The sequence below is a fragment of the Devosia sp. A369 genome, from assembly GCF_054489345.1.
In genome coordinates this window covers 1-44,377 of sequence record NZ_JBTMWV010000023.1, presented here as the reverse complement: position 1 = coordinate 44,377, position 44,377 = coordinate 1, and the positions used below count along the sequence as shown (strand labels likewise).

At 62.9% G+C, this 44,377-nt stretch carries 43 protein-coding genes, 1 pseudogene and 2 riboswitches; of the genes and pseudogenes, 18 read left to right on the top strand and 26 right to left on the bottom strand.

Going from position 1 to position 44,377, the window contains the following annotated elements:
* Window positions 1–429: pseudogene (locus ACX3OZ_RS18475) on the top strand (Gfo/Idh/MocA family protein); the annotation flags it as partial.
* A 155-nt stretch (window positions 430–584) separates the two neighbouring features.
* Here the strand turns inward: ACX3OZ_RS18475 and ACX3OZ_RS18470 are convergent.
* The 5 genes from ACX3OZ_RS18470 to ACX3OZ_RS18450 form a co-directional block, all read right to left on the bottom strand.
* Window positions 585–1,415 (bottom strand): ABC transporter ATP-binding protein, encoded by an 831-nt coding sequence (locus ACX3OZ_RS18470; RefSeq protein ID WP_459094497.1) that lies wholly within the window; start codon window positions 1,413–1,415, stop codon window positions 585–587.
* Window positions 1,412–2,260: an ABC transporter ATP-binding protein gene (locus ACX3OZ_RS18465; RefSeq protein WP_459094496.1), complete on the bottom strand. Its 849-nt coding sequence runs from the start codon at window positions 2,258–2,260 to the stop codon at window positions 1,412–1,414. The genes ACX3OZ_RS18470 and ACX3OZ_RS18465 overlap by 4 nt, the downstream gene beginning before the upstream one ends.
* A 4-nt stretch (window positions 2,261–2,264) precedes the next feature.
* Complete coding sequence (locus ACX3OZ_RS18460) at window positions 2,265–3,170, bottom strand: ABC transporter permease subunit (RefSeq protein WP_459105142.1); 906 nt, start codon at window positions 3,168–3,170, stop codon at window positions 2,265–2,267.
* Between the two features lies 1 nt (window position 3,171).
* Complete coding sequence (locus tag ACX3OZ_RS18455) at window positions 3,172–4,179, bottom strand: ABC transporter permease subunit (protein WP_459094494.1); 1,008 nt, start codon at window positions 4,177–4,179, stop codon at window positions 3,172–3,174.
* Between the two features lie 169 nt (window positions 4,180–4,348).
* The gene (locus tag ACX3OZ_RS18450) at window positions 4,349–5,944 is read right to left on the bottom strand and encodes an ABC transporter substrate-binding protein (protein WP_459094493.1); all 1,596 of its coding nucleotides are present in this window, start codon (window positions 5,942–5,944) and stop codon (window positions 4,349–4,351) included.
* 226 nt (window positions 5,945–6,170) lie between these two features.
* Here ACX3OZ_RS18450 and ACX3OZ_RS18445 point away from each other — a divergent pair, with 226 nt between their 5' ends.
* Window positions 6,171–6,563: a VOC family protein gene (locus ACX3OZ_RS18445; RefSeq protein WP_459094801.1), complete on the top strand. Its 393-nt coding sequence runs from the start codon at window positions 6,171–6,173 to the stop codon at window positions 6,561–6,563.
* A complete protein-coding gene (locus ACX3OZ_RS18440) occupies window positions 6,536–6,994 on the top strand; it encodes a hypothetical protein (RefSeq protein WP_459094492.1) in 459 nt (152 codons plus the stop codon). The genes ACX3OZ_RS18445 and ACX3OZ_RS18440 overlap by 28 nt, the downstream gene beginning before the upstream one ends.
* 3 nt (window positions 6,995–6,997) lie before the next feature.
* Here ACX3OZ_RS18440 and ACX3OZ_RS18435 read toward each other — a convergent pair whose 3' ends face one another.
* Window positions 6,998–7,936 carry a Gfo/Idh/MocA family protein gene (locus ACX3OZ_RS18435; protein WP_459094491.1) on the bottom strand — a complete coding sequence of 313 codons (939 nt, stop codon included), beginning with the start codon at window positions 7,934–7,936 and terminating at the stop codon, window positions 6,998–7,000.
* A 90-nt stretch (window positions 7,937–8,026) separates the two neighbouring features.
* The gene (locus ACX3OZ_RS18430) at window positions 8,027–9,280 is read right to left on the bottom strand and encodes a glycerate kinase type-2 family protein (protein WP_459094490.1); all 1,254 of its coding nucleotides are present in this window, start codon (window positions 9,278–9,280) and stop codon (window positions 8,027–8,029) included.
* A gap of 114 nt (window positions 9,281–9,394) precedes the next feature.
* Between ACX3OZ_RS18430 and ACX3OZ_RS18425 the strand changes: the two genes are divergently transcribed.
* From ACX3OZ_RS18425 to ACX3OZ_RS18405, 5 genes are all read left to right on the top strand, one after another.
* The gene (locus ACX3OZ_RS18425; RefSeq protein WP_459094489.1) at window positions 9,395–10,087 is read left to right on the top strand and encodes a DUF1045 domain-containing protein; all 693 of its coding nucleotides are present in this window, start codon (window positions 9,395–9,397) and stop codon (window positions 10,085–10,087) included.
* Window positions 10,084–11,223 (top strand): alpha-D-ribose 1-methylphosphonate 5-triphosphate diphosphatase, encoded by a 1,140-nt coding sequence (locus ACX3OZ_RS18420; RefSeq protein ID WP_459105143.1) that lies wholly within the window; start codon window positions 10,084–10,086, stop codon window positions 11,221–11,223. Before ACX3OZ_RS18425 ends, ACX3OZ_RS18420 begins: the two co-directional genes overlap by 4 nt.
* Window positions 11,224–11,226: 3 nt before the next feature.
* A complete protein-coding gene (phnN, locus tag ACX3OZ_RS18415) occupies window positions 11,227–11,793 on the top strand; it encodes a phosphonate metabolism protein/1,5-bisphosphokinase (PRPP-forming) PhnN (RefSeq protein WP_459105141.1) in 567 nt (188 codons plus the stop codon).
* Between the two features lie 65 nt (window positions 11,794–11,858).
* The gene (locus ACX3OZ_RS18410; RefSeq protein WP_459094487.1) at window positions 11,859–12,008 is read left to right on the top strand and encodes a hypothetical protein; all 150 of its coding nucleotides are present in this window, start codon (window positions 11,859–11,861) and stop codon (window positions 12,006–12,008) included.
* A 4-nt stretch (window positions 12,009–12,012) separates the two neighbouring features.
* Entirely contained in the window at window positions 12,013–12,192 is a 180-nt protein-coding gene (locus tag ACX3OZ_RS18405) for a hypothetical protein (protein WP_459094486.1), read from the top strand.
* A 165-nt stretch (window positions 12,193–12,357) separates the two neighbouring features.
* Here ACX3OZ_RS18405 and ACX3OZ_RS18400 read toward each other — a convergent pair whose 3' ends face one another.
* Window positions 12,358–12,579 (bottom strand): hypothetical protein, encoded by a 222-nt coding sequence (locus ACX3OZ_RS18400; protein WP_459094485.1) that lies wholly within the window; start codon window positions 12,577–12,579, stop codon window positions 12,358–12,360.
* 528 nt (window positions 12,580–13,107) lie between these two features.
* Here ACX3OZ_RS18400 and ACX3OZ_RS18395 point away from each other — a divergent pair.
* A complete protein-coding gene (locus ACX3OZ_RS18395; protein WP_459105140.1) occupies window positions 13,108–14,157 on the top strand; it encodes a LacI family transcriptional regulator in 1,050 nt (349 codons plus the stop codon).
* Between the two features lie 204 nt (window positions 14,158–14,361).
* On the opposite strand, the gene ACX3OZ_RS18390 is transcribed toward ACX3OZ_RS18395, so the two are convergent.
* Together ACX3OZ_RS18390 and rirA are read right to left on the bottom strand one after the other, a co-directional pair.
* On the bottom strand, window positions 14,362–16,182 hold the full coding sequence (locus tag ACX3OZ_RS18390) for an ABC-F family ATP-binding cassette domain-containing protein (RefSeq protein ID WP_459105139.1): 1,821 nt from the start codon (window positions 16,180–16,182) through the stop codon (window positions 14,362–14,364).
* Between the two features lie 433 nt (window positions 16,183–16,615).
* The gene (gene rirA / locus ACX3OZ_RS18385; RefSeq protein ID WP_459094482.1) at window positions 16,616–17,077 is read right to left on the bottom strand and encodes an iron-responsive transcriptional regulator RirA; all 462 of its coding nucleotides are present in this window, start codon (window positions 17,075–17,077) and stop codon (window positions 16,616–16,618) included.
* A gap of 219 nt (window positions 17,078–17,296) precedes the next feature.
* On the opposite strand from rirA, the gene ACX3OZ_RS18380 reads away from it, so the two are divergent.
* Window positions 17,297–17,638, top strand: coding sequence for an HU family DNA-binding protein (locus ACX3OZ_RS18380; protein ID WP_459105138.1), 342 nt, complete (start codon window positions 17,297–17,299; stop codon window positions 17,636–17,638).
* Here the strand turns inward: ACX3OZ_RS18380 and ACX3OZ_RS18375 are convergent.
* The 6 genes from ACX3OZ_RS18375 to ACX3OZ_RS18350 form a co-directional block, all read right to left on the bottom strand.
* Entirely contained in the window at window positions 17,593–18,810 is a 1,218-nt protein-coding gene (locus tag ACX3OZ_RS18375) for an ROK family transcriptional regulator (protein WP_459094480.1), read from the bottom strand. The two genes, ACX3OZ_RS18380 and ACX3OZ_RS18375, sit on opposite strands and share 46 nt — an antisense overlap.
* Before the next feature lie 242 nt (window positions 18,811–19,052).
* Entirely contained in the window at window positions 19,053–20,108 is a 1,056-nt protein-coding gene (locus tag ACX3OZ_RS18370; protein ID WP_459094479.1) for an ABC transporter ATP-binding protein, read from the bottom strand.
* A gap of 10 nt (window positions 20,109–20,118) precedes the next feature.
* The gene (locus tag ACX3OZ_RS18365; RefSeq protein WP_459094478.1) at window positions 20,119–23,319 is read right to left on the bottom strand and encodes an alpha-mannosidase; all 3,201 of its coding nucleotides are present in this window, start codon (window positions 23,317–23,319) and stop codon (window positions 20,119–20,121) included.
* Window positions 23,316–24,131, bottom strand: coding sequence for a carbohydrate ABC transporter permease (locus ACX3OZ_RS18360; protein WP_459094477.1), 816 nt, complete (start codon window positions 24,129–24,131; stop codon window positions 23,316–23,318). The genes ACX3OZ_RS18365 and ACX3OZ_RS18360 overlap by 4 nt, the downstream gene beginning before the upstream one ends.
* Complete coding sequence (locus ACX3OZ_RS18355) at window positions 24,131–25,021, bottom strand: carbohydrate ABC transporter permease (RefSeq protein WP_459094476.1); 891 nt, start codon at window positions 25,019–25,021, stop codon at window positions 24,131–24,133. Before ACX3OZ_RS18355 ends, ACX3OZ_RS18360 begins: the two co-directional genes overlap by 1 nt.
* Window positions 25,022–25,226: 205 nt before the next feature.
* Window positions 25,227–26,543: an extracellular solute-binding protein gene (locus ACX3OZ_RS18350; RefSeq protein WP_459094475.1), complete on the bottom strand. Its 1,317-nt coding sequence runs from the start codon at window positions 26,541–26,543 to the stop codon at window positions 25,227–25,229.
* A gap of 268 nt (window positions 26,544–26,811) precedes the next feature.
* Here ACX3OZ_RS18350 and ACX3OZ_RS18345 point away from each other — a divergent pair, with 268 nt between their 5' ends.
* The 5 genes from ACX3OZ_RS18345 to ACX3OZ_RS18325 all read left to right on the top strand — a co-directional run bounded on the left by ACX3OZ_RS18345 (window position 26,812) and on the right by ACX3OZ_RS18325 (window position 31,701).
* Complete coding sequence (locus ACX3OZ_RS18345) at window positions 26,812–27,846, top strand: LacI family transcriptional regulator (RefSeq protein ID WP_459094474.1); 1,035 nt, start codon at window positions 26,812–26,814, stop codon at window positions 27,844–27,846.
* Window positions 27,847–28,038: 192 nt separating this feature from the next.
* Window positions 28,039–28,680, top strand: coding sequence for a TetR/AcrR family transcriptional regulator (locus ACX3OZ_RS18340; RefSeq protein ID WP_459094473.1), 642 nt, complete (start codon window positions 28,039–28,041; stop codon window positions 28,678–28,680).
* Window positions 28,677–29,624 (top strand): HlyD family secretion protein, encoded by a 948-nt coding sequence (locus tag ACX3OZ_RS18335; RefSeq protein ID WP_459094472.1) that lies wholly within the window; start codon window positions 28,677–28,679, stop codon window positions 29,622–29,624. Before ACX3OZ_RS18340 ends, ACX3OZ_RS18335 begins: the two co-directional genes overlap by 4 nt.
* Window positions 29,621–30,568: an ABC transporter ATP-binding protein gene (locus ACX3OZ_RS18330; protein ID WP_459094471.1), complete on the top strand. Its 948-nt coding sequence runs from the start codon at window positions 29,621–29,623 to the stop codon at window positions 30,566–30,568. Before ACX3OZ_RS18335 ends, ACX3OZ_RS18330 begins: the two co-directional genes overlap by 4 nt.
* Window positions 30,565–31,701 carry an ABC transporter permease gene (locus tag ACX3OZ_RS18325; protein ID WP_459094470.1) on the top strand — a complete coding sequence of 379 codons (1,137 nt, stop codon included), beginning with the start codon at window positions 30,565–30,567 and terminating at the stop codon, window positions 31,699–31,701. The genes ACX3OZ_RS18330 and ACX3OZ_RS18325 overlap by 4 nt, the downstream gene beginning before the upstream one ends.
* 51 nt (window positions 31,702–31,752) lie before the next feature.
* Here the strand turns inward: ACX3OZ_RS18325 and ACX3OZ_RS18320 are convergent, their stop codons facing one another.
* Genes ACX3OZ_RS18320 through ACX3OZ_RS18305 form a run of 4 tightly spaced genes read right to left on the bottom strand, consistent with a single transcriptional unit; the run spans window position 31,753 to window position 36,278 of the window.
* Window positions 31,753–32,826: an NAD/NADP octopine/nopaline dehydrogenase family protein gene (locus ACX3OZ_RS18320; RefSeq protein WP_459094469.1), complete on the bottom strand. Its 1,074-nt coding sequence runs from the start codon at window positions 32,824–32,826 to the stop codon at window positions 31,753–31,755.
* A 25-nt stretch (window positions 32,827–32,851) separates the two neighbouring features.
* A complete protein-coding gene (locus ACX3OZ_RS18315) occupies window positions 32,852–33,943 on the bottom strand; it encodes a hypothetical protein (RefSeq protein WP_459094468.1) in 1,092 nt (363 codons plus the stop codon).
* Between the two features lie 28 nt (window positions 33,944–33,971).
* Window positions 33,972–35,108: a M24 family metallopeptidase gene (locus tag ACX3OZ_RS18310; protein ID WP_459105137.1), complete on the bottom strand. Its 1,137-nt coding sequence runs from the start codon at window positions 35,106–35,108 to the stop codon at window positions 33,972–33,974.
* Between the two features lie 9 nt (window positions 35,109–35,117).
* Window positions 35,118–36,278 (bottom strand): mandelate racemase/muconate lactonizing enzyme family protein, encoded by a 1,161-nt coding sequence (locus ACX3OZ_RS18305; RefSeq protein ID WP_459094466.1) that lies wholly within the window; start codon window positions 36,276–36,278, stop codon window positions 35,118–35,120.
* Between the two features lie 162 nt (window positions 36,279–36,440).
* On the opposite strand from ACX3OZ_RS18305, the gene ACX3OZ_RS18300 reads away from it, so the two are divergent.
* Window positions 36,441–37,163: an aspartate/glutamate racemase family protein gene (locus ACX3OZ_RS18300; protein WP_459105136.1), complete on the top strand. Its 723-nt coding sequence runs from the start codon at window positions 36,441–36,443 to the stop codon at window positions 37,161–37,163.
* Between the two features lie 72 nt (window positions 37,164–37,235).
* Here the strand turns inward: ACX3OZ_RS18300 and ACX3OZ_RS18295 are convergent, their stop codons facing one another.
* Window positions 37,236–37,586, bottom strand: coding sequence for a RidA family protein (locus tag ACX3OZ_RS18295; protein WP_459105135.1), 351 nt, complete (start codon window positions 37,584–37,586; stop codon window positions 37,236–37,238).
* Window positions 37,587–37,774: 188 nt separating this feature from the next.
* Between ACX3OZ_RS18295 and ACX3OZ_RS18290 the strand changes: the two genes are divergently transcribed.
* Entirely contained in the window at window positions 37,775–38,500 is a 726-nt protein-coding gene (locus ACX3OZ_RS18290) for a GntR family transcriptional regulator (protein ID WP_459105134.1), read from the top strand.
* Between the two features lie 3 nt (window positions 38,501–38,503).
* Here ACX3OZ_RS18290 and ACX3OZ_RS18285 read toward each other — a convergent pair whose 3' ends face one another.
* From ACX3OZ_RS18285 to ACX3OZ_RS18270, 4 genes are all read right to left on the bottom strand, one after another.
* On the bottom strand, window positions 38,504–39,286 hold the full coding sequence (locus ACX3OZ_RS18285; protein WP_459105133.1) for an SDR family NAD(P)-dependent oxidoreductase: 783 nt from the start codon (window positions 39,284–39,286) through the stop codon (window positions 38,504–38,506).
* Window positions 39,287–39,353: 67 nt separating this feature from the next.
* Window positions 39,354–40,337, bottom strand: a complete 984-nt coding sequence (locus ACX3OZ_RS18280) for an ABC transporter substrate-binding protein (protein WP_459094461.1) — start codon at window positions 40,335–40,337, stop codon at window positions 39,354–39,356.
* 100 nt (window positions 40,338–40,437) lie between these two features.
* Window positions 40,438–41,211 (bottom strand): ABC transporter permease, encoded by a 774-nt coding sequence (locus tag ACX3OZ_RS18275; protein WP_459094460.1) that lies wholly within the window; start codon window positions 41,209–41,211, stop codon window positions 40,438–40,440.
* A gap of 9 nt (window positions 41,212–41,220) precedes the next feature.
* Window positions 41,221–42,024, bottom strand: a complete 804-nt coding sequence (locus ACX3OZ_RS18270) for an ABC transporter ATP-binding protein (protein WP_459094459.1) — start codon at window positions 42,022–42,024, stop codon at window positions 41,221–41,223.
* Between the two features lie 277 nt (window positions 42,025–42,301).
* A riboswitch (glycine riboswitch) is annotated at window positions 42,302–42,396 on the top strand.
* Window positions 42,397–42,399: 3 nt separating this feature from the next.
* Window positions 42,400–42,478, top strand: a riboswitch (glycine riboswitch).
* A 55-nt stretch (window positions 42,479–42,533) separates the two neighbouring features.
* Between ACX3OZ_RS18270 and ACX3OZ_RS18265 the strand changes: the two genes are divergently transcribed.
* A complete protein-coding gene (locus ACX3OZ_RS18265) occupies window positions 42,534–43,778 on the top strand; it encodes a D-amino acid dehydrogenase (protein ID WP_459105132.1) in 1,245 nt (414 codons plus the stop codon).
* 174 nt (window positions 43,779–43,952) lie between these two features.
* Here the strand turns inward: ACX3OZ_RS18265 and ACX3OZ_RS18260 are convergent, their stop codons facing one another.
* Entirely contained in the window at window positions 43,953–44,273 is a 321-nt protein-coding gene (locus ACX3OZ_RS18260) for a tripartite tricarboxylate transporter permease (RefSeq protein ID WP_459105131.1), read from the bottom strand.
* Between the last annotated feature and the right edge of the window lie 104 nt (window positions 44,274–44,377).

Below are 44,377 nucleotides of genomic sequence, written 5' to 3'. Positions count from 1 at the left end.
ACCGCCATGGCCCGGACCACACGGCTGCACCGAATGGAAACCGAGGATTTCGTCTCGGCGGGGCTGGAATTTGCCAATGGCGCGGTCGGCGCGGTGATGGCCACCACCGCCAGTTTCCCCGGCGGCCCGGAAAGCCTGACGCTGAATTTCGAGCATGCCACGGCGACGCTGACGGCGGGCAATCTCACCATTCACACCATGGCCGGCGAGATCATCACCGAGGGCGAAGCCAGTGTGGGCGGCGGCGGCGGCGCCGATCCGATGGCGTTTCCGTTTGATTGGCATGCGGCGCAGATCGCCGATTTTGCCGATGCGGTCCGGCATGGTCGGCAGCCGCTGAGCACCGGGCATTCGGCCTTGCGCGTGCACCGGCTGATTGATGCGATGATCGCGTCGTCGGCGGCGGGGATGCGGGTAGTTGTCGGGTAAATTGGGATTGGGGCCCCACCCCCTCCCAACCTCCCCCATCAAGGGGGAGGCGTCTCTCCACTCGTGGGCGAGATCCGGTCACAACCACTGCGCTGTACCTCCCCCTTGATGGGGGAGGCTAGGAGGGGGTGGAGCAAGACACGCAGGCCGGTGTCTTATCCGGCCAGCGCAGCTTTCTTGGCCAGTCGTGCCTTGATGCTGTCGACGCTGGATTTGGGCGTCGCGGCGAACAGGGTGCGGGTGTAGTCGTGCTGGGGGTTGCCGAACACTTCGTCGCGGCTGCCGTGCTCGACCACATCGCCGAAATACATCACCATCACCTCGTCGGCGATGTAACGCACCACGCTCAGATCGTGGCTGATGAACACATAGGTCAGGCCGAACTCGTCCTGCAGATCCTTGAGCAGATTGAGAATCTGCGCCTGTACCGACAGATCGAGCGCCGACACCGGCTCGTCCAGCACCAGGAAGCTCGGATTGAGCATCAGGGCGCGGGCGATGGCGATGCGCTGGCGCTGGCCGCCTGAGAACATATGCGGGTAGCGGTTGAAGTGCTCGGGGCCGAGGCCGACCTTGAGCAGCATCTGCATTGACTTGTCGCGGCGCTCGGCGGCGCTCATCGTGGTGTTGAGCAGCAGCGGCTCGGACAGCACTTCACCGATCTTCTGGCGCGGATTGAGCGAGCCATAGGGGTTCTGGAAGATGATCTGCACCTTCTGGCGCATCGCCTTGGTCACGTGCTTGGCGTCAACCGGCAGGCCATCGATCAGGATCTCGCCGGCGGTCGGCTGGTCGATCAGCGTGATCATGCGGGCCAGAGTGGACTTGCCGCAGCCGCTTTCGCCAACCACGGCCAGGGTCTTGCCCTTGTCGAGCCGGAAATTGACGTTCTTGACCGCCTGCACCACCTTGGCCGGGCGGAACAGCCCGCCCGAGGCTACGTAATCGCGTTGCAGGTGGCGCACTTCGAGGACGGGGGTGCTCATTGGCCGGCCTCCAGATCATGGGCAAAATTATAGTCGGCCACCGTCGACAGGCGATCACCCACCGCGTTTTCCGGCAGCGCCGAAAGCAGCGCCCGCGTGTAGTTGGAGCTGGGGTTTTCGAACAGAGTCAGCACGTCGGCCTCCTCCATCTTGTGGCCCTTATATTGCACAATGACCCGATCAGCGGTTTCGGCGACCACGCCCATGTCATGGGTGATCATGATCAGCGCCATGCCGGTATCGGCCTGCAGCTGTACCAGCAGATCGAGAATCTGCTTCTGGATGGTCACGTCGAGCGCCGTGGTCGGTTCGTCGGCGATCAGCAGCTTGGGATTGCAGGCAATGGCCATGGCGATCATCACGCGCTGGCACTGGCCGCCACTCATCTGGTGCGGGAAAGCGCCGAGGCGCTCGGCGCCATCCTTGATGCCGACATGCCGCAACAGTTCAATCGCCCGGTCGCGCGCCGGCCGGCCGCGTAGCCCCATATGGCGGCTGAGCACTTCCTCGATCTGGAACCCGACGGTGAAGCACGGATTGAGGCTCGCCACCGGCTCCTGAAAGATCATCGAGATGTCTTTGCCGATGATGCGACGCTTGTCGGCGGGGCTCATCGACAGCAGGTCGCGGCCTTCGAATTCCATCTTGTCGGCGGTAACCGTGGCGGTGGCGGGCAGCAGCCCCATCACCGCCAGCATGGCCACGGATTTGCCCGAGCCGCTTTCCCCGACAATGGCCAGCACTTCGCGGCCATCGACGGAGACATCGATGCCGTCGACGGCCTTGAACAGGCCGACCGAGGTATCGAACGATACGGTAAGGTTGCGAATATCCAGCAGAGCCATGGCGTCAGCTCCTCTTCAGCTTGGGATCGAGGGCGTCGCGCAGGCCGTCGCCGACCAGGTTGATCGCCAGCACAGTGATGAGAATGGCCAGCCCCGGAAAGGTGACAATCCACGGATCGCTGCTGATGAATTCGCGGGCCTTGGCCAGCATGGTGCCCCATTCCGGCGTCGGCGCCTGCGCGCCCATGCCGAGAAAGCCGAGCGCCGCCGCGTCGAGAATGGCGTTGGAGAAGGACAGCGTCGCTTGCACGATCAGCGGGCCCAGGCAGTTGGGCAGGATGGTCTTGAGCATCAGCCGCATATGGCCGGCGCCGGCCATCTTGGCCGAGGTGACATATTCGCGGTTCTTTTCCGCCATCACGGCGGCACGCACCAGGCGGGCAAAATGCGGCTGCAGCACCAGCGAAATCGCCAGCATGGCATTGACCAGACCCGGCCCCAGAATGGCCACCAGCACCAGCGCCAGCAGCAGCGAGGGGAAGGCCAAGATCACGTCCATGACGCGCATGATCACGGTATCGATCCAGCCACCGAAATAACCGGCCAACAGGCCGAGCACGATGCCGACGCTGGCGGCAATGCTCACCACGACGGCGCCGATCGACAGCGAATAGCGCGAGCCATGGATCAGGCGGGACAGCATATCGCGCCCCACTTCATCGGTGCCGAGCGGGAAGGCCATCGAGCCACCCTCGACCCAGAAGGGCGGCGTCTTGAAGGCCGCACGGAATTGCTGCTCGGCCGAATAGGGCGCGATCCAGGGGGCGAACAGCGCCACCAGCACCAGCACCAGGATCACCGCGAGGCCGACAACGGCGCCACGATTGACGGAGAAATAATACCAGAATTCGGCGAGGCTATTGGTCTTTTGCGCCGGGATCTCGGCCGGCGTCGGAAGAGCTTCGGTCATATTACTGCACCCTGATACGCGGGTTGATGACAGCGTAGAGCACGTCCACGATCAGATTGACCGCCATCACGATGCACGCAATCAGGAAGAGGCCGGACTGCACGGCGACATAGTCGCGCTTGAAAATGGAATCGATCATCCATTTGCCGATGCCGGGCCAGGAAAAAATGGTTTCGGTGAGGATGGCGCCGCCCAGCAGCAGCCCCACCTGCAGCCCGATGGTGGTGACCACCGGGATCAAGGCGTTGCGCAGCGCATGCACATTGACCACGCGCCGGTTCGACAGGCCCTTGGCCTTGGCGGTGCGGACATAATCCTCACCCAGCACTTCGAGCATGGCCGAACGGGTCTGCCGCGCGATCACCGCCAGCGGAATGGTGCCGAGCACGATGGCCGGCAGGATCAGATGGCGCAGCGCCGAGACGAAGGCGGGCCAGTTGCCATGCAGCAGGGTGTCGATCAGCATGAAGCCGGTAATCGGCTTGAGGAAGAAGCTCAGCGCGATGCGGCCGGAAACCGGGGTCCAGCCCAGATAGGCCGAGAAGAACATCATCAGCAGCAGGCCCCACCAGAAGATGGGCATGGAATAACCCGTCAGCGCCACGCTCATGGCGAGCTGGTCGATCCAGGAGCCGCGCCTGACCGCCGCCAGCACGCCAGCGGGCACGCCGACGCCAATGGCGAACATCATCGCCACCAGGGCCAGTTCCACCGTGGCCGGGAACAGAGTCATGAATTCGTTGAGCACCGGGCGCTTGGTGGCCAGCGAGATGCCGAAATTGCCTTGCAGCAGATTGCCGACATAATTGAAATATTGCTGCCAGATCGGCAGGTTGTAGCCAAACTGCTCCTTGAGGATTTCGTAGCGTTCCGGCGTCACGCCGTGCTGGCCAGCCATGGCCAGAATGGGATCGCCTGGGAGGACGCGCACAAAAGCAAAGGCGCAGATGGAGATGCCGATCAGTGTCGGCACGATCAGCGCAAGCTTGCGCAGGATATAATTCAGCATAAGCGGGTTACCTTGGGGCCGGAATGGATATGCCGGGCCGGTGTTTTCCGAATGCGACAGCAGTCAGCCACATGAGCGGTCATGGGCGTTGTCCTGCCCCTATAGTCAAGAGAGCCCCGGGGACGATCAAGCCGACCCCGGAGCCCTGTGCAACTTTCAGACGCTTCGCTTACTCAGCGATATCGACGTCCTTGAAGCTGTGATTGCCAAGCGGGCTCATGGTGTAGTTGAGCACCTTCTTGTTCATCGGCATGAACACCTTCGAGTGAGCCAGCGTCAGAGCCGGTTCCTGATCCTTGAAGATCACCTGGGCCTGCTCGTACAGGGCCGTACGCTCGGCCTGGTCGGAGGTGGTCTTGGCCTTCTGGATCAGCGCCTCGAAGTCCTGGTCACACCAGCTCGAGTAGTTGGACACGCCAACGGCCGAGCAGGAGAACAGGGTGGCGAAGAAGTTATCCGGATCACCATTGTCGCCGGTCCAGCCGATCTGGAACGGACCCTTGCGGTCGGGCTGCTTGCCGCGCTCGCGATATTCGGTCCATTCGTAGGAGACGATGTTGGCGGTCACCCCGATCGCAGCCCAGTCGGCCTGGATCAGTTCCGCAACGCGCTGGGCGTTGGGGTTGTAGGGACGCGACACCGGCATGGCCCACAGATCGGTGGTCAGCCCGGTGACGCCAGCGTCATCGAGCATCTTCTTGGCGGCAACCGGATCATAGACGTCGGCCGGGATGGCGTCGTTATACGACCACATGGTGGGCGGGATCAGGTTCTTGGCGTCCTGACCAGCACCCTGGTACACGGCCTCGATGATCGCAGCCTTGTCGACAGCCATCGAGAGTGCCTTACGCACCAGGACGTTGTCGAACGGAGCTTCGGTCACGTTATAGGACATGTAGCCGATGTTCAGGCCTTCCTGCTCCAGCACGACGAGATTGTCATTGCCCTGCAGGGTGGCGATATCGGCTGGTGCCGGGTACGGCATGATATCGCATTCGCCGGCGATCAGACGCTGCGCCCGCACCGACTGGTCGGTGGTGATGGCGAAGATCAGATCGTCGATCTTGCGCTTGCCGTCCCAATAGTCGGGGAAAGCCTTGTAGCGGATGACGGTGTCGAGCTGGTAATCGACCAGTTCGAACGGACCGGTGCCGACCGGCTGGGTCGAGAAGGCTGCCAGATCGCCCGAAGCTTCGAGCTGCTCGGCATATTCCTTGGAGACGATCGAAGCGAAGTCCATCGCCAGATTGGCGATCATCGGCGCGTTGGGCTCGTTCAGCACGAACTTGACGGTCAGATCGTCAACCGCAACGATTTCCTTGATGTAGTGGGACATGTCCATGCCCTGGAAATAGTCCCAGGTCATGCCTTCGAGGTAAGCGAACCAAGGATTGTCTTCCTTGTACTGGCGCTCGAAGGTGAAGATCACGTCGGAAGCGTTCAGGTCGCGCGTCGGAGTGAAATAGGAGGTGGTGTGGAACTTGACGCCCGGGCGCAGCTTGAAGGTGATCTCCAGGCCGTCTGCCGAAACTTCCCAGCTCTCAGCCAGCGCCGGCTCAACAGCCGTGCCGCCCGGAACGAATTCAACGAGGCGGTTATAGATGGTGTGCGACGAGGCGTCGAAGTCATTACCGCCGGTGAGCGGGCCTGGATCGAAGTGCGCAGGGGATGCTTCCGAGCAGTAGACCAGCTGCTTGGCCTGTGCGGCACCTATGGCCATGGCCATGACAGCAGTCGCTGCCAGCAGCGTGTGCATCAATTTCATGATTGTCGTCTCCCAAGTAATTTTTAGCGCATCCGGCTTTTGCCAGCCGGAGCTTGGGCGTCAACAAAGCCTAGAATCTGTGGGATGGCAATGGGTCAGCTTGACCATTTGGTCAATCTGATGGCACGAGAAACCTCATTCCACAGAATTGGACGGTTTTGGAATGAACCGTTCGATCCGGTCAAGCCGGCTTGACCTGCCCACGGCGCCAGTGATCCATGGTGTCATGAGCCAATCCATTGCCACCGCCGCACTGCTCGTTAACGACTATGACGATGCGCTCACATTTTTTTGTGACACGCTCGGCTTCGACCTCATCACCGACACCGAACTGGGTGCCGACAAACGCTGGGTGGTCGTGGCGCCGCCGGGGCGGAGCGGCGCGCAGCTGCTGCTGGCCCGCGCCGATGGCCCCAGCCAGACCGCCGCAGTCGGCAATCAGGGCGGTGGTCGAGTGATGTTTTTCCTCGAAACCAACAATTTCGTCCGCGACCATGCCGCCATGCTCGAGCGGGGCGTCAGCTTCCTCGAGGCGCCGCGCCACGAGGATTATGGCTCGGTGGCGATGTTTGCCGATCTCTATGGAAACAAATGGGACCTCATCCAGCCCAAGCGCTGATGCTGGCAATGCTGCTGACGCCGGCCATGGCGCAGGAGCCCGGCTGGCATTATTCACCGCTGCCGGGCGAAGGCGACCGGGCAACGCTGGGCTGCGCGCTGGGGTCGACCGCCACGGCCTTCACCTGCATCGCGGTGCGCTGCGAAGATGATTTCTCCGCCGGGGTGCATCTTCATACCAGCCGCGCTGACGATGCCGGGCGCTGGGCCATCACCATCGACAAGGAAACCCGTGGCTTTGTGGCCGAAGCCGCCGCGCCTTATGGGGCGCGGCTGACCGGGGATGTCTCCTGGGTGCTCGATAATCTGGCCAATGGCGCGGTGGCCTATCTGGCGCCCGAGGATGGCTCGGCGATGCCGGCCAACCACATCGCGCTGGATGGCTCGCTCTATGCCATCAACCGCGCGCTGGCGTTTTGCGCGCCGCGCTGACTCCTACCACGCAAATTCCGGCCCATTTTCGCGCGCGCCCATCAGGAACACGTCGCTCATCAACCGCAAGGGCGCGGCGTCGACATCGGTCTGGTGGCGCTCGAGCAGGCCAGCGAAGTGATCATACATGGCGGCATATTCGGCATCGCCGTGTTCGAGCACCAGCCGATCATCGACAGTCAGCGAGCGACCACCCCCTTCGAGCTTGATCACCGAACCGGTGCCGGTCTCGATGCGGAAGGTCCAGATCTCGCCATCCTCTTCCAGCCAGTTGAAGCCGGCCGACAGTTTGGGCTGGTGCAGCTGGCCCGATTTGAAGGCGATTTCGACGTCGATCGGGGTCTGCCGATTGGCCGGGAAGGTCAGCTTGGCGCGTTCGATAAACACCGGGAACGGCATGATCTTGGTGAAGATCGACAGCGCATTGATGCCGGGATCGCAGACGCCGAAGCCGCCCGGCTCCCACACCCAATCCTGCCCCGGATGCCATTTGCGTACGCTTTCGCGCCAGTCGATGCGGACGGATTTGACGCCCTGCTCGGCCAGCAGCACCTTGGTGCGATCCACCGCCGCGTTATATTGGCTGTGCCAGGTCTGGTAGAGCACGCGGTCGAGCCGCTTGGCATGCGCGATCAGATCGTCCAGTTCGGAAATCGTCGTGGTCGGGGGCTTTTCCATCATCACGTCCTTGCCGGCGTCGAGCGCCTCGCGGACATATTGATGGCGAATGCCGGGGGGCGTGCAGATGGATACCAGCCCGACATCGGGCATGGCGGCATAAAGCTCGCCGGGAGTCTTGAACACCGGCACGCCATTGTGGCTCAGCCCGCGCGTCGAGACCGTCGCTGCCAGTTCGAAATCATCGGAATTGTCGATCACCGGCAGATGCTGGTCCTGCGCGATCTTGCCCACGCCAATGACGGCGATCTTGCGTTTAGCCATGAAACGGCTCCTCCCGAAAAGTCGCCGTATAGAACAGAGCTGCCCCCGCTCTGCCAAGGGTAATTGTATGATTATTTTAGGCGATGCGCCTTACCGCACCAGGATCGCCCGGAAATCATTGACGTTGGTGCCGGTGGGGCCGGTGATCAGCAGGTCGCCAATGGTGTTGAAGGCGGTCCAGGCGTCATTATTGGCCAGGGAAGCCAGCGGGTCGATGCCGGCCTGGCGCAGCCGCGTCGCGGTGCCGCCATCGACAAAGGCCCCGGCATTGTCCTCCGAGCCGTCAATGCCATCGGTATCGGCGGCCAGCGCGGTGATGCCGTCCAGCCCGTCAATGGCGATGGCCAGCGCCAGGAGGAACTCACCATTGCGCCCGCCCCTGCCCTTGCCGCGCAAGGTCACCGTGGTTTCGCCGCCCGAGAGCAGCACGGCGGGTTTAGCAAAGGGGCGATTGCGCAGGGCGATTTCGCGGGCCATGGCGGCGTGGACCTGGGCCACGTCGCGGGATTCGCCCTCAATGGAATCGGAGAGAATGGCGGCTTCGACGCCGTGTTGGCGCGCCAGCTCGGCCGCTGCCTCCAGCGATAGTGCCGCCGAGGCGATGGTGCACACGCTGTTGCGGGCAAACACCTTGTCGTCGGGGAGCGGAGCCGGATTGTTGTCGCTCGCCAGCAGGCTTTGGGCGCGGGGCGGCAGGTTGAGCTGGTACAGTTCGGCATATTGGCGGGCCAGCGCCCGCGAGCCGGCCAGCGCAATGGTCGGGCCCGAGGCCACCACCGCCGGATCGTCGCCGGGCACATCGGACACCACCAGAGTCGCCACCTGCGCCGGGGCGCAATGGGCAGCCAGCCTGCCGCCCTTGATGGTGGAGAACTGGTTTCGGATCAAATTCATCACCGAGATCGGCGCGCCCGAGGCCAGCAGCGCCCGGTTGATGGCCTGCTCGTCATCCAGCGTCAGCCCCGGCGCTGGCGCCGGCAATAGCGAAGAACCGCCGCCCGAGATCAGCGCCACCACCAGATCGTCCGGGCCGAGGCCCGACACCGTCTCCATGATGCGGCGCGCCGCCAGGAACCCGGCTTCGTCGGGGACCGGATGGGCGGCTTCGACGATTTCGATGCGCTCGCAGGGCTCGGCATAGCCATAGCGCGTCACCACCAGCCCGCTGAGCGGACCATCCCAGGCCAGCTCGAAGGCTCGCGCCATCTGCGCCGAGGCCTTGCCGGCGCCGATGACGATGGTGCGGCCGGCGGGGCGTTCCGGCAGATGGCGGCGCACCGCCAAGGCGGGCTGGGCCTGCGCCACGGCGTGGCGGAACATCTGTTCAAGCAGGGCGCGGTCCATAGTCTCTCTCGGCTTGCGATTCGGTGGCGGCAAGGGTAGCCAGCATTGGGTCGGCTGGACAATTGTCAAACGGACGACACACAATATGCCTAGCGGCAGGGTCAAGGAGTACCGATGACCGAACGATTCGCGATCTATTTTGCCCCGTCCGCCACCAGCAATCTGTGGGAGCGCGCCGCCACCTGGCTGGGGCGCGACGCCAGCGATGGCGATCTGTTCAGCGGTCCGGTGGCCGGCATTGATCGCAATCGCCTGCTCAATCTCACCCAGTCGGCCAATCGCTATGGCTTTCACGCGACGCTCAAGGCGCCGATGCGCTTGGTGGACGGCGCCAATGAGAGTGACCTGCGCGCCGCGCTCGGTGAATTTGCCGCCAAGCATGAGCCCTTCGATATCGGTGTGCCCAAGATCGCTTCGCTTGATGGCTTTCTGGCGCTGCTGGTCGAGGACAATGACGCGCTGCAGGATTTTGCCGCCCATGTGGTGGAGGATTTTGACCCGCTGCGCGCGCCGATGTCGGCCAAGGAGCAGGCCAGTCGCGCCAACAAGGGGCTCAGCGAACGCCAGCTCGAACTGCTCGGCGCCTATGGCTACCCCTATGTATTCGAGGAATTCCGCTTCCACATGACGCTGACCGACCGACTGGCCGAAACTGACGCGCATGACATCGCGGTCGCCGCCGCCACCTGGTTCGGCCCGGTGCTCGACCAGAAGCTGCAGCTTGATCGGCTCAGCCTGTTTCATGAACCCGACGCGGGCAAGCCGTTCCGTCGCGTGGCCGATTTCAAGCTTGGAGCCGGCGCCTGATGACTGACACCAATTTTGCCAATGCGCGCATCGTGCTCGGCGATGCAGTTATCGAGGGCGGCCTCGCCACCAAGGACGGGATCATCACCGCCATCGACACCGGCGGCGCTGGTGTCGGCGAGGACATGGATGGCGACTATCTGATTCCGGGCCTGGTCGAGCTGCATACCGATCATCTGGAAAGCCATTACCGGCCGCGCCCCGGCGTGTTCTGGGACGCCATGGCGGCATTGCATGCCCATGACGTGCAGATCATCGGCTCGGGCATCACCACGGTATTCGACGCGGTGCGCATCGGCTCGGACCCCGACCTGCCCGATATGGGCCAGCATGTCGACCAGCTAACCGGCGCCATTGCCAGCGGCCGGGCCGGCGGCTGGCTGCGGGCCGAACATTTTGTGCATCTGCGCTGCGAATTGCCGACGCCCGATGTGATCGAACAATTCGAGGCCCATGCCAGCCATGCCCAAACCCGGCTGGCCTCGGTGATGGACCACACGCCCGGCCAGCGCCAGTTCAGCTCGCTGGAGGACTATAAGCGCTTCTACAAGGACAAGATCGGCCGCAGCCAGACCGAGCTGGACGAATATCTCGATGCCCGCCAGGCCGAGCATGATCGCTATTCGGCGCCCAACCGCGCGCATATTGTCGCCCGCTGTCGTGAACTGGGCCTGCCGCTGGCCAGCCATGACGACACCACTTTGCTGCATGTCGAAGAGGGCGTGGCCGACGGGGTGGCGATTTCCGAATTCCCCACCACGCTGGAAGCTGCCGCGGCGGCGCATGACGCCGGCCTCGCCATTTTGATGGGGGCGCCCAATGTGGTGCGCGGCCGCTCGCATTCTGGCAATATTTCGGCCACCGATCTGGTGCGGGCCGGACTGCTGGATATTCTGAGTTCGGACTATGTGCCCTTCGCCCTGCTGCAGGCCGCCTTCGTGTTGCCGCAGCGCGTCGATGGCCTCGAGTTGCCCGCCGCGTTGGCGACGGTGACGCGCAACCCGGCCAAGGCCGCCGGCCTCGATGACCGGGGCGAGATCGCCATCGGCAAACGCGCCGATCTGGTGCGGGTACGGGTGATCGATGGCCTCCCGGTGGTGCGTAGCGTCTGGCGGCAAGGGCAAAGGGTCAGCTAAAACATGGCGCGTACCCTCGGTGCCCTGGTCCTGATCGTCGGCCCCTCGGGAGTCGGCAAGGACACCTTGATCACCGGGGCGCGGCAGGCGCTGGAGAATGACAAGCGCTTCGTCTTCGTGCGTCGCGTGGTCAGCCGCCCGACCGATGCCGAAACCGAGCCGCATGATGGGCTCGACGCGACAATCTTCCACCAGATGGAGGCGGCGGGGCGCTTTGCCCTCGCCTGGGACGCGCATAATCTGCGCTATGGCCTGCCGCTGAGCCTCGATACCGATCTGGCGCTGGGCAAGATCGTCGTCGCCAATGTCTCGCGCCATGCGGTGAGTGCCGCGCTGGCGAAATATCCCAGTTGCGCCGTGGTGCTGATCAGCGCCGAAATCTCGCGTCGGGCCGACCGCCTGCGCCGCCTCGGACGCGAAAGCGGCGACCAGATCACCGCCAGACTGGCGCGCGAAACGGCTCCGGTGCCGGCTGGCATCAGCCCGATCATGATCGACAATTCCGGCCCGGTCGCCATTGGCGTCACCGCGCTGGTGATGGCGCTGCGGGCCATCGTCACCCAGGAATAATGCAATGGATTGAACCCTTTGCCACCTGGCGCGTTGCTCCAGCACAACAGCGTCAGGAGTTCTCTATGAGTCGCAATGGTCTTTATGCCGTGGTCGCCATTCTGCTGATCGCCCTGGTTGGCTTCGGCATCTATACCTATCAGCAGGAGCAGGCCCGGCCCGGCATCGAAGTGCGGGTGGACGATGGCGGCATTTCCATCGATGGCAATGGCTAAAGCCGTGGACGACCGCCGCCAGGTGATTGCCGCCGCCATCACCAAAGAGCTGGAACGGCAGGGGCAAGCGGCGTCGATTGACGTCGCTGCCTTGGCACGCGTGATCGATGCGGCCCTGACGCCCCCGCCAAGCGATGGCGAAGGCCGGCACCCCGACGAGTTGAATGCAACGAATGATGACTGAGAGGCAGGGCTGATTACAGCCTCGCCCGCAGGTCACCCCGGCCTTGAGCCGGGGGCCATCCCCGACCGCGACGTTACCGCCCATCTCAGGATGGGTCCCGGCTCAAGGCCGGGATGACACCGTGGGTGTTGATGGCGTGGCAAAGCCACTCAATTCGAACAGCGATTACGCCGCGTCGGCGCTGCCCTTGCGGACGGCCTGGGAGACCGCGAAATGGGCCTTTTCGACGGTTTCGAACTGCTGGCCGTCAATGGCGAAGGCCGGTAGCTTCACCGCGAGAAAGCGGTAGCCGTCGGCATGCGGCACCACGACGCCAAGCGGTTCCCCGGCGACTTCGATGACGATGGGCTTATGGGCCTTGGCCCGGTCGAGACTGCGTTCCTGCATTTGTGGACGCTCCACTTGCACAATGCACAGGCCAAAAATCTGGAAGCTGGTGGGGATGCACCATGCTGGCCGGCATTGCTGGGGGTTTATCGAGAGTCTGAGACGAAAGCGTGACAGGGGTCACATTCGTTTCGAGCGACAAATCCCTTGGCGGCGTTTGGCCTGGAGTGCGCTGCGTACGAGCGGATAACCGGCATGGATGGTGAAGCTATTCGAAGTGGTCATCTTCAGTCCTTTCCTGCTGGTTGAACGGCCCATACATCGGCAGGTGCCGATGCAGTGCTGGCAAGATAAGAGCGTTTGGGCGGGATTACTAGACGTTTCCCGACCAGAGAATGCAGAAAAACGAGAAAAGACGTCCCCACTTTGGTCGCACACCAGGACTATAAACCCTTGTGATATCATGATGTACGTTCATCAGCCGCTTGGCGATTGCGGCGGCGCTTGAACTGGGCCGGACAATCTGGTGTTGTCGCCCTTTAATGAAGCGTCCCGCCCGACCAAAGCGGGTTCCGGGGGAATATAATAGTGTCCGAAGACGACGTGCCCGTAGCTGCCAAGAGCAAGCGCGGCGTCAAGCCATCCGGCAAGCCAACGCTCAAGACCATTGCGCAGATGACGGGACTCGCCGTCACCACCATTTCACGCGCCCTTAACAATGCCCCCGAGCTGGCGCAGGATACGCGCGACCGCGTGCAGAAAATCGCCGCCGAAATCGGCTATCTGCCCGACCGGGCAGCGTTGCGCCTCAAGACCGGCCGCACCAATGTCATTGCGCTGGTGCTGGAGCCGGACGAGCAGATTTACGGCTTTGGTTCATCCATCGTCACGGGCCTGACCGAAGCTTTGCGCAATACGGCGTTTCACGTCGTCATCACGCCGCTGTTTCGCGGGGTCGAGCCGATCGAGCCGATCCGCCATATCGTGCGCAACCGCATGGCCGATGGCGTGATCTTCTCCAAGGCCGAGAGCTTTGACGAGCGCATCCGCTTTCTGCTCGACAACGACTTCCCCTTCATCAGCCATGGCCGCACCAATTGGCCCGAGCAGCATCCTTCGGTCGATTTCGACAACGAGGCCTTCGCCTATGGTGCGGTGCAGCGGCTGGTGGCCAAGGGCTGCAAGAAGGTGTCGATCATCCTGCCCGACAGCGCGCTGACCTATACCGACCACCTCAAATCCGGCATGGCCCGCGCCGCGCAGCAAGCCGGCATCGAGTATGAATTCGCCGCCGACGTGAATCTGAACAGCGCCACCGACGCCATCCGCACCTATGTGATGAAACGCACCAAGCGCCCCGACGCGCCCGATGGCTGGGTCTGCGCCTCCGAAGTGTCGGCGCTGGCGGTGATCGGCGCGCTCAATGATAGTGGTAAGGTGGTCGGGAAGACCGCCCATGTGGTGTCGAAACAGGCTTCGGAAATGTTCGCGCAATTCCAGCCTGGCGCCGAAACCGTATTCGAAGACTTCGTCGACGCCGGCCGCCATCTGGGCGCGCTGCTGCTGCGCCGCATCAGCGGCGAAGCGGCGGAAGAACTGCATTATCTGGCTGAGCCGAATTTCGGCTGGAAGGACTAGGGGGCGGGGGAAAGTCGCCCCGCTCACCGCACGTCACCCTCGGGCCTGACCCGAGGGCTCTACATTTTTTGCCGGCATGGCAAGGCCCCTCGGGTCAAGCCCGAGGGTGACGATCCAGTTCGCTTGTAGCAGCCGGCCCTGCGCGCATAGCGCTCCGGGCGTTCTTCGCCGCAAAGGTCCACCGGACCTTTGCCAAGAGGCTCATCACCCCTCCAGCTCTTCCCGCAGCAATTCGAGTTCGAGCCACTGTTCTTCCGCCGCAGCGCGCTTGGCCTCGGCTGCCAGCAACAGCTTGGACTGGGCCGCAAAGCCGCTCGGATCGCGGGTGTAGAAATTGGCGTCGGCCAGCTTGGCGTTGATCGCCTTGATCTCGTCTTCGAGCTTGTTGATCTGGCCCGGCAGGGTTTCCAGCGCGTGCTTTTCCTTGAAGCTCATCTTGCGCTTCGGCGCGGCCGAGGTGGCTGACGTGGTCTGGGCCAGGCTGGTCTTGCCGGGACGATGCGCCTTGGGCGCAGCTTCGCGCGCCGTCACGCCTTCGCCGCGCTGGATCACCATGTCGGAATAGCCGCCGGCATATTCGGTCCACACACCCTCGCCTTCGGCGATGATGATCGAGGTCGCCACCCGGTCGAGGAAATCACGGTCGTGGCTGACGATGATGGCGGTGCCAGCATAATCCGACACCATTTCCTCGAGCAGGTCGAGGGTTTCCAGATCGAGATCGTTGGTCGGCTCGTCCAGCACCAGGAAGTTGGACGGCAGCGACAGGGCACGGGCCAGCGCCACGCGGGCGCGCTCGCCACCGGAGAGCTTGCCGATCGGGGTATTGGCCTGTTCGGGATTGAACAGGAAGTCTTTCATATAGCCAACGACATGCTTGGGCTGGCCGTTGATCATCAGCGTGTCCGAACCGCCCCCGGTCAGCGCGTCGCGCAGGCGGGTATCAGCGTCGAGCTTGGCGCGGCCCTGGTCGAGCATCGCCAGTTCCAGCGCCGAACCCAGCTTGATGGTGCCGCTATCGGGCGCCAGCAGGCCGGTCAGCATCTTGATCAGCGTGGTCTTGCCGGCGCCATTGGGGCCAACAATGCCAATCCGGTCGCCACGTAGCACGCGGGTGGAAAAATCCCCGACAATGACGCGATCGCCATAGGTCTTGGCGATGTTTTCCGCTTCCACCACCAGCGCACCCGAGGTGCGACCCTCGGAAACCTGCATATTGACCGCGCCGGTAACCTTGCGCTGGTCGCGCCGGTCCTGGCGCAGATCGGCCAGGCGCTCGAGGCGACCAACATTGCGCTTGCGGCGTGCGGTGACGCCGTAGCGGATCCAGTGTTCTTCGCGCAAAATCTGGCGGTCGAGCTTGTGGCGGTCGCGCTCTTCTTCTTCCAGCACCTGGTCGCGCCAGCCTTCAAAGGCGGAAAAGCCCTTGTCGAGCCGGCGGGTGACGCCACGATCGAGCCAGACGGTGGCGCGGGTCAAATCGCTGAGGAAACGGCGGTCGTGGCTGATCAGCACCATGGCAGAGCGCATCGACTCCAGTTCCGCCTGCAGCCATTCAATGGCCGGCAGATCGAGATGGTTGGTCGGCTCGTCGAGCAGCAGAATGTCGGGCTTGGGCGCCAGCACCCGCGCCAATGCGGCGCGGCGGCCTTCGCCACCCGAGAGGTTTTTCGGGTTTTCTTCGCCGGTCAGGCCAAGCGAGCTGAGCAGATACTGCGCGCGATAATCGTCATCGCCAGGCCCGAGACCAGCCTCCACATAGGCCAAAGTCGTGGCGTAGGCGGAAAGGTCCGGCTCCTGCGGCAGATAGCGCAAGGTGGCGCTGGGCTCGAGGAAACGCACGCCACTATCGTGGGTGACATCGCCCGAGGCGATCTTGAGCAGGGTGGATTTGCCCGAGCCATTGCGGCCCACCAGCGCGATGCGCTGGCCGGGGGACACGATGAGTTCGGCGCCTTCGAGGAGCGTGGTGCCACCAAAGGTCAAACGGATATTCTGAAGCGAAAGAAGGGGTGCTGCGGCCATGGCGCGGATAGAGCATAGACCGCGCCCAAAGGGAAGGCTGACCGGGGCATGCCAGTACTGCGCGGGCTCGGCGAAAAAAGGCTGGTCAGGGCGTTGAGGACCCTGACCAGCCCGGGGAGACGGTAGCAGCAAGCACCCGTCATCTCGGCCGGGCGATGGCTGGCTGAAATCCCCTCAAACCAACCCGCCCGGTGATGCGGTGAGAGAACCACAAGTTATTATGACTGTCAAACTCATATTTTATGATGCATGCTGCAAGCAGAGCGGCTCACCCCACCATCGCACCCCTCACCCTAGCCCTCTCCCCTGAGGGGCGAGGGGATTTGGCCGGCGCTAGCCACAAATCCTGCCACATGCAGTCCCCTCCACCACCAACAAAAACACCCTCGGGCAAGGACCGAGGGTGCAAATCTGTGCAGCAAAAACCTGTGCCTTAGTGCGCCGGTTCCATCACCGCGTCGAGGGCCGACAGGCCGAGGCGCTGGCGGATGGAACGCTTTTTGCTGGCAAGGTCGGCGATGGTGTAGCTGGCCAGCACGTCGAAGAATGCGCCCAGCGCTTCACGCAGCGCCCCATTGAGCTCGCATTCCCCGATCAGCGGGCAATCGGCGCCATCCTCAAAGCATTCGGCCAGGGCGAAATTCTCTTCGGTCAGACGGATGGTATCGAGCAAGGTGATGTCTTCGGCATTTTTGCCCAGCCTGATGCCGCCATGGCGGCCGCGCACCGTGGCCAAAAGTCCGTTTTCCACCAACGGCTTGATCAGCTTGAACAGGAACAGCTCGGAAATATTATAGGCCTTGGCGATATCGGCGACGCGGCTCAGTTCCGGCGCATTAACGGCGCAATAGACCAGGGTGCGGATCGCATAGTTGGATTGACGCGTCAGTCTCACATCGGACCTTTCTGGGGCAGAACCCGGCTAGCAGCACAGGCCACAACGGCGGCCAAACGCGCCACGATTCGGCTTGTTTTGTCTCTTAGAATGCTCGCTAGCTTATAACCATTCTAAAAGAAGTCAACCAAACTTGATCGCGATATTCAGGTTATCGAACACCGGCTGGACAGCGACTTAAATTCTTCTTATGAACTTAACCGTGAGGGGGATCTTGAAGTGACCACAACAGTTACGCGGGCCATGCTCAGCGATGCAGCAGCTCGCCGCACGGGCCTGAGCAAGGCCGATACAGCCGCCGTGGGTGAAGCGATGTTTGCGCTGATCGCCGAGGCCCTGATGGCCGGCGAAAATGTGAAGCTGACGGCTTTCGGGACCCTGCAACTGCGCGATCGGGCCGAACGCATTGGCCGCAATCCGCGCACCGGCACCGAACACCGGATCGCGCCGCGCCAGACGGTGGTGTTTACCCCAGTGCTCAATTGCGTCAGGCGCTGGGCCAGTTGGCCGATGAATCAGCCAGCCAGATCCGCGAGAGTGCGTGAGAAAAAGCGGCGGTAGAGCGTCAGCTCCGCCGCACCGATGGCTGGCGCCAACCGACCGAGATGGCCGGACAGCACTTGCGGCGGCGTGTGAGGGGCGACCGGCAGCAGCCGCAATTCGGCCTCCAGCTGCGTCACCAACCGTGCGACGATCGGGGCCGGCAGAATGCTGTCGAGTACCACGAGCCCGGTTTCGATCACCGTCATGGTGTTGTGGACCACCCGCGCCAGCGCCGCGCCGCTGGCAATAATCCACTGTTCCAGCACCGGCTCAATGGCCACCCAGTCCCAGTCTTCGATGCAGTCGGGATCGACGGTGAAGCCGGCGGCCTTGAGCCCGGCTTCGAGCGCCGTGACCGAGGCGACGAAATGGGCCGCCTGCTGCTGCCCGTCAGCATCGCCGACCAGCATCGAGCCCAGATTGGCTGAATTGCCGCTCGGCCCTTCCCACAGCGTCCCCTGGCCGACAATGCCGGCGGCGATATAGCGGGAAATCAGGAAATAGATGAAGTTGGACGGTCGCGGCTTGTCGAAGGCAATCAGCTCGGCCCAGCAGGCGGCATTGCCGTCATTATAGGTGCTGACCGTGAGGCAGGTGCGCCGCTCCAGCTCGGCGACCAGATCGAGCTGTTGCCACAGCGCCCGCTGTGCCTCAGGTGCCGCCACCAGTGCCAGATTGTCGGCGATGTTGTTGGGTAGCGCGATCCCGATATCGAGGGTGCGCGCCCGCTGTTCATCGCTCAGCCCGGCCAGCAGCGTACCGATCATGTCGACCAGCTCGCCGACCAGCGTGCAGGCATCGGGAAAGTCGTGGCTGCGATGCTGGCGGACCGATACCTGCAAATGCAGATCGAGCAGCAGCACATCGATATGGTGCCAGCCGATTTCGACGCCGATGGCCAGCGCCCCTTCGGCTCGCAGGGAAATCGGCGTCGCTGGCTGACCGCGCCGTCCACGCAGCACTTCGCCGCGGGTGATCAGCCCGGCGCGATCCAGATCGGTGAGAATGGCGGAAACGGTTTGCGGGGCCAGCCCGGACAGGCGGGCAATCTCGGCATTGGACACGCCGGAATTGAAGGCAATCACCATCAGCACGGCGCGTTCATTGGCGCGGCGCAGGCCCTGATGCTGCAGGCCGCGCCCAGTTGAGTCGAACGCATCGCGTCCAGGCCCGGAAACATTCGGCGCCATCGGCAGACCCCACTATCACCGGATCGGACCGGCGTTCACTGAAGAAACGCCGGTCCGTCTGGTTCACCATCACTGCTATGAAACGATGTGCGGCGCCGCAAAACGACCGCAAATCCAGAATCGAGTATATGCCTGACAAGCATGTCAAACAGGGCCCGCCGCGCCAAGTCCCAGCGGTGATTGGATCGACAAGCGCGACCATTTGTCTATTGGGAGTTTTACCATTCCGGGTGTTGGAGGCGCTACCGCAACGCCCGGCCTGCTTCGTCGAACAGATGCACCGCTTCGGCCGGCAGGCCGATATGGATGGTCTGGTGCAGTTGCAAATCGGGGGCGCCGTCGAGTTTGACGGTGATGAGTTCGCCGTCGGGTAGTTCGACATAGGCCAGGGCGTATTCGCCGAACTGTTCGATGACGGACAGGGTGCCGGAGAAATGGGCGGTTTCGGGGGTAGCCAGCACCAGATGTTCGGGGCGGACGCCGAGGGTGCGGGCGGCAGCGAGTTGAGAGTGCTGCATAATCAGTAGCTTATCGCCCGGCAGGCCGAGACCGTTGGGCTGGGGGGAGACGGGGATAAAGTTCATGCGCTGGCTGGCGATGAAGCCGGCGACGAAGGTGTTGACCGGGTTGCGATAGAGTTCCAGCGGGGAGCCGACCTGCTCAATGCGGCCAGCATTGAGCACGACGATGCGGTCAGCCAAAGTCATGGCTTCGACCTGGTCGTGGGTGACGTAAATCATTGTGGCGTCTAGCGTATCGTGGAGTTTGGCGATTTCGATGCGGGTCTGGGCGCGCAAGGAGGCGTCGAGATTGCTCAGCGGTTCATCGAACAGGAACACCCGAGGATTACGCACAATGGCGCGGCCAATGGCGACGCGCTGGCGCTGGCCGCCGGACAGCGCCTTGGGCATGCGGTCGAGATAATCCTCGATCTGCAAAATCCGCGCGGCCTCGCGAACCCGTTGATCCACCTCGGCTTTTGGCGTCTTGGCCAGCTTGAGACCAAACGCCATGTTTTCGTAGACGCTCATATGCGGATAGAGCGCATAGGACTGAAACACCATGGCGATGCCGCGCTGCGGCGAGGGGATATCGTTGACGATCTTGCCGCCAATCGAGATCTGCCCGCCACTGATCGGTTCCAAACCAGCAATCATCCGCAGCAGCGTGGATTTCCCGCAGCCCGACGGGCCGACGAAAACCACGAATTCGCCCGACTTGATGTCGAGATCGACCCCGTGGACCACTTCGAGGTTGCCGTAGGATTTGCGCACTCCGCGCAGCGCGACATCGGCCATGATGGTCTCCTCAGGTTTCGATCAACAGCGTGGCGATCTCGAAGGGTCGCAGGCTGAGGGTGACGCTATTGTCCTTGATTTCCAAAGGCTTGCTGTCGCCCTCCTCCATCAGATTGACGCTGCGCACCGACTTGACCGGGATGCCGAAATGAATGGTGGCCTCGGCGCGAATATTGGCGTGCTCGAACAGACGCAGCACCACCGCGTCAGATTTTTCAGCCTTTTTGACCGTCTCCAGCGTGACGTTGGACTGGTCGACACTGGCAAAACTGAAGCAAGCATAGTCTGCCAGCATGCTGGCAGATTTCTTGCGGTTTCCGACCACTGCCACCGGGTTGTTGAAGCGCTCGGCGGCGCGATGCACATCGGCCAGATCGGCGACGCCATCATGAACGAAGAGGGCATAGCGCAGACGATGCTCGCCTCGGTCGGCTTGCGGATCGGGATGGGTAGAACCCCGGACCAGAGTCAGCCGTACGGACTGCTCCAGGCAGTCATAGGCGTATTTGCAATCGTTGAGCAGGGCGACGCCGAAATCGGCCTCGCTGAGATCGACCCAGCGATGCATCGAGGCTTCAAAGCGGGCCTTGTCCCAACTGGTATTGCGATGGGTCGGGCGCCGGACATGACCGAACTGGATTTCCGAGCGGATTTCGGAGGTGTTGAGGTCGAAGGGGAACTGGGCCTTGAGCACCGTCTGGCGCTCCTGCCAGTCGATGAAGGTGTCGAACTCCAGTTGCCGTGCGCCGGCGGCCAGAGAAATCACCTGGACGATCTTGGAGTTTTGGTAGGCGCGTTCGACGCGGAGGGCGGCGCGGTGCGGGCCGGTTTCGACGACGCTGACCGAGGATTTGCCATCGGCGAGCGGCCAGAACTGTTCCTCGAAATAGCGATCGATATCCCAGGCGTCCCATTCCATCGGCTTGTCTTCATAGGCGATGAGGCGGTTGGCCTTTTCGCCGGCGGCGAGGGTTTCGCGGTTGCGGGTTTTGTCGAAGATGGAGGTGATTTCGCCGGCCTTGTCGAAGCTGATTTTGAGCAGCTCGTTTTCGAGATGGGTGGCGGAGACCGAGAGTGGCGAAGAGCTGTTGGCTGCGCCGCCGGCGACAATCTGGCCAGCGGCCCAGCCGAGCGGGTTCAGCTCGGCAATGGGGGCGACGAAACTGGTGCTGCCATCGGCGGCGACAATCTGTTGCAGCGGATGGGTGCCGCCGGCGGTGGCGAGGGATGCGCCGTTCAAGGACGCATCGTCGCCGAGCTGCACCAGGCCGGAGCGGGTCTGGCCGGTGAAGTTGAACAGGCGGAGCTGGTCAGCGCCGGGCTTGGCGAAGGCCTGCGCGGCTGAATGCCAGGGGCCGTTCTGCGAGCCGAGGGTCGAAAAGATCTGGCCGTATTCGCTGTCGCTATCGACATAGACCTCGGGAATGGAGGTGCCGGGCAGGATGTCGTGGAACTGGTTGATCAGCACCAACTCCCAGAACTCGGCCAGCGTCTCGGTGGGATAGGGCGCGCCAGTCTCGACCAACGCCATGGCGCCGAGAAATTCCAGCTCGCGCAGCAGGCGTTCGGCCTTGCGGTTATTGGCCTTGTTCTTGGCAACCGAGGTCAGCGTGCCACGGTGATATTGCAGATAGAGCTCGCCATTCCAGGTGGGGAATTTGCTGCCCGGCGCATCCATGCGTTTGCCGAGCCGGTCGAGGAAGGGGACGATGCCTTCGAGCTTGACGCGAGGGGCGCCGGGAATGCCGCGCTCCATGCGGATGCCGCGCTCGATCATGCCGCGCGTCGGGCCACCGCCGCCATCGCCATAGCCGTAGCTCATCACCAGTTCGTTGTTGACGGCTTTGGGCTCGTAGCGCTTCCACGCGCCCATGGTTTCGGAGACCGAGAGATCGCCATTATAGGTGGTGTAGATGGCCTCGCTGTCGAATTTCTGGGCGGTGATCAGCTGCGCCTTGGTGGTGGTGCCGTCGATGCCGCGCCAGAAGAAAGTGTCATAGGGGTGGCGGTCGGTGTCGTTCCAGCTCAGCTTACTGGTGACGAAATATTTGAGCCCGGACTTGTCCATCACCTGCGGCAGGTTGGCGGAATAGCCAAAAGTGTCGGGCAGCCAGACGGTCTTGGGGTCGACGCCGAATTCTTCGAGGTGGAAGCGGCGGCCGCGCATGATCTGGCGGACCAGGGACTCGCCCGAAACGATGTTGACGTCGGGCTCCACCCACATGGCGCCTTCGATCTCGAACTGGCCGGATTTGACCCGCTCTTTCAGCCGCGTCCACAGCTCGGGATAGTCCTGCTTCAAAAAGTCGAAGAGCACCGACTGATTATACATGAAGATGAATTCGGGATATTCCTCCATCAGCTTGAGCACGGTGGCGAAGCTGCGCCCGGTCTTGTCGCGGGTGTGCATGACGCGCCACAGCCAGGCCACGTCGAGATGGGTCGAGCCGACAGCGGTGATTTGCGGCTGGGTCTCGGTATCGACCAGCGCATAGATTTCAGCGGCGATTTTTTCGGCGGCGCCCAGCGAAGCGGCGAAGGCTTCGGTGTGGCCACCGCGACGGTCCAGTGCGCGCAGCGAGCGGTCGATGATGGCCAAAATGGCGTGGCGGCGCGGATCGGACTGGTGCAGGCGGATGGCGACGTCGAGCGGGGTCTGCAAATCGTAATAGAGCTTTTCGGCGCGCTCATTGCGGATGAAGAATTCCACGGTGAAGCCGACCAGAGGCCGGTCGAAAAAGGTGAAGGCGTTGACCTGCAGCGTATGGCTGGTGCCGGGCTTGGCGTTGCGGGTGATCACCAGTTCGGTGTGATTGCCATCCAGCGCCTGGGCGATGTGGCCATCGAGATAGGCGAGGCATTGCGGATCGGTCGAGCCGGGGCGGTCCTGCCACTGGCTGGTGAATTTGAGCACGAGTGTTTGCCCGGCGGCGGCCTTGGGCACGGTGACTTCGGCGGCAAACCAGGTGTGGCCCTGCTTCTTGGCCCAGACCGAATGCGAGCCGAATTTTTCCCAAGCGCGCCAGTCGGCACCCAAGGCGGCTTCGGCGGCGACGTCGTCGCGCTGCACATGCCACTGGAACGGCGCATCGTGTATCGGGGTGAGGATTTTCTGCTCCAGATCGGCGCAGAGCCGCAGCAGCTTCCCCTCCATCTTGAGATCATCATCCAAGAGGCCCAGCTTGGACGAAAGGGGGTTGGAATAAGTCATCCTTTAACTCCGACACCGGCGAAACCTGTGTTCATGTTGCGCCGTAACAAGAAATAAACGCCGACCGCCGGCGCTGCGTAGAGAATGGAAAAGGCGGTGAGGAAGCCGTAATTGATGGCCCCCTGCACCCCGAAGGCCGCGTAAAGTCCCACCGACATCGGGAAGGCATCCTGCACGCGGGCGAAAATCAGCGGCAGCAGGAACTCGTTCCAGGCGCCGGTGAAACTGAAGAACCAGACCACGGCAATGCCGGCCCGCGACATCGGCAGCACGATCTTGCTGACGATCTGGAACAGGTTGGCTCCCTCGACATAAGCGGCTTCCTCCAGCTCGATCGGCACGGTGTCGAAGAAGTTTTTCAGCAGCAGCAAAGTGAAGGGGAGATTGAGAATGGTCAGGGCGATGATGACACCGAACTGATTGAGCAGCCCGCCGCGCTGCGCCGCAAAATACAGCGGCACCAAGACGCCGGCCGAGGGCAGCATGCGCAGCAGTACCAGGGTCCAGAGGAAGGCATTGCGCCCCGGAATGCGCAGGCGGGATAAAGGATAGGCCGCCGAAATGCCGACCACGACGCTGAGCGTGGCGGTGCCGGCGGCGATCAGCATGGAATTGAGGAATTGCCGCCCGGCACTGCCGCTGACGGCGAGGGCGAAATTATCGAGCCCGATGGAGCGCGGGATTTCCAGCTGGCCGGTGGATAGCGGATTGAAGGCGTTGAGGATGAGCCAGGAAAACGGGCTGATCCAGATCACGGCCATGAAGCTGAGCGCGATGGCGGTGATGCGGGAGGTGGTGGCGTTGGACTCCATTATTTGGGCTCCCGCAGCATGCGCAGATAGACCAGCGACAACAGCCCGACGATGATCAGCATGGCCACCGAAATGGCGCTGCCAAAGCCCAGATTGCCGCGCGCAAAGCTCTGATTATAGAGGAACACCGCCAGGGTCTCGGTCTGCCGGCCCGGACCACCGCCGGTCATGGCGTAGATCAGCGGGAAATAGGTGAAGGTCCAGATGGTGATGAACAGCATATTGGTGGCGATATGCGGCCGGATGATCGGCAGCTGTACCAGCCAGATGCGCTGGAACGGCGTTGCCCCATCGACCTTGGCCGCCTCGACCACCTCGCGCGACACCGAATCCAAAGCCGCCGAAAACAGCAGATAGGACCAGGCGGTGCCCTTCCAGATATTGGCGATGGTGACGACCGGCAGCGCATAGGTGTTGATGAAATTGATCGGCGGGAAGCCGAGCGGCACGACGATGAGCTGATTGATCAGCCCGGTCTGGCTGGTGGTGGCCGACCACAGGAAGGCGGCGACGATATCGGGCAGCAGCCAGCCCAGCATGATGCAGACTTCCACCACGCTGCGAATGGTGCTGGCGCTGCCGCGCAGGGTGGCGGCGAGCAGGAATCCCAGCACCGACTGGCCGACAATGGCCGAGAAGAACACGAAAATGACGGTGGTCCAGAGCGATTCCAGAAAGCCGCGGCGGGTGAACAGGCGCTCGAAATTCTCGAAGCCGACCCAGCTCCATTCGACCGATTTTTTGCCGACCAGGGCCAGATCGGTGAAGCTGAAGGCAAAGGCCCAGGCGGTGAAATACAGCAGCGCCGCAATCAGCAAAGCCGCCGGCAGCATGCCGAGAAAGAGAACCAGGAGATTGCTGGTGAGCCAGGGATTGGCCTGGTTTTTCATGGGGCGGTTCTCACTCACACAGACCGTTCAAAAGACTCGATGTCATCCCGAGATGCCTGGCTGGGCCACCTGGCGGCTGGGCCGAAATCTCGGGATGGGCCCCGGCTCAAGGCCGGGGTGACACCGTGCGTGTGGGGACGTCATCGAAAACTCCCGTCACGGCGGCACCCGGAGGACAGTGGGCGCCGCCGCGTCGGGAGGGGACTCAGTCGTAAGTGATGACGTTCTCTTCGCCGAACTCATCGACCAGCGCGTCGTGGTACCCCTGGACAACCTCGTCGACGCTGGCGCCGTCGAGAATGTCGGAGGTGGCCTGCTGGACCAGGGCGGAGACCGTCTGATAGCCCGGGATGGTATCGCGGCCGGTGGTATCGGCGGCGAGCGCCGTGGCTTCGGCCAGGAACGGATCGGCGGTATATTCCGGGGATTCCGAAATATCGGTGCGCACGCCCATGCGGTGATTGGCGAGCGTCCAGGCCTTGAAGTTGGCTTCGTCGAAAATCGCCGTCACCAGCTTGAAGGCCATCTCCTTGTCGGCAGCCTTGGCGTTGATGCCCAGGGTCCAGCCGCCCGAGATATTGGTGGTGGCCTTGGTGCCCGGCTCACCCGAACCCGGCCATGGCGTCCAGCCGACCTGCGCGTCGCGGTCTTCGCGGCTTGGGGGATTGTTGCAATCCCACAGGCACGCATCTTCCCACGAACCGGAGGCCAGAATGCCCAGCTTGTCATCGGCCAGTGCCTGGCGTACGGCGGCGCCGATATCGGTGGCGTAGTTGAGATCGGCCGGGTTCAGCTCTTTTTCGACAAACACCTGATGGTAGAGCTCGAAGGTGCGGCGCAGGGCCGGGCTGTCGCCGATCCACTGGTTGGTGTCGCGCTTGAGCAGGCGGTTACGGTCACCATCGGGTACGTCGGCACCGAGCAGCGCCATGTAGAAGCCCTGCATGGTGGTGGCTTCGCCCTGCTTGATGCCGGCCGGCAGCTGGAACGGATACTGGACGCCGGCATCCTTGAGCTTCTGGGCGGCGTCGAGCACGTCAGCCCAGGTCTTGGGCTGCCACGGCAGGGCAATGCCGGCTTTTTCCATGTTGGATTTATCGTACCACAGCATGCGCACGTCGGTATCGGTGGGCAGGGCATAGAGCTGGCCCTGATAGGACGCCACTTCGAGCAGGCCGGGCAGATAGAATTTATACTGGTCCCAATTGGCGGCCATGGCGTCGAGCGGCTCGAGATAGCCGGCGGCGGCCAGTTCGGACACCATGAAGCTATCCACCAGATCGACGTCGGCGGCGGTGCCGGCGCTCAGATCGAGCGCGATGCGCTGGTCATAGCCCTGCCCCGGCAGCTTGATGGCGTTGACCTTTTCGCCGGTCGCGGCCTCGAAGTTCTTGATGCCGGATTCGATCAGGGAGCCGAAGCTTTCCATATACATGATCGACACTTCGGCCTGTGCGGGGATCGCGGCACTCGCCAGCAGTGACAGCGCGGCCACCGTGGTCAGAAAACCCTTTTTGAGCATCAACTCCTCCTCAGAAGCTCTCGCCGTCTCTGCTGAACGGCCCTGCGCCCTGGACCCTCACCCGAACGCAGGGGAAGGTAACCACATGTGATGCAACGTTGCAATTCTGAATCGTATTTGGTCAGGAAGGGTGACCTTGATGATAATTTACGTATATATTCCCGCTCGTTAGAGTTCTGCAATCGTTTCAGAAAACGCCTGCTTGCCACAATATCGTTGCAAAATTTGCGGTATTTGGTTTCGCCGGCGGCCAGTGTAAAACCATCACATGAGCAGCAAGATCATCGCAGACAGCAAAACACGGGCGGCGGGCCAGCGGGTCACGCTGCGCACCATCGCGGAAGTGACGGGACTAAGCCTGTCGACGGTATCGCTGTCGCTGCGCGGCGGCACCACGCTGAAGCAGGAAACCCGCGACAAGGTGGCCGAGGCCGCCAAGGCGCTGGGCTATATTCCCGACCGCGCCGGGGTACGCCTGCGCACCGGCAAGACCAATGTCATAGCGCTGGTGCTGGACGGGGCCGAGGACTCGATCGACTTCGCCCGGCAGATGATCCAGGGCATCGGGCACGCCATCAAGGGCACGCGCTATCATCTGACGGTGATCCCCGAATTCGAGCGGCACCACTCGGCCGAAACCATCCGCTATATTCTGGATAACCGCACCGCCGATGGCGTGGTCATCACCCATACCGGGCCGCGCGACAAGCGCGTGCAGATGATGATCGATGCGGACTTTCCCTTTGTCAGCCATGGGCGCACCGAGTTTTACACGCCGCACCCCTATCATGACTTCCATTCCGAGGTGTTCGCCGCCATGGCGGTGGAGCGGCTGGCCAGCAAGGGCTGTCAGCGCGCCATGCTGGTGATCGGCGATGACAGCACCACCAATTACCACAATATCGTCACCGCCTTTCACCGGGCGACGGCGCGGGCCGGGCTGGAGGCGCGGGTGCTCGAAGGCACCCAGGGCCTGCCACCGGCCGAAATCCGCAAGCTCGGGCTCGATCTGGCCGGCCAGCCCGACCGGCCGGACGGCATTATCTGCGACAGCGAAATGCGCACCATCGCGCTGGTCGGCGGCTTGCAGGAAGGCGGGCTGGTGCTGGGGCGCGACGTGCAGCTGATCTACAAGCAGACCTCGGGCATTCTGCCGACGCTGTTTCCCAGCATGGACAGTATCCGCGAGGACGTGTTCGCCGCCGGGGGCGAGCTGACCCATCTGCTGCTGCGACGTATCGAAGGCAGCGACAGCGCCAGCCTGCAATCGCTCTCCGAACCGCAGCCGCATTGGCGCGGCTGACGCATTAGGCTCCATCGTCACTCAGGGAAAGGGGCGGGATGAGGCCTCAGCAGGAACCGATAGGCTGAACCCCTCATCCGGCCCTGCGGGCCACCTTCTCCCCTCAGGGGAGAAGGGAAGAGAGGCCGCGTAGCGACGCCTATCTTGTTACTGACCGACCAGTCAGTTAGTATAAGGTGGCGAGGTGAAGCCATGAGCGAGAAGCCGCCGAAATTCAGGCGCCGGGCGGAAGCACGGCCGGATGAGGTGCTGGATGCGGCGCTGGCGCTGTTTCTGGAGCAGGGCTTTGCCGCCACCAAGGTCGAGGATGTGGCGCGGCGCGCCGGGCTCTCCAAGGGCTCGGTCTATCTGTACTTCCCCTCCAAGGACGCGCTGCTGGAAGCGATTGTGCAGCGGGCGTTGGCGCCACTGGCGGACGATGCGCTGGCGCAACTGGCCCATGTCGAGGGCGATCCGCGCGGGGTGCTGAGCCTGGTGATCGGCGGGCTGATCACGGCGATGCGCGACCCGCAGCGCATCGCCATTCCCAAGCTGATCCTGCGCGAGGCCAGCCAATTTCCGCAAATCGCCGAGATGTATAAGCGGCAGGTGCTTGACCGCGCCCTTCCCGCCGTCACCGCGCTGCTGCAGCGCGGCATGGATCAGGGCTATCTGCGGGCGCTGGATGCGGAACTAACGGTGCGGTCCATCGTTGGGCCGATCCTGGTGCATCTGTTGCTGGCCGAAGTGTTCGCCATCATGCCCAAGGATGGCCTGGCGCTGGAGCGGTTCATGCAGAACCATCTGTCGATCCTGTTCGATGGGCTGAGCGTGCGGGCGGAGGCAGGGCAATGAGTGACTGGCTCGCCGGGATTTTTGCCGTGATCATGGGGGTGCTGTCCTTCGGCCAGAGCGCGCCCGACGGCTTCACCGGCTATCTGGAGGCCGACTATATTTATGCCGCGCCGGCCATGGGTGGCCGGCTGGAGACGATCGCCGTCAGCGAGGGCGACACCATCGCGGCGGCGGCGACCTTGTTCGTGCTGCAGAGCGCCCAGCAGGAGGCCGTGGTGCGGGCGGCCGAAGCGCGCGTAGCAGCGGCACGGGCGACGCTGGACAATCTGGTGACCGGCAGCCGCAGCCAGGAAATCGACGTGATCCGCGCCAATCTGGCCAAGGCCGAGGCCGATCTGACCTTGGCGCAATCGACCCTGGCCCGCAGCCAGAAGCTGTTCGATGCCGGGTCGGCGACCGAGGCGCGGCTGGAGCAGGACCGCGCGGCCTTGACCAGCGCCCAGGCGCAAGTGAGCCAACTCAACGCGCAGGTTGCGGTGGCCGAGCTGCCGGCGCGCAATGCCCAGCAAGTGGCGGCGGAAGCCAACCTCAATGCCGCCGTCGCCGATGCGGAGCGGGCCCAGCTCGATCTCGATGATCGCATGGTGACGGCCCCGGTCGCGGGGGTGGTCGACAAGGTGTTTTTCAGCACCGGGGAAATGGTGGCGGCGGGCGCGCCGGTGCTGTCGATCCGGCCTGATGGCGCGATCAAGGCGCGGTTTTATGTTGGCGAGGCAGAGCGAGCCGGGCTGGCTGTGGGGCAACGCGTCAGCGTCAGTTGCGATAGCTGTGCGGCCGGGGTGACGGGGCGGATCAGTTCCATCGGCGCCGAACCGCAGACCACGCCGCCGGTGATCTATTCGCGCGATGAGCGGGGGCGGCTGGTGTTCGTGGCCGAGGCGGTGCTCGATGACGCCGGTACGCTGATGCCGGGACAACCGGTGACGGTCAAGGCGCTGCCATGAGCGCGGAGCCGGTCATCGCCGTGACCGGGCTGACCAAGATCTTTGGCGAGCGCATGGTGGTGGACCATTTCGACATCACCGTGCCCAAGGGCGCCATCTATGGCTTTTTGGGGCCGAACGGCTCGGGCAAGACCACGACGATCCGCATGCTGTGCGGCTTGCTGATTCCGGATGCAGGCCAGGGCAAATGCCTCGGCTTTGACGTGCTGACCCAGGCCGGGCGGATCAAGGAACAGGTCGGCTATATGACGCAGAAATTCTCGCTCTACGAGGATCTCTCGATTGCCGAAAATCTCGATTTCGTGGCGCGGATGTATGGCGTGCCCGACCGCAAGGCGCGGGTCAAACGGGCGCTGGACGAGCTGGGGCTGGCCAATCGGGCCAAGCAACTGGCCGGCACGCTGTCGGGCGGCTGGAAGCAGCGGCTGGCGCTGGCGGCCTGCCTGATCCACGATCCCAAACTGCTGCTGCTCGATGAGCCGACAGCCGGTGTCGACCCCAAGGCGCGGCGCGATTTCTGGGATGAAATCCGCCGGCTGAGCAAGGCGGGCGTCACCGTGCTGGTGTCCACCCACTATATGGACGAGGCGGTGCAGTGCGATTTCATCGCCTATATCGCCTATGGCAAGAAGCTGATCGACGGACCGGCGGCCAAAATCCCCGAAATGGTGGGGCTGACCACCTGGCGCGTCGCCGGCCCGCATCTGGGGGCGCTGGAGGAGCGGCTGAAAACCCTGCCCGGCGTGTTGCAGGTGGCCCGCTTTGGCGCGGTGCTGCATGTGTCGGGCACCGATGCGGCGGCGCTGGACGCCAGCGTCGGCGAATTGGAGACCGAGGGGACGCATCAGTGGAGCCGGCAACCGGCCGGGCTGGAAGAGGCCTTCATCTATCTGATGACCGGCGCGCAGGACAATTTCGCCACCGATAGTCCGGTGCCGACATGAACCGGTTCTTCTCCTGGTCGCGGTTTATGGCGGTGCTGCTCAAGGAATTCATCCAGATGCGGCGCGACCGCGTCACCTTCGCGATGATGATCGGGTTGCCGATCATCCAGCTGCTGCTGTTCGGCTTTGCCATCAATGCCGATCCGCGCCATCTGCCGACTTTGGTGGAAATGGGCGATGACGGACCGCTGGTGCGGGCGATTTTGAGCGGCATGGAGGTGTCGGAATATTTCGATTTCCGCGGCACGATCGAGGGCGTCGGGGCCGGTGAAGCGGCGCTGCGGCGGGGTGACGCCAATTTCGTGGTGGTGATCCCCAGGGACTTCGAGCGCGACGTGATCCGGGGGCTGCAACCGAGCATCCTGATTGCCGCCGATGCGTCGGACCCCTCGGCAGTGGGCGGGGCGATGGGGTCGATGAACGACATCATTGCCGGCGCGGTGGCGCAGGTGCTGACCGGCCCGCTGGCCGGACCGGCGGCGGCCCCGGCCCCATTCTCGGTGATCGTGCATCGCGCATATAATCCCGAGGGCAAGACCTCGACCAATATCGTGCCGGGATTGCTGGCGATCATCCTGTCGATGACCATGGTGATGATCACCGCCGTGGCCATCGTCAAGGAACGCGAGCACGGCACCATGGAAATGCTGATCGCCACGCCGGTGCGGCCAGTGGAGGTGATGCTGGGCAAAATCCTGCCCTATGTGCTGGTCGGCTATGTGCAGACGGCGGTGTTCGTGATCTCGGCCGGCATTCTGTTTCACGTGCCGTTCGAGGGGTCCGTGCTGGCGTTTTTCATCGGCTTCAACCTGTTCATCCTCGACAATCTGGCGCTGGGGTTCCTGATTTCCACCGCGGCGCGCAATCAGATGCAGGCGATGCAGCTGTCCTTCTTCACCATCCTGCCCTCGGTGCTGCTGTCCGGCTTCATGTTCCCCTTTGCCGGCATGCCGGGCTGGGCGCAGTGGCTCGGCACCATTGTGCCGGCCACCCATTTCATCGAACTGGTGCGCAAGGTGATGCTGAAAGGCGCGCAGGTCGGCGATGTTGGCACCCAATTCTGGGCACTGGGCATCATCCTGGTGCTGATCTCGATCATCGCCATGCTGCGCTACCGGCAAACGCTGGATTAGAGTTCAGCGCCCTTGGCCGGGAGGCTTAGCGGACGACGCCCGGCCCAAACACTAGCTTCCGGAGCGCTGGCGGAGTTGGGTCATGTCGGCCCCGGTGAGGCCCATTGCAGCAAGGTCGCGGCGGGGCTGATTGGGGCTGGTGGCGGTAGCGATCAGGCCCAGATGCGTCAGGGCAGACGCGACCGGGACGGGCACCTGGGCGATCTGGGCGTAGGCCAGGAAGGGCACCAGACCGAACAGGAAGTCTTCGGCGTAATAGCGATGGGCCAGGGAATCGGGCGCCTTGATCCTGCGGTTGGCCTCCCCGCTCGCAATGGCGCGATAATCGTCGCTACGGGCATCCGATGGCACCGTGCCGATAGCCTTCATTTCATCGACCACGGTGGGCAGTTGATGGCCGAACGCCAGTCCGACCGCCAGACGTTCGGCGTCAAGGGCGGCCATGATCTCAACCACGCCGGGCGTCAAACCCTCGACATAAAAGGTGAAATCGCCCTGGGTCGCCTCGACCCAGGCTGCGCCCAGAATGGCCCCTGGCGGATGCACGACCATGTTCACATTGGACAGATCGCAGGCAATCACGTCGCCGGTGTCGTAGGCGCCGGGGAAGAGACTGCACGCCAAAGCCAGCGCCGCTTCGCCGCCGGGCAAGGCCGCGGTGCGCAGGGCCTTGGCCCGCCCACTGATGTTGACGATATCGGAGGCCGACTTGCGGGCCACATAGGCCAGCGTCGAAAATTGCACGATGGGGGGCGCGGCAGCGAGGGCGAGATAGGCGGTTTCGAACTCGAAGGCACCCCCGGTGTGGCCGGGATTGAGAATGACCGGCCGCTCGGAGCCCCATCCGGCCCGTTGCAAGGCGCGGGCTACGGCGGCATGGGCCGATGTTGGCAACGCCACGATGGCCGCCTCGGCTTCGGCGATGGCGACAGCCAGATCCGTGGTGATCCGGGCCACCTGCAATCGCCCGGAGCCAAATACCCCCTCATAGCCCAGCCCATTGGCCTGCAATGGAGCAATCGTGTCGGCCGACCGGCCATAAAGTGTCACATCATGGTCGGCCAGGGTGAGTTCCACCGCCGTTGCCATACCGCCATTGCCGGCACCAATTACCACCAGACGCATGTTCGTTCTCCTTACCCGCTTGCCTTCAACCGCCCAGACGTTCGCGCAGCACGCCCAACTCCGCAGCGGCGGCTTCGACATCCTCGACGGCAAAGCCCGCCGCCAGATCGGCGCTGTGTCGGGCCAGTGCCTCCTGCGCGCGGGCCGAATAGACCACGCGGCCATTGCGGACTGTGACCCCGTCCTTTTCTTCGAACTGCCGGTTCCAGGCGATGGCGTCGGCCTCGCTGACGCCCTTGGGCAGATCGAGGGTCACGCCGTCACGATCGGCCATCACCGGATAGCCGCCGGGCCGTCCGCCCGGGCCGGGGACATGGACGCGGCGGGCGCCTTCGCCGGCCAGCGCCAGCAACACCGGCACCGCGCTGGCGCCGGAGACCAGATTGAGATCGCGATGCGGCAGCTGGATATCGCGGGTCATCGCGTCGACATCCATCAGCTCGGTATCCCCCACCCAGGCGCGCACCGGCGCGCCCTCCCGTTCGGTGCCGGGTTTGCGCCATTCAACGATGTGGCGGTGATGTCCCAGAACGCGCAGATCATTGCGCTGTCCAAGCGGCAGCCGGCTGCCGATAACCGACGAGAAAATGCCGATATTGCCGACACCCGTCGTCAGGGGTACCCCGGCGCTGGCCAGCACCTGGTTGACGCCATCGGGGTAGCAGGTATTGACGAAATGAGCGTCGAGGCCAGCCGCGCGAACGGCGTTGGCGGTCCGCCAAGCCAGCAGGGCATGAAAGGCGATGGTGCTGCCGAAACCGGCCTGGGCCACCAGGTCGGACCAAAGGCTTTCCCCATTGTCCACTCGCCACGGCGATTGCGCCGAAGCCGATTGCACCACGATCCCCGGCCGCAACCGCTGCAACGGCTCGACCAGGGTTTCGCTCGAGCTCGAATCAAGAATGGTGCTGCTGAAGCTGGCCTGGGTGCGATAATTCATGGCGCGGGCGTTGCAGGCGTCGACGAGCCATTTCAGCCGCTGGGGATTGCGGCCGCCGATGACCACGTGGAGGGGTCCTCGGGCCGCCACGGCCAGATCGCCAAGGATTATTTCCGTGAAATAGCCGGTGCCGGAAAACAGGATATCGCACTGCGATGGGCTGGGCGAACTGGTCATCGTGAACTCCTCCTCGCGCTGGGCGCATTTAGTCGATGCGGATCAATTGATCGCTGTTGGTGTAGTCGGACAGCAGCACTGCGCCATCGGCGGCGACATGCAGGACGTCCTTGTTTTGCACCCCGAAGCCATAGCCGGTGCGGTAGCAAAGCGGCTCGAAGCCGAGCACCATGTTTTCCTCGACTAGGGCGTCGCCTCCCGGCTGGCCGAGAATGGGCGTGGCGCCGAGATAGGGATCTTCGTGCAGATGCAGGCCGATGCCATGGCCGACAAAGGAAATCGGCGCCAGATTCTTGCTGGCGAGACGGGCGATGAAGTCGTTGTAGATTGCGAGGCAACTGGCGCCCGGCTTGGTCTGTTCGAGAATGCGATATTTGCAATCCACCATCAGCTGCCAGATCTCTTCCGCCATTGGCGGCGGTTCCTGCACATAGGCGGTCCGGCACACGCCGGCCTGATAGCCATCCAGAACCGAGAAAATTTCCACGCGGCAGATATCGCCGCGCTCCAGAATGCGCGTCGAGGGGCCGACATTGGGCAATTGGCTGCGCTCGCCGGTCGCCACGATCAGGAGCTTGAAATTCTCCGCTCCCAACTCGTAGATCCGGCGGGTGAGGATGGCCGCGATGTCCATTTCACTGTCGCCGGCCCGGACGCCCGCCAGACTGTCGGAAATGGCCTGATCGGCAATGCGCGCCAGGCGGTGGATGAGCTGGACTTCCTCGGGCGTCTTGATCTGCCGGGCGCGGGACAATTCGCGCTCCACCCCGACAAACCGGGCCTTGGGCAGATAGCTCTGTAGCCGCTGGAAATCGCCGGCCGGCAGGTAATCGAGTTCAAGGCCGATTGCCGCCGACCCCAGGCCGATCTCTTCCAGAGTATCGGCGAGGATGCGCATGGCATCGTCGTGAAATTCGCGCCACACCGCCAGCGGCACACCGGGCGCGCGTCGCCCAATCGTGCTGGCCTCCATATCGACGCCGAACAGGCTGTTGCGACCATCGGCGGTCAGAATGGCCATGGCATGCCGATGCCGGATCATCGGCTGGGTCGGAACCACGAAGCCGGTCACATAGGCGAAGTTTTCCGGCGAACTGGTAATGACGGCGTCGAGCGAAAGCTGCGCCATGAACTTGGTGATTTTGTCGATAATGGGCTGACGCATGATAACTCGCTAGATTTGAACGCTGTACTGATCGACCTTGGCGGCATCGATCGAAATGCCCATGCCGGGCCCGGTGGGCACGCGGATACCGCCATCGGCGAACACCATCGGCTCACTCAACAGGTCGTCGGTGTAGTAGATGCCGCCGATCCGCCCATTCTGGGCTTCCGCCGGCATTGAGACGGGAATGACGTTGGACAGCACCGCTGCCGGGGCGGCGGCGGCCAGATGCACATTGGCCAAATTGCCGATGCCGGTTTCCACCGAACCGTTGACATTGCAGATGATGCCGGCGGCTTCGCACACCGCCGAGACCTGCATGGCCCGGTAAAGGCCGCCGGGCTTGGTGGTGTAGATCGAGACGATCTGGGCGGCGCGCTGATTGATGATCTGGCTGACGTCGTGGGCATTCCAGGCCGATTCATCGGCCATTACGGGCGGATCGATCCGCGCTGCGACCTGAGCGATGCGCTCGATGCCCATGACGGGCTGCTCGACATAGATCAGGTTGAACTGCTCCATGCGCCGAACAGTCTGGACCGCTTCGCCGGGGGTTTTATAGCCTTCGTTGGCGTCGACGCAGAGCGCGATATCGGGGCCGACTGCTGCACGGATGGCGCCCACGATGGCGACGTCGCGGTCCGGATTGATCCCGACTTTGATCTTGATGGTGCGAATGCCGTCGCGCACCACAGCCTTGACCTCAGTCACGGCCTCTTCGACATCGATCAGCCCGATGGAGTGCGTGACGGGCACGATCGGCCGCAACAACCCGCCCAGCAGGACATGCACCGGGACGCCAAGCGCCTTGCCGGTGAGGTCGTAATAGGCAAAGTCCACCGCCGCCTTGGCGTAGGGATAGCCCTTGATTGCCGCGTCCATGCGCCGGTGCAGTTCAGCCGGGTGACCGACCTCCAGGCCAGCCACCGCAGGCGCGAGATACTTGGCAATGACGAGGTCGACGATGGCCGTGCTCTCACCATAGTAGCGGCCAAATTCGCCGCCCCAGTCCTTGAGAGCGGGCGCCTCGCCCCAGCCCACCGAGCCGTCGCTGCCGGTTATTTTCACGAGCAAATACTGACCGATCGGCTCGGTCAGACCCGTCCATTTGTGGGTGCGCCTGGTTGGCAGGCGAACCAGACGGGTTTCGATCGATTGAATGGAAATCATAGATAGGCCTCACAATGTGATTACACACTGTGATCACGAAATGGAATTGTCAAGCCGACTTATGTGGCCATGCCGAGCATGGCGATGCGGTGCCTGGTGCGCTTGCCAAAACGCTCAACGCACATATAATCACATTATGTGATCACATAATTGGAAAGCCAGATGCGCATTCGTGATATCGTGCCGGTCCGCTCGCCCAAGGTCATTGCCGGCATGACCGCCCAGCGCCAGCAATGGGCCCGAGAGGGCGTCGAAATCGAGGTCGTTCCCATTGAGGAAGGGCCGTTCTCGATGGAATTCGCCACCGAGGAAGTGCTCGCCGGCCCGCATATTCTCAAGGCCGTTCGTCAGGCCGAGCGGGACGGCGTCGATGCGATCGTGCTCGACTGCATGGTCGATCCGGTGCTGCGGGCGGCGCGAGAAACAGCGCAGATTCCGGTGCTCGGGCCTGGCCTGTCCGGCCTGACAATTGCCAGCCTGCTTGGCGCACGCATCGCCGTCATTGGCATGAAAAACGGTCAGCAACTGCTGGAAGAGCACATTCGAGCCTATGGCTTCGAGCGCAAGGTGGTGTCGATGCATATTTTGGATGCGCCGCCGGCCGACCTGATCGAGAGCCAGCCTTATTGCCTGAGCATTATCGAGCGCGAGATCGACGATGCGATCAGCAAGCATCGCGCGGAGGTGATCCTGTTCGGCTGCACGGCCATGTCGGGCTATGTCGAGGCGCTCAGCGCGCGCTACCGCATCCCCATCGTCGAGCCGATGGCCTGCGCCATCAATCTGGCGGCAACGCTGGTCAATCTCAAATTGTCGCATAGCAAGCAATGCTACGAAACGCTGCCGCCCCGCGGCACGGCACCGGGCAGTATCCCCGTCGTCTGAGCCGACTAGGGGTCTGAGCCGGCTTGGGCCGAACCGCGCATCCTGCCGGTCCGGCCCAAGCCGCCACGACAGTTAGAGCGCGGCCACAGCCCGGATTTCGATCAGCAGTTCGGGGCTGGCGAGCGGCGCGCCGACGCAGGCCCGCACCGGTTCGGCGCCGGGCACAACCCAGGCGTCATAAACCTCGTTCATAGCGCCGAAGTCGCTCATGTCGGTTAGCCAGATCATCATTTGCAGCACGTTGCTGCGCGTCGTCCCGGCTTCCGCCAGCAGGGCATCCAACTGGTCAAGGACATTGCGTGTCTGACCGGCGATGTCGGACGGGCCGCCCCGCGCCGTAATGCCCTTGGTATAGACGGTGCCATTGTGGATCGCCGCATTGCTCATGCGGGCGGTGCCGGGCAGACGCTTGATTTCAGTCACGATCAGTCTCCTGGTTAAATTGCTGAATCCGGGCTGCTCACCGCTAGCTGCGCATGGACAAATCATGGGGTCCGGGACAGTGCGCAATGGACGGAGGTGCGCTAGTCTAAACACGACCGTCGGCGAGAATAACCTTGATCACATTGTGTCATCACATTACTAAGGGCGTCAAGCGAATGGGAAGCACTATGGAACATGATAAATCGCCCGAGGGGCTTGAGCCCTCAGGCCGCGGCAAAGTGCAGGATCGGGTTTTGGCCAGCCTGCAATATGGGCTGATGTCAGGGCTGTTCGTGCCCGGCCAGATCATGAGCCTGCGCAAGCTGGCGACCAGCCTCGGCACCAGCCCCATGCCGGTGCGCGAAAGCCTCAGCCGCCTGGTGGCGGCCAATGCCCTGGAAGAACTGCCCAATCGCTCGGTGCGGGTGCCCAAGCTCAGCGAACGCAATCTGCTCGAATTGTTCGAGCTGCGTCGCAAGGTCGAAGGCATGGCGGCGCGCATTGCCTGCGACTATGTCAATGACGAGTTCATGGCCGCACTGCACGCCCTCAATGCCGTCGGCCGTCGCGCCCACGAACAGGGCGAGATGACCGAAGTGCTGCGGGCGAACCAGCAGTTCCATTTCACCATCTATCGCCAAATTGGCTCCGATATCCTGCTGCCGCTGATTGAGGCGCTCTGGCTGCGCTGCGGCCCGACGATGTATTTTTCGCTGAATTCGCCTGGCCTGTGGAACACGGCTTCCCACGTCGATATTCTCGAAGCATTGCAGAATCGCGATGGCGCCAGCGCCGAGATCGCGATGGCGCGCGACGTCGACAAAACCGGCGACTATCTGATCGCGCAGGCCCGGGCGGGCTCAAACTCGGGGCCCTTCGCCGATTTCTCCAGCATGACCGCGCCGTTCGCCTAATAGCTATTCAGCGGTCCAGCCGCCATCGACCAGCAATGAGGTGCCGGTCACAAGGGCCGAGGCGTCGGAGGCCAGGAACAGGATTGCGCCGGTTACGTCCTCAACGCGCCCGATCCTGCCCAGTTTGATCTTCGCGCGAACCTGCGCCATGGCCGTCTCATCCAAGCCATAGGAGCGGGTCAGCGGCGTATCGATAAAGGTCGGCGCCACCGCGTTCACCCTGATCTGGTCCGGCCCCAGCTCCACTGCCAGCGCCTTGGTCAGCCCTTCAATGGCAAATTTGGAGGTTGCATAGAGGGAGCGGTTGGCGGCGCCAACATGGCCCAGCTGCGACGACATCTGAATAATGGAGCCCGGCTGCCCGGCGCGGCGCAGTCGGTCGGCGACCGCTTGCGCCACGAAATAGGCCGCCCGCACATTGACGGCAAACAGCGCGTCGAAGTCATCGACACTCACCTCGCCGAACGCCTTGATCCGGTTGGTCGCGGCATTGCTGAGCAGGATGTCGAATGGTCCGGCCGCAGCGACGCCGGCGCGCATGGCGGCAATATCGGTGATGTCGAGAGGCAGGATGTCTGCCTGGCAACCCGCCGCGACGATTGCGGCCTGCCGCAGCGTCAAATCTGCTGCCGAACGGCCGCATAGCGTCACGTGGGCGCCCGTCTTGGCCATGGCGGCAGCGGCGGCAAAGCCAATGCCCCGGCTGGCTCCGGTGATCAGGGCGCGGCGCCCGTCCAAGCGGAACGACGGCATCGGCGGCAGGGCAAGGCTGTCCAGCATGGTCATGGGGCGATCGTTATAGAAGAAAACGGCCGCCGGACGGCCGATGGGGACGCCCGGCGGCTCAATCAGCCTATTTCAGGAAGTCGTTGCTATAAACCGTCGACAGGTCGATGCTCTCGGTCACGACGCCCATGGCCAGCAGCTTGTCCTGCAGCCCTTCCCATTCCGCCTGGGTGGAATTGCCCAAGCCATTGGCTTCGACATTGGCTGACTGGGTCATGCGCAGCACTTCGGGCAGCTTGAGCTCGGCATAGAGTTTGTCGGTCTCGGGGTTGGCGGCAATGAACGCGGCCAGCGCCTCGTCCGGGTGCTCCAGGGAGTAGGCCCAGCCCTGCATGAAGGCCTGGGTGAAGCGGCGCACCAGATCGGGATTTTCGGCGATCAGCTCGGCATTGGTGAACAGCGAGGTGGAATACATATTGAGACCCAAATCCTCGAACAGGATCCAGTCCACCTCCTCGCCGGTCGCGCGCAGCTTGAGCGCATCATTGAAGTAGAAGCCAACGCCGGCATCGATGCGGTCGGCCGAGAGCAGGGCCACCACGGCGCCGTCAGCCGGCACTTCGGTGAAGCTGCTGGCATCAAGGCCGAGATCCTGCTTGATCTGCTGCCATTGCAGGCTGGTATTGCTCTTGAGCTGAACGCCAATCGTCTTGCCGGCCAGATCGGTCTTGATGTCCGAAATCTTCTGCCCGGCCTTGAAGATCAGGGCGGTGGCATTCTGCTGCAGCACCACCGAGGTGGCGACCAGCGGCAGAGCGCGCTGCGCCCCGAGCAAGACCTGATCGGCGGTGGCATAGCCAAAGTCAGCGTCGCGATTGCCCACCAGTTTCACCGTCACCGATGATCCCTCGCCTGGCAGCAATTCGAGGTCGATCCCGGCATCGGCAAAATAGCCTTTTTCCATCGCCAGGAAGATCGGGGCATGCTCGGCGCCATAGACCCAGTCGAGCCGCAGGCTGACCTTGTCCTGGCCATGGGCAGTGCTGGACAGCCCCAATGCGAGGGCCCCCAGCACCAACCCGCCCAAATAGCCTTTGCTCATCATTTTCATCGTCGTTTCTCCTCCATGAGACACAGTCTGCCCGGGCGCGCCCAGAGCATTGAGTTAGGCAAATCGAGCCGGCGGCCAGCAGCTGGCCGCCGGGCTTGGATTACATCGTGGCCTGCACGCCGCCATCCTGCTGGCCCTGCGGCAGCATCAGGCGCTCAAACAGCACGATCACCAGGAACATCAGGATGCCGAGCACGCTCATGCACATGATCGCGGCAAACATCAGCTCGGTATTGAGGGTGATGTTGGAGGCGTTGATCACATAGCCCAGGCCTTCGCCGGCGGCGACGAACTCACCCACCACCGCACCGACAATGGCCAGGGTGATCGAGATCTTGAGGGCCGCAAAAATATACGGCATGGCCCAGGGCAGGCTGATCTTGGTGAACTTCTCCCAGCCGCGCGCGCCCAGCGAGTCCATATATTGCAGCATTTCGCTATCGACCGAGGTCAGGCCCTTGGCGGTGTTGATCACGATGGGGAAGAACGCAATCAGCGCCGCAATGACGATCTTGGGGGTCAGCCCGAAGCCAAACCAGATCAGGAACAGCGGAGCGAAGGCGATCTTGGGCAAGATCTGCGCAGTGACCAGGAACGGATAGGTCAGGTCCCGGATGATCCGGGAATAGGCGATGCCCACGGCAATGACAAAGCCGGCGACGACCGCATATATAAAGCCCAACGAAATGGCGAGGAAGGTTGGCCAGGTGTTCTTGAGCAGAAGATCACGATTTTCCCAGGCGACCTGTGCGATGACGCTGGGCGCTGGCAGGATGACCGGGCGGATACTGAGCAGATGAACCAGGGCCTCCCAGGCGCCGAAAAACACGGCGAAAACCAGGAATTGGCCGGCAGTTACTGAAAAACGATACATCTTGAACTCCTATTCCGCGGCCACTGACTTGAGCGGGGCGCGCAGCAAGCTGCGAACATGGCTCGCCATGCTGACAAACTCGGGCAACTCCCGCATGGCCTCGGCCCGCGGACGCGGGAACGGCACCTCGATGCGCTCCACCACCCGGCCGGGGCGGGCGGACATCACGATGATCTGCTCCGACAACAGCACCGCCTCGGGAATGGAGTGCGTGATGAAGACCACGGTGGTTTCCGTCTGCGCCCAGAGCTGCAGCAGTTCTTCCTGCAGGGTCTCGCGGGTGATCTCGTCCAGCGCAGCGAACGGCTCGTCCATCAGCAGCACGCGCGGCTTGAACGCCAGGGCCCGGCAGATCGAAACGCGCTGCTGCATGCCGCCCGACAATTCGTGGGGGTAGCGGTTCTCAAAGCCCTTGAGCCCGGCAATTTCAAGCCAGCGGCGAGCTTCGTCTTCGCGCTCGGCGCGTTTCATCCCGCGTCGCGCCACTTCCATGGTCAGAACGACGTTCTCCAGCGCCGTCCGCCAGGGCAGCAGCAAAGCGCGCTGAAATACGTAGCCAACCTGGCCCTGGATTTTTTCCTTGTCGACGGGCTCGCCATCAAACAGAATCCGCCCCGAGGATGCCGGCAGCACCCCCGACAGGATTTTGAGCAAGGTCGACTTGCCGCAGCCGGATGGTCCCACCACGCTGAGGAATGACCCCGAAGCGATATCGAACGACACATCCTGCAACGCAGTCAGCGGCCCCGAGCTCGTGTTAAAAGTCAGCGAGAGATTTTCGATCGTTATTCTTGGCGCTTTTTCCATAGTCATCCGAGGTCCGCTTCCAAGAGAGCTGTGCCGTGCTGACGGAGCGGCGTGACCTCAAAGGCTAAAACGAGCACCGCAAACGGGCCGGGGGTCGCATCCATATAGTCCTCCTACAATGTGACGACACAATGTGATCACAAATTGACTTTGTCAACATGGTGCGACGGTCTTGGGCCAGCTTCTGTCGGCGAAGGTTGTGCTCGGTCCGGGCGGGCCGGCGAAAATTTCACCGCCACCGGATTGGCAATTGCATCGCGCCGTGCCAGTGTCGCCGCGCCTTATGGGCAGAGCAGGAGAGAGTGGTGGCCTTGGCCACTGCCGCCGACGGAGCAACCCCCCAGGAAACTCTCAGGCACCAAGTACTGCTCCAGCCTGGCGATCTGGAGAGCGGCGTTCGCGCCCACCGAAGGGGTAACCAGCCACGGCTGGGGGAAACTCTCAGGTACAAGAGACAGATGGGGACAAATCGGCCGGGAAACCGGCTCGTCGTTCCATTGTCTCTACGAGGTCCTATGCGTCAGATCGCCGTTATCGGTGCCGGTATCACCGGCACAACCACTGCCTATGCGCTTGCGCAACAAGGCTTTTCCGTCACCGTGTTTGATCGCCACCGCTATCCGGCGATGGAGACCTCATTTGCCAATGGCGGCCAGCTTTCAGCCAGCAATGCTGAAGTGTGGAACAGCTGGTCGACCATCCTGCATGGCATGCAATGGCTGCTGCGCCCCGATGCGCCGCTCTCGTTCAACCCCAAGCCGAGCTGGCACAAATATTCCTGGATGGCCGAATTCCTCGGCAATATCGGCAATTACCAGGCCAATACCGTGGCCACGACCAAATTGGCCATCACCGCACGGCAGCGCCTGCTCGCGGTCGCGGCCGCCGAAGATATTGCCTTTGACCTCGAAACCCGGGGCATCCTGCATATCTACCGTGACAAACCGGCTTTCGATCACGCCAGCGCCGTCAATGCCCTGCTCAACAAGGGTGGTCTCGAACGCCGGGCGGTGACACCCGCAGAAATCCGACAGATCGAGTCGGCGGTGACGGGCAGCTATCATGGCGGTTTCTTCACCCCCTCCGACGCTACCGGCGATATTCATAAATTCACCCGCGAACTGGCCGCTCGGTGCCAAAAGCTGGGCGTGCGGTTTGAGCAGGACGCCGACGTGCAGGGCCTGAACCATGGCAATGGCCGTCCCAGCGTCACCTTCATGCCCGAAGCGTCGAGCCAAAGCGGAACCATCACCACTGAAACCCGCAACTTCGACGGGATTGTACTGTGTGCCGGCATCGCCAGTCGGCGGCTCGCTGCCATGGTCGGGGACCGGGTCAATATCTATCCGGTGAAAGGCTATTCGATCACCGTCATGCTCGAAGATGCGGCAAGCCAGGCGGCGGCCCCATGGGTGAGCCTGTTGGACGATGCCGCCAAGATCGTCACCAGCCGGCTCGGCCCCGACCGCTTCCGGGTCGCCGGAACCGCCGAATTCAACGGCGAGAACCGCGATATTCGTCATGATCGCGTGCGCCCGCTGGTGGACTGGACGCGCCAGCTGTTTCCCGAGGTCAATACCGACCGGGTGGTGCCGTGGGCGGGTCTGCGGCCGATGATGCCGAACATGATGCCCAAGGTCGGGCGCGGCAAAAGCCCCGGCATCTTCTACAATACCGGCCATGGCCATCTCGGCTGGACCCTGTCCATGGCCACGGCCGATCTGGTGACCGGCGCGGTCAGCAGCCAGATCGCTGCCTGAGACCAAAGGGCTGGGCCGAAAGCTCAGCCCGACCTGTCTCGGATGCGGCGGCGCTGGATCAACGCCGCGGCCTCAACGCCAGATGCAGATGACGACAGCACGGCTTCACGCGCTGTCGTCGTTAAACAAGACCATGGCCATGAAATGCCCGGCCATCTCAGTCAGCGGCACCCGTCAAACAAGCATCGCTCGTCGAGCGGGCCGAGATGCACTCCAGGTGCTCCAGGCCAGCAGCGCCACCGTAGCCAGCATGAAGGACAGGCTGATTGGCCGCTCGATGAAGGTCATGAAATTGCCCCCCGAAATCAGCATGGCCCGGCGAAAATGCTCCTCCATCATCGGCCCCAGCACGAAGCCGAGCAACAGCGGCGCGGCGGGGAAGGCAATGACGCGCATGGCGTAACCGATCGCGCCGAACACCAGCACCATCATCACGTCAAAGACACTGTTGTTGATGGTGTAAACGCCGATGCAGATGTGAGAGCGGCGGTGCAAAATTAGTCCACGGTAGCGGCGGGATAGTCCCGCTTCGGGCGGCGTAAAAGTCGGCCACCTATCTTCCTTCTGCGACGCTTGCAGGAGGGTTGGGGATCTATACC

Bases quoted from the DNA above. Each gene is read 5' to 3' on its own strand.
- ACX3OZ_RS18470 (WP_459094497.1), bottom strand. From the start codon at position 1,415: ATGAGCACCCCCGTCCTCGAAGTGCGCCACCTGCAACGCGATTACGTA.
- ACX3OZ_RS18465 (WP_459094496.1), bottom strand. From the start codon at position 2,260: ATGGCTCTGCTGGATATTCGCAACCTTACCGTATCGTTCGATACCTCG.
- ACX3OZ_RS18460 (WP_459105142.1), bottom strand. From the start codon at position 3,170: ATGACCGAAGCTCTTCCGACGCCGGCCGAGATCCCGGCGCAAAAGACC.
- ACX3OZ_RS18455 (WP_459094494.1), bottom strand. From the start codon at position 4,179: ATGCTGAATTATATCCTGCGCAAGCTTGCGCTGATCGTGCCGACACTG.
- ACX3OZ_RS18450 (WP_459094493.1), bottom strand. From the start codon at position 5,944: ATGAAATTGATGCACACGCTGCTGGCAGCGACTGCTGTCATGGCCATG.
- ACX3OZ_RS18445 (WP_459094801.1), top strand. From the start codon at position 6,171: ATGAGCCAATCCATTGCCACCGCCGCACTGCTCGTTAACGACTATGAC.
- ACX3OZ_RS18440 (WP_459094492.1), top strand. From the start codon at position 6,536: ATGGGACCTCATCCAGCCCAAGCGCTGATGCTGGCAATGCTGCTGACG.
- ACX3OZ_RS18435 (WP_459094491.1), bottom strand. From the start codon at position 7,936: ATGGCTAAACGCAAGATCGCCGTCATTGGCGTGGGCAAGATCGCGCAG.
- ACX3OZ_RS18430 (WP_459094490.1), bottom strand. From the start codon at position 9,280: ATGGACCGCGCCCTGCTTGAACAGATGTTCCGCCACGCCGTGGCGCAG.
- ACX3OZ_RS18425 (WP_459094489.1), top strand. From the start codon at position 9,395: ATGACCGAACGATTCGCGATCTATTTTGCCCCGTCCGCCACCAGCAAT.
- phnN (WP_459105141.1), top strand. From the start codon at position 11,227: ATGGCGCGTACCCTCGGTGCCCTGGTCCTGATCGTCGGCCCCTCGGGA.
- ACX3OZ_RS18410 (WP_459094487.1), top strand. From the start codon at position 11,859: ATGAGTCGCAATGGTCTTTATGCCGTGGTCGCCATTCTGCTGATCGCC.
- ACX3OZ_RS18400 (WP_459094485.1), bottom strand. From the start codon at position 12,579: ATGCAGGAACGCAGTCTCGACCGGGCCAAGGCCCATAAGCCCATCGTC.
- ACX3OZ_RS18390 (WP_459105139.1), bottom strand. From the start codon at position 16,182: ATGGCCGCAGCACCCCTTCTTTCGCTTCAGAATATCCGTTTGACCTTT.
- ACX3OZ_RS18375 (WP_459094480.1), bottom strand. From the start codon at position 18,810: ATGGCGCCGAATGTTTCCGGGCCTGGACGCGATGCGTTCGACTCAACT.
- ACX3OZ_RS18370 (WP_459094479.1), bottom strand. From the start codon at position 20,108: ATGGCCGATGTCGCGCTGCGCGGAGTGCGCAAATCCTACGGCAACCTC.
- ACX3OZ_RS18365 (WP_459094478.1), bottom strand. From the start codon at position 23,319: ATGACTTATTCCAACCCCCTTTCGTCCAAGCTGGGCCTCTTGGATGAT.
- ACX3OZ_RS18360 (WP_459094477.1), bottom strand. From the start codon at position 24,131: ATGGAGTCCAACGCCACCACCTCCCGCATCACCGCCATCGCGCTCAGC.
- ACX3OZ_RS18355 (WP_459094476.1), bottom strand. From the start codon at position 25,021: ATGAAAAACCAGGCCAATCCCTGGCTCACCAGCAATCTCCTGGTTCTC.
- ACX3OZ_RS18350 (WP_459094475.1), bottom strand. From the start codon at position 26,543: ATGCTCAAAAAGGGTTTTCTGACCACGGTGGCCGCGCTGTCACTGCTG.
- ACX3OZ_RS18345 (WP_459094474.1), top strand. From the start codon at position 26,812: ATGAGCAGCAAGATCATCGCAGACAGCAAAACACGGGCGGCGGGCCAG.
- ACX3OZ_RS18340 (WP_459094473.1), top strand. From the start codon at position 28,039: ATGAGCGAGAAGCCGCCGAAATTCAGGCGCCGGGCGGAAGCACGGCCG.
- ACX3OZ_RS18335 (WP_459094472.1), top strand. From the start codon at position 28,677: ATGAGTGACTGGCTCGCCGGGATTTTTGCCGTGATCATGGGGGTGCTG.
- ACX3OZ_RS18330 (WP_459094471.1), top strand. From the start codon at position 29,621: ATGAGCGCGGAGCCGGTCATCGCCGTGACCGGGCTGACCAAGATCTTT.
- ACX3OZ_RS18325 (WP_459094470.1), top strand. From the start codon at position 30,565: ATGAACCGGTTCTTCTCCTGGTCGCGGTTTATGGCGGTGCTGCTCAAG.
- ACX3OZ_RS18320 (WP_459094469.1), bottom strand. From the start codon at position 32,826: ATGCGTCTGGTGGTAATTGGTGCCGGCAATGGCGGTATGGCAACGGCG.
- ACX3OZ_RS18315 (WP_459094468.1), bottom strand. From the start codon at position 33,943: ATGACCAGTTCGCCCAGCCCATCGCAGTGCGATATCCTGTTTTCCGGC.
- ACX3OZ_RS18310 (WP_459105137.1), bottom strand. From the start codon at position 35,108: ATGCGTCAGCCCATTATCGACAAAATCACCAAGTTCATGGCGCAGCTT.
- ACX3OZ_RS18305 (WP_459094466.1), bottom strand. From the start codon at position 36,278: ATGATTTCCATTCAATCGATCGAAACCCGTCTGGTTCGCCTGCCAACC.
- ACX3OZ_RS18300 (WP_459105136.1), top strand. From the start codon at position 36,441: ATGCGCATTCGTGATATCGTGCCGGTCCGCTCGCCCAAGGTCATTGCC.
- ACX3OZ_RS18290 (WP_459105134.1), top strand. From the start codon at position 37,775: ATGGAACATGATAAATCGCCCGAGGGGCTTGAGCCCTCAGGCCGCGGC.
- ACX3OZ_RS18285 (WP_459105133.1), bottom strand. From the start codon at position 39,286: ATGACCATGCTGGACAGCCTTGCCCTGCCGCCGATGCCGTCGTTCCGC.
- ACX3OZ_RS18280 (WP_459094461.1), bottom strand. From the start codon at position 40,337: ATGAAAATGATGAGCAAAGGCTATTTGGGCGGGTTGGTGCTGGGGGCC.
- ACX3OZ_RS18275 (WP_459094460.1), bottom strand. From the start codon at position 41,211: ATGTATCGTTTTTCAGTAACTGCCGGCCAATTCCTGGTTTTCGCCGTG.
- ACX3OZ_RS18270 (WP_459094459.1), bottom strand. From the start codon at position 42,024: ATGACTATGGAAAAAGCGCCAAGAATAACGATCGAAAATCTCTCGCTG.
- ACX3OZ_RS18265 (WP_459105132.1), top strand. From the start codon at position 42,534: ATGCGTCAGATCGCCGTTATCGGTGCCGGTATCACCGGCACAACCACT.